The sequence below is a fragment of the Labilithrix sp. genome (assembly GCA_019637155.1).
GTDB lineage: Bacteria > Myxococcota_A > Polyangia > Polyangiales > Polyangiaceae > Labilithrix.
The window spans coordinates 288,357-340,122 of sequence record JAHBWE010000013.1 but is presented as its reverse complement, the minus strand read 5'-3'; the positions used below and the strand labels follow the sequence as shown (position 1 = coordinate 340,122).

Here is a 51,766-nt window from a genome sequence, read left to right as displayed (position 1 = left end):
CGCTCGGGCTTGGACGGGGCGCCTGCGTCTTTGTCTGCGGGCGGGGGCTCCTCCGGCTTGGGGGCGCCCGCGTCTCGCTCGCCGGGAGGCGGCTCCTTCGGCTCGGGCTCGGGCTTCGGCTCGGGCTCGGGCTTCGGCTCGGGAGGCGGCGGATCCTCCGCGACCGCGGAGACGAGGAACTTCGCCGGCTTCAGGCCGGCCTCGCGGACGATGAGGTAGAGCGTGCCCGCGTCGGCCTTCGTCAGCTCGTAGGTGAGGAACGCGGAGCCCGAGCCCGTGCTGCTCGACGCGAGCGTCACGAACGCGCCGTTGGTCAGCCAGATCTCGGGTTTCGCCCCGCGCGTGCGCGCGTCGACGAGGAAGCGGAGCTTCGTGCCCGGCGTCTCCGCCGTCAGCGAGAGCGCGGTGAACGGCGCGGCCGGTGAGTAGTCGATCGTGCGGCCGCTCCCGTCGAGCACGAGCGGCGTCGCGTCGATCGCGGCGAGCGGCGCCGGGGTCGCGGCCCCCGCGTCCCTCTCCCCCTCGATCTGCGCCGACGCCCCCTCGGCGCTGTCGTCCGTCGACCCGCAAGCCAACATGAGCGCGGCAGCAAGCCCCAAGGCCACGTACAGAGAGCGCATCGAGGCCATTTACGTCAGCGCGCGCGCGGAGCTACCTCTTTTTGTCGACCGCTCCCATTTTTTTACGGATCCGGCGCCGAGCCGAGGTCCTTCCGGATCGTCGTCGTGCACATCTCCTCGTCCTTCGCGCCCTCGACCATCCGGCAGCGGAGCCCCTGGAGCCACAGCTCATGAGCGGCGGGGAGCGACGTCGCCATCGACGAGACGAGGGACGGGAGCCCCGCGACCCAGCCGGTCTGGCACTCCTCCGTGATCACGCGCGTGCCGCCGGCCTCGGCGCGGAAGATCCAGCGATGGAGCGCCTTCGTCCCCGTGCTCTCGGCGAGCCACGCGAGGCGCGACTCGCGCGCGTCGCGCTGGAGCTCGACGACGGTGTTGCTCTGCGTGACTCCGAACGTCGACCAGCGGTACGTCTGGCCGACGCTCGTGAGGCGATCGACGCTCGGCGCGCCGGAGTTCGGATAGAACGAGCGATACTCGCGCGGCCGCGTCATGAGGTCGTGGACCTCCAGCGGCGACACGCCCTCGAGGAAGACCTCGTTGTGCGCGAAGATCTCCGCGCGCTCCGGCGCGAAGCCGCGCGGCCACGGCGACGGATCGGCGTCACGCGCGCTCGAGCGCACCGCCCAGTCGGGGTGCGTCCGCTCGAGCCAGCGGAACCACTTGCTCGCGTTGAACAGCTCGAGGTTCTGCTCCGAGCTCTCGGCCACGTCCTCGTCCTCGCCGGCAGCGCACCCTTGCACCGCGAGGGCCAGCGCGATCCACGTGATCCGCGTCGTCAGAGGCTTCATGGCCTTGCCCGGAAGCACCCATCGGACCACCAACGATTCCACGGAGATCGCCGCGCCCTCGACTTCGGATCATGGCTCGGCGATCCCACGTCCTCCGAGCGAAATCAGGGAAGAAATCGCGCTCTGAAACCTCGCCCCGCGGCGCGCGACGCGCATCGTTTTCGGAGCGCGCGATGGTAGAGCCGCGCGCATGCGACCTTACCTCTTCGCCTCCATCCTCTTCGCCGCCGCCGCGTCCTGCGCCGCTCCCGCCGACGAGCCCACGATCGCGAGCGACTCCGCCGCGATCGGTCCGCTCGGCAGCGCCGAGATCGCCGGCACGATCGCCGTCGGTGAGCGCAGGCTCGTCGACTACACGGGCACGCCGTCCTTCCGCGCGCTCCAGGTCGACGCGCTCGCCGGCGATCGCCTCGAGGTCTTCGGGCGGACGATCACCGCCTTCACGGGCCAGCCTCCCCTCCTCTGGATCACGGCGCGCGACGGCATGCGGCTCGCCGGGCCCGGCCGTGGCACGCTCTCCTACGACGCTCCGACGACAGGGCCGGTGTTCATCGTGCTCCGCGATCCCACCTTCTCGGAGGGCAAGATCGAGATCGAGCTTCGCCGCCGCGGGTCCACGCCCGCGCCGCTCTTCGCGCTGCCGTCGTGGGCGGACGGAGCGCATCGCTTCGACCTGCGCTGCAGCCTCTCCGGGACCGCGTTCGACGTACCGATGACGATGATCGTGCATCCGCCGACCGCGTCCGGTCGCAAGCCGATCACGTTCGCGGCCCATAGCTTCGACGACGACGGCCTCCCGGAAGCGCGTGAGGGTTACACGCTCCTCACCTCCACCGGCTCCGTCACGCCGACGAGCCTCTTCGCCGCTCCGGCGCGGTGGGGCGTCGAGATGGGCACCGATCCGCGCAGCCGCGTCGTGGTCGAGGGGGAGAGCCCCAGCCGGATCGTGGTTCACTACGAAGAGGCCACCCCCGCCGGGTGGATCCGCTTCGCCTCCGGCTCGCTCATGGTCGAAGGCGACGGGAGCATCGAGCTCTGGCTCCGGCGCGTCGGCCCGTCGATGGTCAGCTGCTACGCCACCATCGCCGCGCCCTGACCGCGGCCCTCACGGCGCGCCGAGCGACTGGACGCGGCCCATCGCGTTCACCTCCGCGCGGTAGCTCTTGCCGACCGCGTATCGCTTCACCGCGGCGGCGCCCTCCTTGCTCGCGTCGACCTCGAAGGTGTACGCCTTGCCGTCGTTCCCCTTCAGCGCGAAGACGGCGTTGTTCGTCGTCGCCCCGACGCGCCGCGCGCCGCCGGTGGCGAGCCCCGCCGCCGGATCGGGCGGCTCGCTCCCGTCGCTCGTCTTCTTCTCGAGCGTCTCCTTCTTCGCCCAGGTGTCGACCTCGTAGCGGACCCACGTGTCGTCGACGTCCTTCGTGACCATGTTCGGTCGCTCCTCGTAGACGTCCTCGAACATCCCGTTGCCGAGGTTCTTCTGGCCGACCTTCACCTTCTTCGTGCCGTCCTGGACCTCCTTCGGGCGCCGCTTCGTCTCCTTGGCGACGACGCGCGCGCCGTCGGGGACCTTGTCCTGCCACGCCTCCTCCTTCTTCGTCTGCCGCTCCTCGATCTGCGCGGTCTTGATCCACGCCGCCGACTCCACCGTGACCTGTAGCGCCGTCGTCCGGACGAAGAAGAACCACACCGCCGCGCCGACGAGCACGACGAGCCCCGCGAGGATGCCGAGGACGAGCGCGGCGGACGACTTCTTCGCCGCGACGGGCGCGACCGGCGTGAACTGCTCCGCCCTCCGCACCGCGCCGTCGGGGCCCGCGCCGCACTGCTGGCAGTCCATCTTGCCCGCGCGGTTGTCCGCGCCGCAGTACTTGCACGTCCAGTCGGCGCCGGCGCGCGCGCGCGCGACGAGCTCGGGGTCCTCGACGACGGGCGCGGAGTCGTCGGTGTAAAACGGCACGTTCGCGCCGCGCGGACGGCCGCAGCCGTTGCACGTCGGGTTCGGCCCGAGGTTCTTCTTCGCGTTGCACGAGGGGCAGTCCCAGTACCCGATCCGGATCGTCACGCGCGCGATCCTACGAGACACGGCGCGCCGCGTCTCGCCTCGTCGTCGCGCTGTCAGGAACGGGTCGCCTCGATCGTCCGTCCGGGGAGCCTGCTGGAAGGCTCCACTTCAGAGAGAGACGAACGAACGATGCGATCGAGTCGATGGGTTTGGGTGCTGCTGCTGGGCGTGTTCGCGACGGGATGTGACTCCGAGGACCCCGAGCCGGAGGCGCCCCCCGCGCAGCCCGCGCAGGTGAACGAGCAGATCGCCGCCTCCATGGCGCAGAGCACGATCGGCGCGCTGAGCGCGAGCGCCGGAGCGGGCGGCTCGTCGGCGGCCTCGCTCGCCGCGGTGGCGCAGTCGTCGCAAGGCCTCTTGCAGTCGTCGAGCCCGGGCGCGCCGGGCACGCGCAGCGTCGCGAGCGCGCTCGACGTCGCCGGCGGCGCGGTCGGTCTGCGCGACCTCGACGGTCCGGGCTGCACGTGCACCGCGACCGAGTGCAACTTCGTGCGCTGCTCGCCGCTCTCCGCGAGCACGTCGAGCGGCGGCTATGAATTCACGATCGACGGCTACTACTCGTGGGCCGACGGTCACGTCGTCTGCCGAGACCTGAAGTACACGTTCAGCGCGAGCGGCGCGAGCACGGGCGGGCTCTCGGCGTCGAACGTCGACGTGACGTTGAGCTGCGACCTGACCGTCACGTCCTCCTCGATCGACGGCTTCATCCGCTCGGCCGGGGCGACGAGCACGAGCATCGCCGGCCAGAGCACGCAGTTCGCCTACTCGTCGAGCTGGGACGTGACGACGACGTTCGACGACGTCACCTTCGGCGCGAGCCGCGCCCCCACCGGCGGCAGCATGCACGTCGAAGGAACGACGAGCGTGACCTACGGCGACCAGACGACCCGCTCCGCGGGCAAGGCCGACGTGACCTTCCCCATCCGGTGACGTCGCCGCCCCACGCCTTCGCGAACGAGGCTTCGTCGAGGCGGTCGAGCATGCCGGTCACGGACCGCGGAGCACGCGGACGTCGCCCTTCGCGATCTCGAGGACCTCGACGTCGCCGCCGTACGCCTCGGACATGCCGACGTCGATGCGCCACGCCTCGCCGTCGCACGCGCTCGAGATGCCCCCTTCCTGGATCGTGTGGCCCATGACGAGCCGCGACGCGTGGAGCTTCGAGAGGGTCTGCGTGAGCGTGGCGCAGGCGCTCGGCGTGACGGTGCCGTCCGAGTAGGCGCGCGTCCAGATCGGACCGTCGTCGGCGACCGCGATCGCGGGCGGCTCGGCCGCGCGGCCGGCGAGCCACTCGCGCACGCCGTCGTTGATCCGATCGATCCCGTACGTCGCGTGCTTGAGGTGCACGCCGCCGTGGGCGAACACGCTGTCGCCGACGCGCACGACGAGCGGTCGCTCCGCGAGGATCGACGCGTACACCCCGCCCGGCGCGAAGGCGGACGCGCGCCCGCGCTTCTCGTCGCCGAAGCGCGCGGCGCGGCTCGCGGCGGGGCCGGTCGGCGTGAAGCCGTCGAACGGCGCGTACGCCTCCGGCGCGACGTACCGGAAGTCGAACATCGCGTTCATGATCTCGTGGTTGCCGGCGAGGGCGATCACCTCGCCGCCGCTCGACTTCGCGTCCTTCGCCAGATCGGTGAACAGGTCGAGCACCGCGCGATCGTCCGCGCCGCGATCGATCTGGTCGCCCGTCTGCACGACCACGAGGTCGCCGCCGATCCACGAGTCTCCGTCGCCGATCGCGCCCGCCATCCGCAGCGCGCGCCGCGCCGCCCCGACGTCGCCGTGCAGATCGCCGATCGCGACGACGCGGCTCGCCGCCGGACGCGCGCTCCGCGGCGAGAGCTCCGGCACGCCCCGCTGCTCCGCTTCTTGTTCCTCCGCGCCCGGACCGACGCCGCCCTCACATCCGGCATGGAGCGCCGCGAGCGTGACCAGGACCGAGAGCGCGCGCCACCTCCTCCGCACCCGTGCGAGCTTACCGGCAGAACGACGCGCCGTCATCGCGCCTGCGCTTCATCGCCAATCCAGGCGGCCCCCGAGCTCGGCGATCGCCCTCGGTCCGCGTTAGGTCGAGAAGAGGTCCTGAACGAGCGCCGGGACCTCGACGTCGACGTGGACGCTGGTCTCGTCGTGCGACACGCGGATGCCGAGCAGCTCGAAGGAGCTCTTGTCGGCGATGAAGCCCGTTGATCACACAGAGCTCCTCCTCGTCCTCCTCTTCGGGCGCGAAGACGACGGCCCCGGTCTGGAGATCGAGCATCGCGACGTGAAGATCGTAGGGCGATCGGTCCATCGCGTCGCCGATCTCGTCGAGCATGACGGTCGTGGGCTTGGTCCTCGCCATCGCGCCCGCCTCCGCGCGGAGTCGTCAGGCGTTGCCGCTCGGGACGGGGGCGCTGCCGGGGTCGGGGGTCTTCGGGAGCACCGCGGGGGGCGGGGCGCCGTCGATCGTGGGCTTCGCGCCGCCGTGCTTCACGACGAGCTCGCCGTTCTCGTACTCCCACGACTCGCGCGGCGGGCCGAAGAGCGCGTTCGGATCCGACAGGCAGAGCGCCTCGCGCAGCACCTCGTCCGCGTGCTCGACGAGGATGATGCGCGTCGCCTTCAGCACGCGGCGCGGCACCTCGCGGAGGTCCTTCCGGTTCTCGCGCGGGACGATGACGGTGCTGATGCCGGCGCGGTGCGCGGCGAGGAGCTTCTCCTTCAGCCCGCCGATCGGCATCACGCGACCGCGGAGCGTGAGCTCGCCCGTCATCGCGAGGTCGCGCTTCACCGGCACCTTGATGAGCGCGCTCGCGAGCGAGGTCGCCATCGTGATGCCGGCGGAGGGCCCGTCCTTCCGGATGAACTCGGGGAAGTGAACGTGCACGTCGAGCTTCGAATAGAACTCGGGATCGAGGCCGAGCGCGCCCGCGCGCGAGCGCACGTAGCTCATCGCCGCCTGCGCGCTCTCCTCCATCCCCTTCTCGAGGAGGCCCGTGATCACGAGCTTGCCCTTGCCCGCGACGACCGCGACCTCGCACGCGAGGAGCTCGCCGCCGCCCGACGACGTGACGGAGAGGCCGTTCGTGAGGCCGATCTCGTCGCGCTCTTCTTTCTTGTTGAGCGAGAACTTCGGGACGCCGAGGAACGTGGGCACCGTCTTCGCGACGACCTCGATCGGCTTCTCCTTGCCCTCGTTCACGACCTTGCGCGCGACCTTGCGGCAGATCGAGCTGATCTCGCGCTCGAGCGAGCGCACGCCCGCCTCCCGCGTGTAGTGGTGAATCACGGTCCGGATCGCGTTCTCGCTCAGCGTGAACGGGACGTCCTCGAGCCCGCACTCCTTCGTCTGGCGCGGCACGAGGTACTTCACCGCGATGTTCATCTTCTCGAACTCGGTGTAGCCGGAGAGCTGGATGATCTCCATGCGGTCCTGGAGCGGCACCGGAATGCTCCCGAGCGTGTTCGCGGTGGTGATGAACATCACGTCCGACAGGTCGTAATCCATGTCGAGGTAGTGATCGTTGAAGTTGTGATTCTGCTCCGGGTCGAGCACCTCGAGGAGCGCCGCCGCGGGATCGCCGCGGAAGTCGGTCGACATCTTGTCGATCTCGTCGAGGAGGAAGACGGGGTTGTTGGTCCCGACCTTCTTGAGGTTCTGAATCAGCTTTCCGGGGAGCGCGCCGATATAGGTCCGGCGGTGGCCGCGGATCTCCGCTTCGTCGCGCACGCCGCCCAGCGAGAGGCGCTGGAATTTGCGGCCCGTCGCGCGCGCGATGCTCTTCGCGAGCGAGGTCTTTCCGACGCCGGGCGGCCCGACGAGGCAGAGGACCGGGCCTTTGAGCTTCTTCGTGAGCGCTTGAACGGCGAGATATTCGAGAATGCGCTCTTTGATTTTCTTTAGACCGTAATGGTCCTCTTCGAGGATCTCTTCCGCCTTGGCGAGGTCGTAGTTCTCTTCCGACTTTTCGTACCAGGGCAGGCCGATGATCCAATCGATGTAGTTGCGCACGACCGTCGCCTCGGCGCTGGTCGGGTGCATCATCTTCAGCTTCTTGAGCTCCTTCTTGACCTTCGCGAGAGCCTCTTTGCTCATTCGCTTGGTCTTGAGCTGCTCCTCGATTTCCTGAATCTCGTTCTTGAACTCGTCGCGATCGCCGCCACCCAGCTCCTTCTGGATCGCCTGCATCTGCTCGTTCAGGTAGTACTCCTTCTGCGTCTTCTCCATCTGCTTCTTGACGCGGGAGCGGATCTTCTTCTCCACCTGGAGGATCTCGATCTCGGCCTGCATCAGCTCGTGGAGGCGCTCGAGGCGCTTCACCGCGTCCTCCATCTCGAGGAGGGCCTGGCGATCGGTGAGCTTGATCGTCGGGAGGTTCGCGACGATCGTGTCGGCGAGGCGCGCGGCGTCGTCGATCGTCTGCGCGCTCATGAGGACTTCGGGCTGAACCTTCTTGTTCAGCTTCACGTACATCTCGAAGGCGGCCTGCACCGAGCGCATGAGGGCCTCGACCTCGACGCCCTTCGCGCTGTTCTCGGCGACCTCCTCCACCTCGACGAGGAAGTACTCCTCGGTCTGGGGGAACTTCTTCACCTTCGCGCGGCGCTTGCCCTCGACGAGGACCTTCACCGTGCCGTCGGGCAGGCGAAGGAGCTGCATGATGGTGCCGAGCGTGCCGACCTGGAAGATGTCCTCCGGCGTCGGCTCGTTGGTCTTCGCGTTCTTCTGCGCGGCGAGGAAGATGTCTTTGTCGCGCGCCATCGCGGCGTCGAGCGCGTTGATCGAGCGCTCGCGACCGACGAAGAGCTGACTGACCATGTGCGGGAACACGATGATGTCCCGCAGCGGCAGGAGGGGGACGGTTCGCTTCTTGGGACCAGGCTTGCCGTCGTCGCTCTTGAAGAACATGTGGCTCGGACCGTTTTACCCCGGATCCTGGGCGGGCACAAAGGCGCGTCGCCCTTTCTTTCCGCGCATTTCCGTGAGCGCAACCGCGCGGACCGAGCTCGTGCATCCGTCACGCGCGCGCGGAGCGGGCCGGCCCGCCGACCGGTGTCCGCGCCGGGAGACACCGCCCCCGCCGCACGCCACGACGAGCACGTTATCTTTCAGATTTTTCGGTGGAACGCGGCCTGCTGTAGCGCGGGCATGCGCGTCGTCCCTGCCCTCGCCGTCGTCCTCACGCTCGTGGGCTGCGCCGCGACCTACGAAGAAGAAGAGCCGCTCGAGGTCCGAAGCGAGGCGATCACCGAGCCCGCCGCCGCCACCGAGCCCGCCGCCGCTGCTGAGCCCGCCGCCGCTGCTGCGGGCTCGGCGTGCACCGCGGCGACGACGTGCGCGACCATCCGCGAGCGCGCTCCGTCGGCGAGCGCGTGCTCGCTCCTCGTCGTGTTCGACGGCTCCGGCGTCTACTCGCCCGACACGAACTCGAACGTCGGCGTCCTCTACAAGACCGCGCTCGGGCCGGCGGCGACGTCGGGCGCGGAGGGCCTCAACGGAGAGGTCGTCGATGCGAGCACGACGCGCGTGTACATCGAAGGTGTCCCCGCGCTGCCGTTCGGTGCGTCGGCGGAGCGCGTGGAGCGTGGCCGCGGCGCGATCTGCCAGCACCTCGCCGCGCGCCCCGGCGCCGCGTGCGACATCGTGCTCGTCGGCTACAGCCGCGGCGCGTTCATCGCGAACCAGGTCGCGCACGCGCTGAACGACCACGGCTGCGCCGACGGCTCGCACGTGGGCCAGCGCATCGCGTTCCTCGGCGCGTTCGATCCGGTGTCGAAGCAGATGGGCAACGAGTGGGAGGACGCGCGCACGAAGACGGAGCACCGCTGGCACGGCGACGTCCCGCCGAACGTCGACGCGGTGCTCCAGGTCTACAAGGACCCGCTCGCCGATCCCCGCGGCGGCATCGAAGGAATGACGCTGACGACGACGCTGATGAGCACGGGCGCCGTCGCCTCGAGCTGCCGCGCGCCGATGACGGCGAAGGACCACCCCGACGGCAAGAGCTGGCACCACGGCGAGATCGGCCACGGCCAGCTCCCCCTCGACACGATGAAGTGCGCCCTCGAACGCTCGGGGCTCCGGCTGTTTTAGACCGCGACGACGAGCACGGTCGGAGAGTGCGCGTTGAGCGCCCGGAGATCGTCGGGATCGCTCGTGTACACGATCCCGCCCCCGCGCAGCGCCGCGGACGCCATCACGACGGCATCCGCGAGCGTCGCGCCCTCGACCGCAGCGAGCGCCTCGCCGGCGGCACGACAGAGCGGCACGCTCATCAGCTCGAGCTCGCACCGGCGGAGGATCGCCTCTCGCACGTCCACTCCGCGTCGATTTCGGCCGCCCGTTCACGCGCGAGCGGAGGAATCCCGAGCTCCTCGGCGAGGCTCGCGATGGCCCTCCGCTTCTCCTCACGCTCGACGAGCTCCGCGAGCAGCGCCGAGACGTCGCCGCCATGATGAAGCTTCGCGAGCGCCTTGAGCTTCGAAAGCGTCTCGGACGCCAGCGACAGGCCTGAACGTAGCACGCGCGCGGCCAGCGTCAGGCCGACTCGGTTTCCTTCTGGTAGACGATGAGGGGCGGGTCGCCCTTGTTGATCGTCTCCTCGTTGATGACGACCTCCTTGATGCCGGAGCGGGAGGGGACGTCGTACATGATGTCGAGGAGGGAGCCTTCGAGGATGGCGCGGAGGCCGCGGGCGCCGGCGTTGCGCGCGAGGGCCTCGCGGGCGACGGCGCTCAGGGCGGACTTCGTGAACTTCAGCTTCACGCCGTCCATCTCGAAGATCTTCTGGAACTGCTTCACGAGCGCGTTCTTCGGCTTCGTGAGGATGTCGATCAGCGCCTCCTCGTTCAGCTCGTGGAGCGTCGCGATGATGGGCAGACGGCCGATGAACTCGGGGATGAGGCCGAACTTGAGGAGGTCCTCCGGCTCGACCCGCGCGAGGAGCTCGCCGAGCTTGAAGTCCTTCTTGCTCTTCAGCTCCGCCCCGAAGCCGAGCGTCTGCTGGCCCGTGCGGCGCTGGACGATCTGATCGAGGCCGACGAACGCGCCGCCGCAGATGAAGAGGATGTTCGTCGTGTCGACCTGCAGGAAGTCCTGCTGCGGGTGCTTGCGACCGCCCTTCGGCGGCACGTTCGCGATCGTGCCCTCGATGATCTTCAGGAGCGCCTGCTGCACGCCCTCGCCCGAGACGTCGCGCGTGATGCTGGGGTTGTCGCTCTTGCGGCTGATCTTGTCGATTTCGTCGATATAGACGATACCGCGCTGGGCGCGCTCGACGTCGTGGTCGGCGTTCTGCAGCAGCTGGACGATGATGTTCTCGACGTCCTCGCCGACGTAGCCCGCCTCCGTGAGCGTCGTCGCGTCCGCGATCGCGAACGGGACGTGGAGGATCTTCGCGAGCGTCTGCGCGAGGAGCGTCTTGCCCGAGCCGGTCGGGCCGAGGAGGAGGATGTTCGACTTCGAGAGCTCGACGTCGTCCGACGTCACGCGCGAGTCGATGCGCTTGTAGTGGTTGTGGACGGCGACCGCGAGGATCTTCTTCGCGCGGTCCTGGCCGATCACGTAGTCGTCGAGGATCGATTTGATCTCCGACGGCTTCGGGATCGGCGTGGAGCCCGCGTAGGGCTCGTCCTTCTCCACTTCCTCCGCGATGATGTCGTTGCAGAGGCCAATGCACTCGTCGCAGATGTAGACCGTCGGTCCCGCGATGAGCTTCTTCACCTCCTTCTGCGACTTTCCGCAGAAAGAGCAGCTCAGGTTACCGCCCGTGTGATCGTCTCGACGCCGCTCCAATGCCTGCCTCGCTTCAAGAGCCCGAAAAAGCCTATCGCCCCGTCCGAACAACGGCAAGCTTGCGCCTGCTCACTTCTCCTTCGTGCCGTCGCTCTTCTTCTTCGGCGCGACCATGACGTTGTCGATCAGGCCGTACTCCTTTGCCGCAGCCGCGCTGAGGTAGAAGTCGCGATCGATGTCCTTGTGGATCTGGTCCTTGTTCTTGCCGGTCGCGTTGGTGAGGATCTCGGTCAGCACTTCCTTCAAGTGCCGGATCTCGCGCGCCTGGATCTCGATGTCCGACGCCTGACCACGTGCGCCGCCCATCGGCTGATGGATCATGATCCGCGCGTTGGGGAGCGCGTTGCGGCGGCCCTTCGTGCCGGCCGCGAGGAGCACCGCCGCCATCGAGGCCGCCATGCCGAGGCACGTCGTCGACACGTCGCAGCGGACGTACTGCATCGTGTCGTGGATCGCGAGGCCGCTGGTCACCACGCCGCCGGGGCTGTTGATGTAGACCATGATCTCCTTGTCCGGGTCCTCGCTCTCGAGGAACAGGAACTGGGCGATGATCACGTTCGCCAGCATGTCGTGGATCTCGTCGTAGAGAAACACGATGCGGTCCTTGAGGAGCCGGTCGAAGATGCTCCAGCCGCGCTCCCCGCGATGCGTCGTCTCGACGACGTTCGGGATGAGCACGCTCCGGGTCTGCTCGAGCAGCTCCTTGTTGCTCTCGAGAACGTTCAGCGCCTGCGCACGCGTCTCCGGCCTCTTCATCGCGATCAACCTTCCTTCTTCTCTTCGTCCTTGGAGTCCTTGGACTCGGATGCCGGCGCCGCCGCGGGCGGGTCGCCTTCCGTGATCTTCGACTTCGCCTCGATGAAGTCGAGGATCTTGTCCTCGAGGATCATGCCGATGAGGATGTCACGCTTCGACTTCTCGCGATACTCGGCGCGGAGCTTGGCGACGTTCTTCCCCGTCTCGGCCGCAAGCTCTTGCATGCCCTTCTCGAGGTCCTCGTCCGTGACCTTGAACTCGTTCTTCTTCGCGATCGCGGCCATGAGGAGGCCGGCGCGCACCTTCCGCTCCGCGTCCTTGTGGATCGCGTCGTGGAGGGTCTGCGCCTGCTCCTTCGTGAAGCGCTGCCCCGCGCGGCGCGCCTGCATCACGACCTCCTGCTCCATGATCCGGCACTGCTGCTCGACGAGCGAGGGCGGGACGTCGCAGGGGTTCTGCTCGTTGAGCTTCTGCACGATCTGCTCGGCGACCGCCGTCTCGGCGCGGTCCTTGAACGCCTTCTCGAGCTTGGTGTGCACGTCGGCGCGGAGCGCGATGAGCGTGTCGAAGCCGAGGTCCTTCGCGAACTCGTCGTCGAGGTTCGGCGGGACGCGCTCCTTGATGTCCGACACCGTGATGTCGAAGGAGCCCTTCTTGCCGCGGAAGTCGTCGCGCGGGTGGTCGGCGGCGAAGGTGTGCTCGACCGTGACCTTGTCGCCGGCGCTCTTGCCGTCGAGCGCGCCGTCGATCTCGGGGAGCGCCTGGCCCGCGCCGAGCTCGAGCTGCACGCCCTGGCCGCCGCCGTCCTTCACTTCCTTGCCGTCGACGCCGAGCGTGAAGTCGATCGTGACGACGTCGCCCTTCTTCGCCGGACGCGCGGGCTCCGGCGCCTTGAGCGCGGCGTTGCGCGTGCGGAGCGCCTCGAGCTCCTTGTCGAGCGCCTCGTCCGGCACCTCGACCTTGGGCTTGAAGAGCTCGAAGCCCTCGTACTTCACGTCCTCGATGTCGGGCTGGACCTCGAACGTCGCCTTGTAGCTGAACGCCTTCTTCGGATCGAAGGCCTCCGTCGGCTCGACCGACGGCTGGTTCACCGGCGTCAGGTTCTTGTCCGAGAGCACGCGCGGCAGCGTGTCGTTGACGATCTGGTTCGCGACGTCGTTCGCGACCTGAGCGCCGAAGAGGCGCGAGAGCACGTCACGCGGCGCCTTGCCCGGACGGAACCCTTTCACGTGGGCCTTCTTCCCGAGCGTCAGATAGGCCTTGTCGACTTGCGACTTCACGGCGTCGGCCGGGATCTGGACCGAGAGCTCCATGACGACGGGAGAGATGCGGTTGACAGTGACTTCCATTGTGAGGGCGCCACCATATCTACAGGCGGTGGGGGGTTCAAGGCTTCCCGCCCCGTCATGTTCGTGACGCTCGCCGCTCGGCACGCCGCTCGCATCGACCTCGGCCATCATGTCCGATGTCACCGCCACGACCGCCCCTCCGCCGGCCCACCCTTCGCGCGAGCTCCTCCGCGAGCGCATCGACCACATGACCCTGCGCTCCTTCGGCGAGCGCCGCGTGCTCCGCGCGAGCCGCAAGAACGGCGCGACGTCGGTGTGGGATCCGCTCGAGCGGGCGGTCGTCGACGCCGCGACCGCCCTCTGGGAGAGCGCGGGCTCCGACCTGGTCGAGGACCTCGGCGCCTACTGCGCGTTCCTCGCGCGCGAGCTCGAACGGAACGAGCAGCGGGACCTCCCGCCGGCGGAGGAGACGATGCGGCTTTGCTCCCTCGCGCCGCGCGCGCTCGACGCGCTCGACGTCATCGCGGGCCCGCTCCTGACGGAGAGGGCGGAGGCGAACCCGGTGACGCGCGAGATGGCGCGCGCGTTCGGCCAGATCCGCGCCGAGCTCATGATGGCGACCCCGCACTTCACCAAGGCCGCTTGAAACACGAAAGCCCCGGGCAAGAGGCCCCAGGGCAGTCGTTCAAGCGAAGAAGTCTAAGCGGCCGTGAGGGGCAGAGCCGTCCTCAGTAATCGTCGTCGTCTTCTTGATCCGGGTCGTACTCGTCGACCGTGTCGTCGAAGAGCAGGTCGGAGCCCTCGAAGGTCGTGTCTTGCATCAAATCGTCGAGCGAGAAGCCGTACTTCAAGTCGGGGCGGATGGCCTCGCGCTCGAATTCCTGCATGCTGCGGTAGCTCTTCGGAACAGTCATCGGTCGCCTCCAAGAAAGCTGGTCGTCGTCGTCGTCACCCGCGGCCGCTTCCGGTCCGCGAGAAGGATCACGTTCGGAGTCGTCCCCGCCTGGAGCGGACGCTTGCGAAAGAAGGCCGCGGCGAGGATGCGATCGGTGCTCTCGTCGCTGGACGCGGCGAGGATGTCTTTCATCATGGTCAGGGGCTTCGCCCCCGACACCCCCACTCCACTCATGGTCAGGGGCTTCGCCCCCGACACCCCCACCCCGCGAACACGGCCCCCGAAGACGGGGGTTGCTTCGCAACCGCTGGGGCGGCCGCTTTCGCGGGGGCCCGGCTCGCTTCCCTGCACGGGCCCAGGCCCAACCCCGTGGACATGGGGCCCGAAGGTGGAGGGTGCTTCGCGACCGCTGGGGCGGCCGCTTTCGCGGGGGCCCGGCTCGCTTCCCTGCACGGGCCCAACCCCGTGGACATGGGGCCCGGGGGCGGGGGGTGCTTCGCAACCGCTGGGGCGGCCGCTTTCGCGGGGGCCCGGCTCGCTTCCCTGCATGGCTGACTCCTTGGGCGCAACGCGCTCCGCCCCTTGGCGGCGCCTACGTTTGCCTACATCTGGGTACACCCTACATCGCGGGAGGGGCGCGTCCAAAAAAGCGTTCGCGATTTTCGTGGACGGTCTAAACCTCTCGGCCCTCCGGCATGCGTCAGCGAAGCGACTGCCACGTCATCTGCGTCGTCAACCAGAAGGGCGGCGTCGGGAAGACGACGACCGCGGTGAACCTCGCCGCGAGCGTCGCCGCGGCGGAGCGGCGGACGCTCCTCGTCGACATGGACCCGCAAGGCAACGCGAGCTCCGCGGTCGGCGTGCGACCGGGCACGCAGGAGCGCACGGTCTACGACGTCCTCATCGGACAGTCCGAGCTCGCCGACGTCGTCGTGCAGACCGACGTCCCTACCCTCTTCGTCGCCCCCGCGACGCAGGACCTCGTCGCCGCGGAGATCGAGCTCGTCGACGATCCGAAGCGCGCCACGAAGCTGAAGGACGCGCTCGACCCGGTGCTCGGCGACTACGACTACGTCTTCATCGACTGCCCGCCGTCGCTCGGCCTCCTCACGCTCAACGCGCTCGCGGCGACGAGCTCCGTCCTCGTCCCGCTCCAGTGCGAGTACTTCGCGCTCGAAGGCCTCACCCACCTGATGGCCACGATCGATCGCGTGAAGAACGGCATGAACAAGGACCTCGACGTCCTTGGCGTCGTCCTCACGATGTTCGACCCGCGCAACAACCTCGCGCACCAGGTCGCGGACGAGGTGAAGAAGCACTTCTTCGTGTTCGACGCCGTCATCCCGCGCAACGTCCGCCTCTCCGAGGCCCCCTCCCACGGCAAGCCCGTCCTCCTCTACGACGCCTCGTCGAAGGGCGCGCAGGGCTACCTCGCGCTCGCGAAGGAGCTCCTCTCCCGCCACAAGCGCGGCGCGACCTCCACGCCGAAGAAGAAGGCGGCGCGTTGATGGCGGCGGCGAAGCCCGCACCCACGAAGCCGCGCGCGCTCGGACGCGGCCTCGACGCGCTCCTCCCCTCCGCGCCGCCGCGCAACGCCGAGAAGACGAGCCGCACCGACAACGGCGACCGCACGGTCTTCACCGTCCCGATCGAGAAGCTCGTCCCGCAGAAGGGACAGCCGCGCCAGCACTTCGCGAAGGAGAAGCTCGAGGAGCTCGCCGCGTCGATCAAGGAGCACGGCGTCCTCGAGCCCCTCGTCGTCCGCCGCATCCCGAACCAGGAGAAGTTCGAGATCATCGCCGGCGAGCGGCGGTGGCGCGCGTCGCAGAAAGCGGGCCTCAAGGACGTCCTCGTCGTCGTGAAGGACGTCACGCCGAAGTACGCCTTCGAGCTCGCGATCATCGAGAACGTCCAGCGCGAGGATCTGAACCCCGTCGAGCTCGCCGAGTCGTTCGACCGCCTCGTCAAGGAGCACGGCTACACCCAAGAAGCCCTCGCGACCCGGCTCGGCAAGGACCGCACCACGATCGCGAACTCGCTCCGCCTCCTGAAGCTCCCCCCGAGCGTGCGATCGCGCGTCATCGCCGGCGACCTCACCGAGGGCCACGCGCGCGCGCTCCTCGGCGCGGATCCCGGGAAGATCGAAGATCTCGCGGAAAAGGTCGTCCGCGGACGCCTCAACGTCCGCGCCGCCGAGGCCCTCGTCCGCGGCGCGAAGAAAGGCGGCAAGGCCGGCGGCGGCAAGGCGCCGGGGAAGACCGCCGCGGTCCGCGACCTCGAGCAGCGCATGACGCGCGCGGCCGGCACCAAGGTGGTCCTCGCTCCCAAGAGCGCCGACGGGAGCAAGGGTGAGGTCACCATTCCCTACGAAGACCTCGACCACCTCGATCGCATCCTCGCCCGCGTCTTCAAGCTAAGCTGAACGGGTGCGCCTCGTCGCGGGCTCCCTCGTCACGGTCGTCGCGGCGCTCGCGCTCGCGTGCTCGGTGACGACGGACCTCGACGGCTACAGCGGCGGCGACACGACCGACGCCACCACCTCGACGTCCGCGTCGAGCTCCTCCGGGAGCGCGCCGCCGGGATCGTCGGCGTCGTCCGGCTCCTCGTCCGGAGGAAGCTCCACGTCTTCATCGACCTCATCGACATCGTCGTCATCGTCGTCTTCATCGTCCTCGTCCTCCGGCACCCCCGACCCCGCCGACGCTCCCCTCCTCGACGAGACGTTCGCGAGCGGCTGCAACGACTGGACGCTCACCGGCGCCGGGATCGTCAACGCGCTGCCGGAGACACACTCCGCGGGCGGCGGCTCGTGCATGATCTGCGCGACGACGGGCGGCGACGTCTTCCTCGAGCGCACCGTCGCCGCGCCGCGCGCGGGCAAGGCCGCCGTCGCGATGTTCGCGCGGCGCTGGAGCGAGAGCGGACCGTCCTCCGCGACGGTGGGCGTTCGGTCCGGCGGGAACAACAGCGCCATCTCGCGCAGCGTCGGCGCCGAGTTCACGTCGGTCGCGTTCGCGCAGAACGGCGGCGCGAGCGTCACCGCCGGCGCCGGCGTGACCGCGCGCGTCGGCATGCAGCAAGCCGGCCCGGGCCACTGCCTCGTCGTCGACGACATCGTGCTGACGCTGAAGTGACGAGCGACTAGAGTGCGCGGCGATGGCCGCCACGATCCTCGATGGGAAGAAGCTCGCAGAGTCCGTTCGCGCCGACGTCGCGAAGGGCGTTCAGTCGTTCGTCGCGAAGCACGGGCGCGCGCCCGGCCTCGAGGTCGTGCTCGTCGGCGACGATCCGGCGAGCCAGGTCTACACCCGCAACAAAGAGAAGGCCGCGCTCGAGGTCGGGATCCGCGGCAAGCTCCACACCCTGCCCGGCTCCACCACCGAGAGCGATCTCCTCGCCCTCCTCGATCGCCTGAACGGCGACGACACGGTGGACGGCATCCTGGTCCAGCTCCCGCTGCCGAAGCAGATCAAAGAGCAACGTGTCCTCGACGCCGTGCGCGCGGACAAGGACGTCGACGGCTTCCACCCCACCAACGCGGGCCTCCTCGCGTCGGGGCGCCCTGCGCTCGTGCCGTGCACGCCGCGCGGATCGATGAAGCTCATCGCGCTCGCGGGGACGAAGCTCGAAGGCGCGCGCGCGGTCGTCGTCGGCCGATCGAACATCGTCGGCAAGCCGATGGGACAGCTCCTCCTCCAGGCGAACGCGACGGTGACGATCGCGCACTCGAAGACGAAGGACCTCGCCGCGGTGTGCCGCGAGGCCGACGTGCTCGTCGTCGCGGTCGGCCGCGCCGAGATGGTGAAGGGCGACTGGGTGAAGCCGGGCGCGACCGTGATCGACGTCGGCATGAACCGCGTCGCGCGCCCCGACGATCCGGCGAAGACCAAGCTCGTCGGCGACGTCGCCTACGCCGAGGCGGCCGAGCGCGCCGGCGCGATCACGCCCGTCCCCGGCGGCGTCGGCCCGATGACGATCGCGTGCCTCCTCGAGAACACGCTCCTCGCGGCGAAGCAGCGCCTCGGCGACGAGAGCTGACGAGAGCCGATCAGAGCCGGCCGACGAGGAAGTAGACGCGGACGCCCTCGATGAAGAGCGGGTTCGCGACCGGCTTCGGCGCGTCGTTGTCGAGCGCGACCGTGATCGCGTAGACGGGCGCGTTCGGGTCGACCGCCTTCTCGAGCGGCGGCTTGCCCTCGAGGACCGCGCGCGCCGCGTCGGCCGGCGTCATGCTGATGCCGTTCACGCCCGCGCACGCGAGCATCGCGCTCTGGATCTTGTTCTTCACGTAGAGCACGCGCTCCTGCGTGTTGCTCTTCCCCGTCTCGTCCCCCGCCGGATCGGCCGTGAGCGGCACGTCGCGGCACCACGCGCCGCGGCTCGGCGCAGGGGGCGCCGCGGTCTCCGGGACCGGCTGCTCCGGTCGCGGCGGCGTGAGCTCGTCGCCGATGAAGTAGACGCGCACGCCGTCGACGTAGAGCGGGTTCGCGACCGGGAGCGGCGCGTCGCCGCTCAGGAACACGATGAGCGTGTGCGCGCGATCGTTCGGATCGACGAGGCCCGGCCCGGCGGGGAGCTCGCGGCCCGCGACGACGGCGGACATGATCGGGTCGTACCCGACCCCGACCCAGCCGGCGCCGCAGCCGAGCGCCTCGATCTGGATGTCCTTCTTCACCTTGAGCACGCGCTCGGCCGTGTTCTCCCGGCCGGTGAGATCGCCGCTCGCGTCCGCCGTCGCGCGGACGCGCTCGCACCACGCCGGCTTCGCCTCGGGCGGGCGCGCGGACTTGCACGCTGCGAGCACGGCCGCGGCGAAGAAGAAGGAAGCGAGCCGTCGTCTCACGTCATCTCGTTCATCGGGCGGAGGATCACGTTCACGACGCGGGTGCGATCGCGCGGGAGGACGGCGAGGACGACCGCCTCCGCGACGTCCTCCGCGGTCGAGAAGCCCTTCATGTTCGCGCCGTCGTAGGTGCGGCCGTCGCCGATCGCGAAGTGGGTCTCGACCCCTCCGGGGCAGACGAGGCTCACCTTGATGTTCTTCTGGTAAAACTCGCGATCGAGCGACTGCGCGAGCGCGACCTGCGCGAACTTCGACATGCAGTAGATCCCCTCGCTCGGATACCCCTGGAGGCCGGCGACGCTCGAGAGGTTCACGATGTTGCCGCCGCCCTGCTTCAGCATGTGCGGGATGACCTCCTTCGAGAAGAGCCACGTCGACTTCGCGTTCGTCGCCATGATCCGGTCGTAGTCCTCCTCCGTCCAGTCGAGGAACGGGCGGTATCCACCGATTCCGACGTTATTGACGAGAATATCGATGCGCCCGAATGCGTCGATCGTCCCCTTCACCGCCGCCGCGACGTCGGCGCTCTTCGTCGCGTCGCCGGCGAACATCTTCGCCTTCCCGCCCGCGGACGTGACCTGCTTCTCGAGCGCCTCGAGGTCCTTCGCCGTGCGCGCGGTGCCCACGATCGTCGCGCCCTCCTTCGCGAGCGCGACCGAGCTCGCGAAGCCGATTCCGCGGCTCGCGCCGGTGACGAGAGCGACCTTGTCCTTCAAACGCATCGTGGCCTCCACTTTTCCGAGGCGGCGACCTTATCAGCTTTGACGGACCGGATCAGTGCGGCTCTTCGGCGCCGGGCTTGACCGTCTCGTCGAAGATCCCGGCGAGCTTGTCGCGCTGCTTCTCCTTCAAGATCGGGAGGAGCGCGGCGACGAGCTTCGTCTGGTCCTCGAGCGTGGTCCGCGCCTCCTTCTCGTCGAAGAGGAGCTGGTTCGCGTCGAAGGGGTCCTTCTCGAAGGCGTCGGCGACCTCGCGGAAGTGCGCGCGCTTCAGGTCCGGGCCCGCGTCGGCGCCCTCCGGCGGCAGGAGCGCGTCGACCTTCTTGAGCTGCTCGCCGTCGAGCTCGAGGCCGCGCGTCATCCCGAGCAGGATCTTCCGCTGCGCGCTCGGCGGCCGGCGGCCGCGGAGCATCCGCGTCTCGCGCGCGGCCTGGTCCGCCTTCACCTTCGTCGCGACCTTCACCCGCTGGTCCGGCGTCAGCGCGGCGTGGAGCTGGTTGAAGACGACCGCCGATTTCTCCTCCCGCGCGCGCGCGTTCTTCGCCACGTCGGCGTAGAACGGCTCGAGCTTGGCGTCGTCGATCTCGTTCGCGCGGATCATCGCCGCGAGCTCGAGCCGGTAGGCCTTGAAGATCGCGGCCGCGGTCGTGTCGTCGGTCTCGAGCCCGTCGTCGAGGCGCTCGATCTTCACGCGCGTCGCGGTGTCGATGTCGAGCGACGTCGCGGCGTCGATGAACGCCGACGCCGGGTTCGAGCTCTTCGACCTCCGCGGCGGCCGCCGCTCCGCCGTCGGCGCGCTCGGCGCGGCGTCGGCGGGCGCGGCGTCCTTCGCGCCGCAGGAGTCGCAGCCTTCGAGGAGGAGCAAGAGGACGGCGAGCGAGAGGATGCGCATGGTCGGGTTATCCAGCTCAGCGGCTCAGCGGCGGACGCGGGCGTGGCGCGCGCGATCGATCGCGACCGCGACGACGATGATCACACCGGTCGCGATCTCCTGCACGAAGTTCGGCATCTCGTTGTCGACCGCGCCGGTCTTGATGATCGTCATCAGCATCGCGCCGAGGACCGTGCCGACGATGCTCCCGTCCCCGCCGCCGAGCGACGCGCCGCCGATGACGACGGCGGCGATGACCTCGAGCTCGAGGCCGACCGAGTCGGTCGGATCGCCCAGCGTCAGGGTCGAGAGCTGCATCACCCCGCCGATCCCGGCGAGCACGCTCGAGAGCGCGTAGACGAGGACCTTCACCCGCACCGGATCGATCCCGCACAGGCGCGCGGCGGCCTCGTTCGACCCGACCGCGAAGACGTGGCGCCCGAACCGGGTGTAGCCGAGGAGGAGCGCGATCGCGATCGTGAGGCCGAGCGCGATCCAGAGCCCGGGCGCGGTGACGTCGGCCGAGAGCAGCGCCTCGATCCCCTGCGTCTTGCACTCGATCTTCTGCTCGTTCGCGAGCCCCTTCGCGGTGCCGCGCAAGATCGACATCGCGCCGAGCGTCACGATGAACGGCAGCATCCGGAAGCGGCCGACGAGGACGCCGATCGTGGCGCCGATGAGCGCGCAGACCGCGAGCGCGAGCGGGACCGCGACGAACGGGCTGTACCCGGCGTTGAGGAAGCGCGCGAGCATCACCGTCGTCAGCGCGACGAGCGAGCCGGTCGAGAGGTCGATCCCGCCGGTGACGATGACCATCGTCATCCCGAGCGCGCAGATCGCGACGACCACGGTCTGCCGCGCCATCACGAGCATCGCCGACGACCGCAGGAACAGGTCGGGCGTGAGGGCGGAGAAGATCGCGAACACGACGACGACCGCGACGAGCGGCCCGAGCCACGGCGGCCGCCGCTCCCCCAGCACCGCGCGCCAGCCGCTCACGTCGACGCCTCGAGGAGCAGCTTCGCCTCCGTCCACTCGGCGGCGGGGCGCGCCGGATCGAGCTCGCCGCGACGGAGCACCGCGATCCGGTCGCAGGTCGACACGAGCTCGTCGAGCTGGCTCGAGACGAGGACGATCGCCTTCCCCTTCGCCGCGAGCTCGCGGACGAGCGCGAGCACCTGCGCCTTGCTCGCGACGTCGATCCCGCGCGTCGGCTCGTCGAAGAGGAGGACGTCGTGGTCCTCCCGCAACAAACGTGCAATTTGCACCTTTTGCTGGTTCCCGCCCGAGAGGTCGCCGGTGCGCTGGGCGGGGCCGCTCGCGCGGATCGACAGGGTGTCGATCCACCTCCGGCCCTCCGCGAGCTCCGCCGGCGGCCAGGCGACGAACGGCGAGCGCGGCGAGAGGTTCACGTTGTCGGCGATCGTGCGATCGAGCATCAGGCCCTCGCCGCCGCGGTCCTCGGAGAGGAGCCCGATCCGCGCGCCGGTGTCGACGTCGCCGTCCGCGAGCGGATCGAGCCCGGCGAGGAGGCGGAGGAGCTCCGTGCGGCCGGAGCCGACGAGGCCCGCGATGCCGAAGACCTCGCCGCGGCGCAGGGTGAACGTCGCGCGCTTGGGCTTCTGCTTCCCGGCGAGGTCCTTCGCCTCGAGCAGGACGTCGCCCGGCGCGCTCGCCTCGTGCGCGCGCTCGGCCTCGAGCTCGCGGCCGAGCATCTGCCGCACGATCGTCTCCGGCGGCGTCGTCTTCGGATCGCCCTCTCCTTGCACCTTGCCGTCGCGGAGCACGGTGTAACGATCGGACCGCGTGCGGACGTCGTCGAGGAAGTGCGTGACGAGGAGGATCGCGAGGCCCTGCGCCTTCAGCGCGTCGACGCGGGTGAAGAGGCGCGCCGCGTCGTCGTGGCCGAGGCTCGACGTCGGCTCGTCGAGGACGAGCACCTTCGCCCCGCCGGTCTCCGCGCTCTGCGCGAGCGCGCGCGCGATCTCGACGAGCTGCTGATCGGCGACCGGGAGCACGCCCGCGCGCGCGTCGAGCGGGATGCGCCGGCCGACGCCGGTGACGAGCCCGAGCGCCTTCTCCGCCGCGGCGCGCGCGTCGGCGCGGCGCACGAAGCCCGCCGTCGTCGGCTCGAGCCCCAGCATCACGTTCTCGAGCACGGTGAGGTGCGGGCAGAGCGTGCGCTCCTGCGGGACCATGACGACGCCGGCCGCGCGCGCGGCGAGCGGGCTCCGCGGCGCGTACGGCTGGCCGGCGAGCGTCATCGTCCCTTTGTCGGCGTGCTCGGCGCCGAGGAGGATGCGCATGAGCGTGCTCTTCCCCGCTCCGTTCTCGCCGAGGAGCGCGTGCGTCTCCCCCGCCGCGACGGGCAGCGTCACGCCTTTGAGGACCGAGACCGCGCCGAACGACTTCTCGATCCCGGCGATCTCGAGGACGGTCACTCGTTCAGCCACTTCTTGAGATCCGGCTGCATGATCTCCTTCACCGCGGGATCGTCGAGGTTCGCCTTCTCGACGAGCCGCGCGCCGGTGTCGATGCGTTTGTCGACCGGCTTGCCCTTGAGGTGGTCGACCATCGTCTTCACCGAGAGGTAGCCCATGTTGAAGGGGTTTTGGACGACAAGGCCGTCGATGTCCCCTTCCTTCAGCGCGTTCACGAGCGAGTCGGAGGAGTCGAACCCGATCAGCTTCACCTTCTTGTTCGTGCCCGACTTCTTCAGCGCCTGCAGCATGCCGAAGGTCGTCGACTCGTTCGGCGTGAAGATCCCCTGCACCGCGCCGGCCTGCGCCTTGTGCGCGACGAGCAGGCTCTCGCCCTTCTGGAACGCGCTCTCGCTCGTGGCGCCGCCGTACTGGTTGTCGCTGATGACCTTGATCTCGGGCTTGGCCTTGATCCCGTCGAGGAACCCCTTCTCGCGGTTCTGCGTGCTCGCGGAGCCCTCCTGGTAGCGGAGGACGATGACGTTGCCTTTGTCGCCGAGGTCCTTCGCCATCGCCTCGGCCGCGATCTTCCCCGCCGCCTGGTTGTCGGTCGCGACGAAGCTGATGTGCTCGTCGCCCTGGAGGTCGGAGTCGAAGATCACGGTCGGGATGTTCTTGTCCTTCGCGCGCTTCACCGGCGTCTTGAGCGCGCTGTCGTGCAGCGGCGCGAGGACGAGGCCGGCGACGCCCTGCGCGACGAACGTGTCGACGACGTCGATCTGCGCCTTGGTGTCGTCCTCCTTGAGCGGGCCTTTCCAGACGATGTCGACGTCGGCCTCCTTCGCCGCCTTCACCGCGCCGGCGTGGACGCTCTTCCAGAACTCGTGCGTCGTCCCCTTCGGCACGACCGCGATCTTGAGGCGCTTGCCGCTCGGCGCGCCGCCCTCGCTGCCGGTGTCCGCCTTGGGAGAGTCCTTGCAGGCGATGCCGACCGCGGCGACGAGGACGAGAGCGAAGACCCGCATGATGCCGGAGCGTACCATCACGGCTCGCGGCCCGGCGGGACGACGATCACCTTGAGCGGGAGGTCCGCCTTCGCGTCGCCGCGGACGACGGTGACCTTCACCATGTCGTCGGCCTTGTGCGAGTCGAGGATCGTGTAGAAGTCGTCGTAGGTCGCGATCGGCTTGTCGTCGAGCGCGACGATCACGTCGTTGATGACGAGGCCGCGGCGCGTCTGGGTGACGCCCTTCAGGCCCGCCTTCGCCGCCTCGCTGTTCGGCTGCACCGCGAGGACGATGAGGCCACGGAGACCGAGCCGGCGCTCGAAGCGCTGGGTCGGATCGATCGTGATCGGGAAGCCGAGCTCCTCCGCGCGGCCGTTCTTGATGATCTGCGGGACGATGCGCGAGATGGTCGCGACCGGCACCGCGAAGCCGATCCCCGCCGACGAGCCCGACTGCGAGTAGATCATCGTGTTCATCCCGATGAGCTGGCCGCTCGAGTCGAGGAGCGGGCCGCCGGAGTTGCCGGGGTTGATCGCGGCGTCGGTCTGGATCATGTCGCGGATCGTCACCCCGCCGGCGCCCTTCACCTGGCGCCCGATCGCGCTGACGACGCCGGTCGTGAGGGTGTGATCGAGGCCGAACGGGTTGCCGATCGCGATCGTCTTCTGGCCGACCTCGAGCTGCGTCGCCTTCCCGACCTTCAGCGGGACGAGGAGCCCCGGCGGCGGCTTCACCTCGAGGACGGCGATGTCCTTGCGCGGCTCGACCCCGACGATCTTCGCGTCGAAGGTCTGCTGATCGTGGAACGTCACCGTGAGCGAGCGCGCGCCTTGGACGACGTGGAAGTTCGTCACGATGTGCCCTTGCTCGTCCCAGACGAAGCCGGAGCCCGAGCCGGCGGGGACCTCCTGCGCGACGCCCTCCCACTCGTCGACGACGAGGCGCGTCTGCGTGACGTAGACCGTCGACGGCGCGCACGCCTTGAAGACGCCGATCGTGTTCCGCTCGTCCTCGATCCGCGCGTTCGGCGAGAGCGGCGGCACCGGCGGCGGCGTCGCGCTCGCCTGCCCCGGCGTCGCGGAGCCGTCGGGCTTGGGCTGAGGTTGCGGCTTGCAAGCCAGGAGGAGGATCGCGAAGAGCGCGAGTCGCTTCATGACGGCGCGATAAGCTACTTGGAAAACCACGATGATCGAGTGCATTCGTTGCGGCGCGTGCTGCTTTGGCGAGACCCCGCGCTACGTGCGCGTGACGGGCGACGATCACGCGCGCCTCGACGACGACACGCTCGTCGAGTGGATCGGCAACGAGGCGTACATGCGCATGACGCAGACGCACGGCGTCGGGCACTGCGCCGCGTTGGTCCCCTCCGCCGAGGGCACGTTCCTCTGCTCGGTCTACGATCGACGACCGCAGATCTGCCGCGACCTCGAGCGCGGCTCGCCCCAATGCCAGGGCGAGCGCGTGACGAAGGAGGGCCGCGCGCGGCGCCTCCTCACTCTGCTTGCATGAACGGGTAGCCCACGCTCGTCGGCGGCACGAACGTCTCCTTCACCACGCGCGGCGAGGCCCAGCGCAGCAGGTTGTACGCGCTGCCGGCCTTGTCGTTCGTGCCGGACGCGCGCGCGCCGCCGAACGGCTGCTGCCCCACCACCGCGCCGGTCGGCTTGTCGTTGATGTAGAAGTTCCCCGCCGCCTGGCGGAGCTTCGCGAGCGCCTTCGTGATCGCGTCGCGGTCGCGCGCGAACACCGCGCCGGTGAGGCCGTACGGGCTCGTGCGATCGACGAGGTCGAGCGCGCCGTCGACGTCCTTGTCGTCGTAGAGCGTGACGGCGAGGACGGGGCCGAAGAGCTCCTCCGCGAGGACGGGGTGATCGTTCGGGACCTCCGCGACGGTGGGGCCGCAGAACCAACCCTCGTCTCGCGACCAGCCGTCGCCGACGACGATGTGCTCGCCGAGCTTCTGGCGCCAGAGATCGAGCCGCTTCCACGCGCGCTCGTTGATGACGGCGCCCATGAAGTTCCGGAAGTCCGTGACGTCGCCCATTTTGATCTGTTTCACGTGGTCGACGAGGAGGTCCTTCAGCTTCGGCCACATCGCGCGCGGGACGTACGCGCGCGACGCGGCGGAGCACTTCTGCCCCTGGTACTCGAACGCGCCGCGCACGAGCGCGACCGCGAGCGCCTCGATCTCCGCGCTCGGATGCGCGAACACGAAGTCCTTCCCGCCGGTCTCGCCGACGACGCGCGGGTAGCTCCTGTAGTTTGCGATGTTCTTGCCGACGCCCTGCCACAGCGACTGGAACACGGTCGTCGAGCCGGTGAAGTGGATGCCGGCGAGGTCCTTCGACGCGAGGCAGACGTCGGCGATCTTCTTGCCGTCGCCGTGGACGAGGTTGATGACGCCGGGCGGGAGCCCCGCCGCCTCGAAGAGCCGCATCGTGTGGTACGCGGCGAGGACCTGGTTCTCGGCCGGCTTCCACACGACGACGTTGCCCATCAGCGCGCAGACGGACGGCAGGTTGCCCGCGATCGCGGTGAAGTTGAACGGCGTGACCGCGAGGATGAAGCCCTCGAGCGGGCGGAGCTCGAGCATGTTGAGCATGCCCGGCCCCGAGATCGGCTGCTCGGCGAGGCGCGACGCGAAGGCGACGTTGAAGCGGAGGAAGTCGATGAGCTCGCACGCAGAGTCGATCTCCGCCTGGTACGCGGTCTTGCTCTGCCCGAGCATCGTCGCCGCGTTGATGACCTGACGCCACGGGCCCGCGAGCAGGTCCGCCGCGCGGAGGAACACGCGCGCGCGCTCCTCGAACGACGTCGCCGCCCACGCCGGCGCGGCCGCGAGCGCGGCGTCGATCGCGCGCTGTGCCATCACCGGACCGCCGTCGTGCGCCGTCGCGACGACGAGCGCGTGATCGTGCGGCGCCTTCACCTCGAAGGTCGGGCCTTCGGTGAACGGCTCGCCGCCGATGACGTGCGGCGCGTCGGGGCGCTCGCTCGCCATCGACTTCAGCGCGGCCTTGAGCGCGGCGCGCTCGGGCGTGCCGGGCGCGTAGGAGAGGACGGGCTCGTTCAGCGGCAGCGGCTTCGGCGTCGGCAGGTCCAGCATGGCGGCGGAGGTTAGTCCGACCTCGCCGATCGAGGAAGGGCGGCGCATTCACGTGTATTTTGCACGCGACGGATCGCGCCGATCGTCTGGATCGCGTTTTTCGTGCGAATGCTGAAAGATCCGCGCGAATTCGCGGACAGTCCTGGCCGAATTTTCCGCGCATGCTTGAGTGGTAGGACGCGCTCGCGTCGACGCCGCTGCTCCGCGGCGCGCGCCGAGCCGTCGAGGAGAGATGCATGCGAACGACGCGCGTCGTGCTGGTACTGCTTTGTCGGATCGGAGGCTGACATGCAATCTACATCTATCGGACCGTGTGACCGCGTCGATCCACCGTGTCTCGAACGCGACACGCGCGCTTCTGGCGCTGGCGGAATCTTCCAGCCGTGCTTGAGTGAGAGGAGGCGTCCTGGTTCGCCCGGGTGGCGACGCACGACGGCGACCGCGGTCGCCAAGGCCGCCTTTTGTACCTTTCTCCTTGCTCCGATCGTCGGGCTCGCCGCGTGTGGCAGCGAGGCCGGCGATCCGTCGACGGGCGCGGTAGGCGATCCGGGGGTAGCCCCAAGCACCTCGCCGCCTGCCGCGCCCGCGACGACCCCGAGCTCGGACGTGACGCCCGGCTCCGAGGAGTACGTGGAGCTCGGCCCGCCGCTCGACGTCTCCACCTTCGAGCTGAGCCTGCTCGGGGCCGAAGCGTTCGTGAGCTGCTCGGCCGACGGCGAGCGGATCGCGCACGCCGGCTACGGCGGCGTCGTGGGCATGGCCGCGTACATCGATGCAAACTACAGGAGACGCTTCCGCCGCCCCGGCATCGCGATCACGCAGGCGCAGATCGACGCGTGCACGGCGAAGCTCCGCGACGCGGACTGCTCGGCGGGGCTCGCCGCGTTCGTCGCCTGCGACTTCCGCGGGACGCTCGCCGACGGCGCGGGATGCCGCGACGACCTCCAGTGCGCGAGCGGCCACTGCACGAGCAGCATCTCGCCCATGGGTGGGACCGGCGACTGCGGGGTCTGCAAGCCGCGCGCGCCGCTCGGCGCGACGTGCGGGAACGGGACGTGGTGCGACAGCGGCCTCGTGTGCGACGACGACGAGACCTGCAAGGCGCCCGTCCCGATCGGCGCCTCGTGCGCGAACGCGCCTTGCGACCGCCGCTCCTATTGCGAGAGCGGCACGTGCCAGCCCTTGCGGAGAGAGGGAGAGACGTGCCGGACGAATCGGCCCGACGGGGTCGACTACGGCAACTGCTGGGGCCGGAACCGCTGTCGAGACGGCGTGTGCACGGCGCCGAAGCCGGTGACGCTCTTGAAGCACGGCGAGGCCTGCGGCGACTACGAGGACGACACGTCCTTCCTCGTGTGCAACAGCGGAGCTTGCGACAAGGAGACGAAGCGGTGCGTGCCGTACGAGCCGCGGCGCGAGGTGACGACGCGCGAGCTCGCCTGCAAGTAGCTCCGCCCGCATTGTCGAGGCCGGCCGGGTGCGTTATGGGAGCGCACCGAAATGGCCCGCATCTTCAGGAAGCTCCCGAGCGCCGGCGAGTCCGTCGCGCTCGCGTTCTCAGGTGGTCTCGATACCCGCTGCGCGGTGGCATGGCTCAACGCGCGCGGCCTCAAGATCTACGCGTACACCGCGGATCTCGCGCAGCCCGACGAGAAGGACTGCCGCGAGATCCCGAAGGTGGCGCTCGAGCACGGCGCGGTGAAGGCGCGCCTCCTCGACTGCAAGGAGGAGATGGCGAAGCAGGGCGTCATCGCGCTCCAGTGTGGCGCGTTCCACCTCACGACCGCGGGCCGCAAGTACTACAACACGACGCCGCTCGGCCGCGCCGTCACCGCGACCGCGATCGTGCGCGCGATGCGGGAGGACAAGGTCGAGATCTTCGGCGACGGCTCCACGCACAAGGGCAACGACATCCAGCGGTTCTACCGCTACGGCATCCTCGTCCACCCGCAGCTCAAGGTCTACAAGCCGTGGCTCGACGCGGAGTTCGTGAGCGAGCTCGGCGGGCGCGCGGAGATGAGCGCGTACCTCGAGAAGGCGAAGCTGCCGTACTCGATGAAGGCGGAGAAGGCCTACTCGACCGACAGCAACATGCTCGGCGCGACGCACGAGGCGAAGGACCTCGAGCGCCTCGACGCGAGCGTCCACATCGTCGAGCCGATCATGGGCGTCGCGTCGTGGAAGCCGGACGTGAAGATCGAGTCCGAGAAGGTCCGCATCCACTTCGAGCGCGGCGTGCCGGTCCAGATCGGGAGCAAGAAGCTCTCGAGCCTCGCGGAGATGATGCTCGAGGCGAACGCGGTCGGCGGCCGGCACGGCCTCGGGGTCAGCGATCAGATCGAGAACCGCGTCATCGAGGCGAAGAGCCGCGGCATCTACGAGGCGCCGGGCATGGCGCTCCTCCACGTCGCGTACGAGCGCATCCTCTCCGCGATCCACAACGAGAACACGATCGAGCAGTACGCGACGCTGGGCCGCCGCCTCGGCCGCATCCTCTACGAGGGCCGCTGGTTCGACCCGGAGGCGTACGTGATCAAGACCGCGCTCACGCGGGGTGTCGCGGCGCACGTCACCGGCTCGGTCGAGCTCGAGCTCCGCCGCGGCGACGACTACTCGATCCTCGACACCACCGCGGAGTCCGCGACCTACGACATGCACAAGCTCTCGATGGAGCGCAGCGAGTCGCTGTTCACCCCCGAGGACCGCATCGGCGCTCTCGAGATGCAGACCCTGAGCGTCCTCGACGGCCGCTCACTGATGCTCCACCTCGAGAAGACCCGCCAAGCGGACGCGCTCTCGATCGATGTCGATCTCACGTGACGTGAAGCGCGCGGGCGCGGGTGGGCGCACGAGCGTGCGCGCAGTCGCGGTCGCGCTCATGCTCGCGGGATGCGCTGGCGGGTCTTCGAGCCCGAAGCCCGTCGACGGCTCGACCCCCGACGCCGCGACGCCCCCGCCGGCGGCTTCGTCGTCGTCGTCGCCGGCGGCTTCGTCGTTGCCGGAGCTGCCCGCTCCCGTCGATGCCGGTCCGCCTCCGCCCGAGCCCGCCGCCGCTCCTCCTACGCCGCCCGCGCCGCCGAAGGTGAAGGTCGAGAACATCGGCATGCACGTCGGCGGCGGGCCGTTCGACGAGCCGACGAAGGAGCCGTTCAAGAAGGCGGTGTACCCGCATCATCCTGCGATGGCGGAGTGCTGGGCGAAGCACGTCAAGCGGACGAAGCCCTTCGACGTCGGCGTCGACCTCCTCATCGAGGGCGCGGGCGGCCACCCGAAGGTCTCGAACCCGCGCGTCCGCCTCGAGAAGGGCGAGGACGACGGCTTCGTCCCCTGCCTCATCGGCGTGTTCGAAGCGATCGAGTTCCCGAAGCTCGAACGCGGCAAGAGCGGCGTCAGCTACTCCCTCCGCTTCACGCCGACGCCGTAACGCAGGGACACTCGCGAGCCCCTCGTTCGCGAGTGCCTCGTGACGGGGCGCGAGACCGCGGTGGGTCGCGAGGGGTGATCGCGGAGAGCATAGGGAGGCGAAACCCATTTTTCAGGGTTTTTGGAGGGTCGAGCCCCGTGATCGGGTGGATCATTCCACATAAACACGACGGCATTCCACGTGCTTACGTCGCGCGGCAATGATGGAAACGACCCGCCGCCAATCGATGGCCGACGCGCAGGACGATGCTCGCTTTGCGAGCTTCACGCGAGACCTCGCGCGCCGTCACCGGCGGCCGCGGTCGTATCCGCCGCCCCCCTCCGTGCTGGCCGACGCGCTCGAGCAGCTCTGCGGCGGGAGCGTCGTCGTCGTCGCCGCGGCCGCGAGCATGCCGCTCCTCCCCGACGAGCAGTCGGTGCTCGATCTCGACGACGTCGGCGCGAGCTGACAACGTCGAACGAGACGCAGATCTGCCTAGCCTGCCGAGCGCTCCGAGGGTACGGAGCCGGCCATGCGCAGGTCGTTCGTCTCCATCGTCGCGCTCGGCGTCCTCAGCCTCGTCGGCCTCGTGCACTGCACCGCCGCGACGGCGCGCTCGGGCTTCGCGGACGACAAGAAGTCGTCGACGCAAGAGACGTCGCCCGACGACGCGGACGACGACGACAGCGGGCCGGCGTTCGACCCGAGCACGGGCGGCGGGACGCCGGACGACAGCGTCTGCACGCAGGACATCGACGTCGTCCTCGTCCTCGACGTGTCGAGCTCGATGGGCTTCGTCCTCGACAAGCTGAACAAGGAGATCCCGGGCATCGTCGACGCCGCGAACGCGCTGAAGGCGGGCGCCCACTTCGGTTTTATCGGTTACGCCGATAACGGCGCTTTTGGCCTCGGCGGCAGCGACGCGGGAGGCCGCGTCCACACGAAGGCCTCCACGCTGCAGAAGGCCTTCAGCACGATGAAGAGCACGTACACGGCGAAGAACCGCAACCCCGGCGACGGCCCGACCGGCCCGGAGACGCAGAACCCGATCTGCGAAGAGAACGCGCTCGACTCGCTCCACCTCGCGGCGACGGAGTTCCCCTGGCGTCCGAGCGCGGCGCGCGTGATCGTGATCGTCACCGACGACACGTTCCTCGAGGGCGGCGACAACTACGGCGACAAGGACGGCGACGGCGACACCACCGACACGAGCTACCCGCGCGAAGGCGACTACCCCGCCGTCCACACGCTCGCGGACACGATCAAGGCGGTGAAGGACGCGAAGGCGCGCGTCTTCTCCGTCACGCGCCTCAAGGCAGGCAGCGGCGGCCTCCTCGGCGGCAGCAAGTGCGGCACCGGCCGCCGCCACGCCGGCAACGAGGACTCGATCACGTACGGCTGGTCGAAGCCCTACGCCGGCGCCGACCCCATCCCGACCCAAACCGACGGCAAGAACTTCGACCTCGACGGCATCCGCAGCGGCGCCGTCTCCCTGAGCGACACGATCAACGGCGTCGTCCTCGAGACCCACTGCGCCGGCGACCCCCCGAAGTAGGGCTTGTCAACGTCAGGGGCTTCGCCTCCGGATGCGGCCCACGCACGTGGCCGGCGCGGCCCCCGAAGTAGGGCTTGTCAACGTCAGGGCTTCGCCCCCGACACCCCCACCCCAGAACACGACCCGCCGAAGCGGCGGGCGCTTCGCGCCGCTTGCGCGGTCGCTATCTGGGGCCCCCGACTTCCCGCGCGGGCACTTCTGGGCCGACTTCCCCAACCCAGAACGCAACCGCTCGGGTTCTTCCTATTTGCTGCGGGCGCGGACGAGCTGGAAGTAACGGTGGGCGAGGCCGCTTGCGCGGGCGGCGTGGGTGACGTTGCCGTTGTGGCGGGTGAGGAGCTCTTCGATGTAGCGGCGCTCGAAGTCGGCGACGATGCGCGCGCGCGCGTCGCTGAACGAGAGGCCTTCGTCGATCGACAGCGTGATGAGGTCTTCCGGCGACGGCGACGGCGGCGCGGGGACCGGGGCGGCTTGCGGGACGCGGATCTCGCTCACCGCGCGGACGGGAGGCGGCGGGAGCGTGCTCGGCTCGTTCGCGGCGCGCGGCAGGTCGGTCTCGACACCGATCACCGTGCGGCCGATCGCGATCGTCTCGCCGCCGTAGAGGCGGGCCTCGCGGACGAGCACGCCGTTGACGCGCGTGCCGTTGCGGGAGCCGAGGTCCATCAGGAGCACGTGCGTCGCGGTGGCCGTGAGCGCGATGTGACGCCGTGAGACGTGCGGGTCGGTCAGCTTGATCGCGCAGGAGCTCGACTGGCCGAGGACCGCGTGCGGCGGGCTCGCCGGATCGAGCGTAAGGACCTGCCCCGCATCCTGGCCCTCGATGACGCGGAGGACGAAGGAGGTGCGCGGAAGCGACGCGGGATCGACGATGCCGATCTCGAGGGTCTCGTCGGCGTCGGGCCGGGTGACGATGGCCGTGCGGTGCATTGCGCAAGGTCTGACGCAAGGTCGATGCCGGCGACGTGATCGGATCGATCATGTCGGACGACCTGAAATTCCGCGTTGCCTCGCAACCAACCCGCGGAAACTAGAGCGAAAGGGATCAGATGCGCCCGCTCCCCGGATCCAGATCGTACCGGGTACGAGGACGATCCAGTCTCGCGCGCGCGACGCCACCGCGCACGGCTCAATGCATGAAGCCGGCGCCGATGCCCCAGCCGAAGTAGTCGCGGGCAATGTCGCCGGAGAGGCTGATGCGGAAGAGCGTGTCGTCGTCGAGGAGACCGAAGACGGACCAGCGGAGGACGCGGAAGTCGAGGCCCGCCGTGCCGTGGATGCGGGTCTCGCCCGTGCGGTAGCGCGTCGGCTCGACGTACGTGCCGGCGCGGAGGACGAACCAGCGCGGGATGATCTCGGACTCGGCGCCGGCGCGCACGCCGACGACGGGCTTCTCGCCCGAGCGCTCGACCGTCTGCGAGAGCATCGACTCGATGCCGACCGCGTTCGCGACCGGACCGGTGAGGATCGCGGACGCCGAGAGGAGCACCTTCTGCCGCGCGATCCGGTTGTACTTCTGCTTCAGCAGCCGCCGCGCGCCGCGCCACGGTGGCTCGGGCTCGCCGTTCGGCTGCTTCTGGCGCCAGCGCTCCGTCTCCGGGACCGGCACCTTGTCTTCGTCCTCCCAGTGGACGTTGAGCGGCCGCTTCCACAGCTGCACCGCGACGCCGACCTCGACCTCCCACGGCAGCTGCACCTTGTCGGGCAGGTACACGTTGCCGGCGATGCGGTCGCCGTTCTCGTTCCGCTGAATGCGTCCACCCTCCTCTTGCTCCAGGTAGGCGGAGGGAGAGCGGAGCGTCGCGCCGACGCGAAGCGGGAGCTGCGCCGGCGCCCAGAGCGATCCGACCTGCGCGCCGACGCTGTACGACTCGAGGAGCGAGCGCTCGGTCGAGCTGTTGCCCGCGACCTGTCCGACGCCGTAGAGCCCGACGACGCGGAGGCCGGCGCCGACGTGGAGCTGATCGTCGAAGAACCCGTACGACATGACCGGGTCGAGGCGGAGGACGCGGACGATCAGGTTGTCGATCGCCTCCGGCGACGTGCCCTCGCCCGCGGGCAGCGCGATCGGTGTGCCGGGCACGCCGAGCGAGTAGTTCTGGAACGATCCGATGAGCCCGAAGCCGAGGTGGCCGTACTGGAGCATGCCGCCGAAGGTCGCCCAGAAGAAGTTGTCGTACGTGAAGCCGACCTTCCCGTTGTTGTCGAAGTCGGTGCCGGAGACGGACGACGGGAGCGTGAGCCCCGCGGTGAGATCGTAGTCGACCTTCGTCGTCGAGTAGGGCGCACGTAAGGAGGCGGCGGCGGGGTTGAACGGGATCGCGTCGGTGTCCTCCGCCACCGCGGTGAACGCGCCGCCCATGCCGGTGATGCGCGTCGTCGCGAGGACGGGCCCCTGGAAGAGGTCGACCGAGTAGTTGCTCGTCCCGATGCGGGAGCCTTGTTCGCCGAGGGGACCGCCCGCGTGAGCGCCCCCGGACCACGCGAACGAGCCGGCGCCCACCAGGACCGCCCCAACCGCTCTCCACCGCGTCACGCGGCGCAGCTTACTCGATCGCGACGAGCGGAGGGCGACCGGACTTGTCCCCCAAATGCACCACGACGATCGCGGCGACGCTCGAGAGGAACGGCGCAACGATCGTCGGAAGGAGCCATGCGCCGAGCGACGGGCGCACGTATCGTTCGCTCACGTCAGCGGCTCACTCGAGCGGCGGCTCACTTGAGCGGCTTCTTGCCGGCGAAGACGCGGAGGACGAGCGCGCCGACGAGCATCGGGACGAAGACGGCGGCCGCGACGCCCCAGGCGCCGGTGTGCCAGAACTTGTGCGGCGGGAACGCGGTGTACACGCCGAAGATGGCGGGGACCGAGAGCATCGTCGAGAGCCACGCGCGGCCGCCGGTCGAGAACGTGCGGAGGCGGACGGCGAGGAGCAGGAGGTCGATGAGGATCAGCGTGAGCGAGTACGTGAACGCGAACACGCCCGCGAACACGAGCCCCACGACCCAGGCGGCGTACTGCCACTTCCCGAAGTCGACCCCGAGCGCGAGCGCTCCCGCCACGGACGCGTACGACGCGATCCACGGCGCGATGAGGGTCGGGAAAATCCAGCCTGCGATGGTCGGCCTGACGTAGCGCTCGTTAGCCATGTGCTTCCTCTAGACGGGTGACCGCCGGAAAAGACGTAGTCACCCTCTACTTTGTTTCCCCAAACCGCCGCGCACAAGCCCTACCGCAGCCGATTCTCCCCTACCGAGGTGTGGGGTTGTGGGCTCAACGACGGCACCTCCGGCAAGACCGCAGCCGCGAAGCGTAGCCAAAGGCACACCCTCCCAGCGCCGCATACCAACAACGCAGCAGCCAACTGGAGACCCGTGCACGCCTAAAAAAAACGCCCAACGCCTCCGCCAAACAAGCCCAACCGCCAACGCCCCAAAAAGCGGCCGCGAAAGCGGTCGCGAAGCGTCGCGCACCGCGCGAGGCGTTGGGATATCAAAACGCCCCAGAAGCGGCCGCGAAAGCGGTCGCGAAGCGACCCTCGCGCACCGCGAGGGCCGTGTCTGGGGCGGGGGGTGTCGGGGGCGAAGCCCCTGACCGTCACAAGCCGAAGGTGCTGCGCTTGATGAAGCGGCCGTCGCCCTTCTTGCCCACGTATTTGCCGTTTTCGACGACGACCTTGCCGCGGACGAGGACGTGGGTGGGGGCGCCGACGACCTCCCTCCCCTCGTACGGGGTGTAGTCACAGCGCATGTGGAGGGTCTGCTCGCTCAGCGTGTGGCGGTGCTCGCCGTCCCAGACCAGGATGTCGGCGTCGCAGCCGACGGCGATGGTGCCCTTCTTCGGGTAGAGGCCGAAGATCTTCGCGGGCGCGGTGGCGGTGATCTCGACGAAGCGGTTCATCGAGATGCGCCCCGCGCGCACGCCGCCGTCCCACATCAAGTACATGCGCGTCTCGACGCCCGGCATGCCGTTCGGGATCTTCGCGAAGTTGTCCTTGCCGAGCTCCTTCTGGCCCTTCTGGCAGAACGGGCAGTGATCGGTCGCGACGACCTGGAGGTCCTGCGTCTTCAGCCCGCGCCAGAGGTCCTCCTGCATGCTCGCGGGGCGGAGGGGCGGAGTGCAGACGTACTTCGCGCCTTCGAAGTCGGGGCGCGCGAGATCGTCTTGCGAGAGGAAGAGGTACTGCGGGCACGTCTCGGCGTAGGCGGGGAGGCCGCGGTCGCGCGCCTCCACCACCTGCTTGAGCGCGCGCTCGGCGGAGAGGTGCACGATGTACACCGGCGCGCCCGCCATCTCGGCGAGGCAGATCGCGCGGTGCGTGCCCTCGGCCTCCGCGATCTGCGGGCGCGTGAGCGCGTGGTAGATCGGCGCGGTGTGGCCCTTCGCGATCGCCTGGCTGACGAGGTAGTCGATCGGGATGCCGTTCTCGGCGTGCATGCAAATGAGCGCGCCGAGCTCGCTCGCGCGCTGCATGCCGCGGAAGATCTGACCGTCGTCGACGTAGAGGACGCCCGGATAGGCCATGAACATCTTGAACGACGTGACACCCTCGCTCACGACCTGACCCATCTCCGGGATCGTCTGGTCGTTCACGTCGGTCATGATGAGGTGGAACGCGTAGTCGCCCGCGGCCTTGCCCTCCGCCTTGGCGTGCCACGTGTCGAGGCCCTTCCGCAGCGGCTCGCCCTTCGCCTGGATCGCAAAATCGACGATCGTCGTCGTGCCGCCGTGCGCCGCCGCGCGCGTGCCGGTCTCGAAGTCGTCCGACGCCGTGGTGCCGCCGAACGGCATGTCCATGTGCGTATGCGCGTCGATGCCGCCGGGCAGGATGTACTTGCCCGTCGCGTCGATCGTCTTGTCCCAAGGCCCCGCCGGCGCGGCGTCGGGCCCGAAGATGGCCGCGATCTTCTCGTCGACGATCGCGACATCGGCCTGGAACGTGTCGACCGCGGTGACCACGGTCCCTCCCTTGATCAGCGTGCGCATGGCCCGAGGATACGGCGCATGCGTTTCACTTGCACCCATCGTTCACTCGACGCTTGTCGCGGGACCAATCCGCCAAGTAGGTATCCACGAATGATCCGAGTCGGGACTTTCGCCATTTGCACCGGCTGCGCCATCGCGATCGGAGGCTGTCTCACCATCGAGAACAACAACCTCCCAGCTCCCGCGACGGTACCGGACGCCGGGACGCCGGAGACGCCCGAGACGAACAACCCGGCCGACGCCGGCCCTGAAGCGAGCACGCAGGGGCCGTTGCGCCGCACCGGCACCTACTACGCCACGTGCCTGACCGAGCTCGATCGCTCCGACGTGGACAAGGCGTTCAGCTTCCTCGCGACGACGTCCTTCACCCGGAACACCGCCGGCGGAGACATCGAGATCACGCTCGAGGCGCTGGCGCTCGTCGACGGGAAGCCGCCGACGAGCTCGGCACGCAGCGGCATCGTCGGCGCTCCGACCCCCAAGTTCACGGGGACCACCAACGCGGAGGGCAGCTTCGTCGCGACGCTCGCGGACGGACAGAAGGCGACCTTCCCCGGCGCGGCGAACCCGATCTCGGGCAGCGACGTCGAGCTGATCACGGGAAACGGCGTCCAGGTCGGCCTCTCCGGACGCTACGTCGAGGAGAAGTTCTGCGCGCGCCTCACCGGCCGCATCAACCAGCCCGCCGCCGCGCGGCGCAACCTGGACCCGGAGCAGAACTTCTGCATCTTCTCCAGGATCGCCGAGGGCGACCCTGCGCCCACGGTCACGAGGGAAGAGCTCACGCCCGCAAACTGCCCGCTGTAGGTCACGACGGCTCATGGAGGGATGGTTCAAGCCCTCGACCGCGACGGTCGACTTCCTCGTCGCGTGCGGCGTCGCGATGGCGATCGGGTTCTGGGCCGCGGAGCCGCTCGGGAAGAGCGGGTTGGCGGCGCTCGTCGCCGGGGCGTTCGCCGCGACGCAGGTCGCGCGCTTCGTCGGGGCGCAGCTCGCGACGCTGGAGTGGGCGCGCATGGAGGAGAGCGCGTTCGTCGAGCGCGTCGCCAAGGTCGGCGCGCGCGGCGACGGGTACCGCGCGGCCGCGGCGCGCGAGGACGCGGCGGACGACGGCGCCAGAGAGGCGGAGGAGCACGAGCAGTACGTCCAGCGGCGACGGTCGAGCGCGCAGCGGCGGCTCGGGATCGTCGGCGCAATCGGCGCGGGGGCGGCGCTCGTGCCCGGCTTCGTCTACGGGCTCTGGATCGTGCCCGGGGTCGTCGCGTTCCTCGGCGTGCTGCTGTCCTTGTTCTTCGTCGCGATGCGGGCGATGCGAAGGCGCCACGCGCGCGAGGCCGACGCGGTGCTGCGGCGACGCGTGGAGCCGCCGCGCGTTCGCCTCGGCGTCGACTTCGGCGTACCGGCGGACGAGCGCGAAGAGGAGCGCGAAGCGGACGGAGCGGAACCCGAGTATGCTCGTCGCACTCATGAAGGTACTCGTCGCTGACAAGTTCGAAGATTCGGGGCGTCGTGGGCTGGCGGAGATCGGGTGCGACGTCGTGTACGAGCCCGACGCGACCGACGACAAGCTGCTCGAGGCGATCAAGCGGAGCGAGGCCGAGGTCCTCATCGTCCGGTCGACGAAGGTGAGCCGCGCCATGCTCGAGGGCGGCAAGCTCGCGCTCGTCGTCCGCGCCGGCGCCGGCACCAACACGATCGACGTCGAGGCCGCGAGCGAGCGCGGGATCTGGGTCGCGAACTGCCCCGGCAAGAACGCGGTCGCGGTCGCCGAGCTCACGTTCGCGCTCCTCCTCGCGCTCGATCGCCACGTCGTCGACGGCGCGAGCGATCTCCGCGCCGGCAAGTGGAACAAGAAGGAGTACAGCAAGGCGAAGGGCCTCTACGGCCGCACCCTCGGCGTCGTCGGCACCGGCATGATCGGGCGCGAGGTCATCAAGCGCGCGCAGGCCTTCGGGATGAAGGTCGTCGCGTGGGATCGCCACCTCGCCGCGTCGCGCACGAAGCTCGAGGCGCTCAAGCCGAGCTGGCTCGACGAGAACGGGATCCCGGCGAAGGCGACGATCACGGAGGTCGCGGCGAAGGCGGACATCCTCACGATCCATCTTCCCCTCAACGCCGAGACGCGCGGCGTCATCGGCGACGGCGTCTTCGCGTCGATGAAGCCCGGCTCGATCTTCCTCAACACCGCGCGCGCGGAGGTCGTCGATCAAGCCGCGCTCATCCGCGCGATCGAGGAGCGGCAGATCAAGGCCGGCGTCGACGTCTTCGCGGAGGAGCCGAGCGGCGGCGCCGGCGCGGTCGACTCGCCGCTCTTCAAGCTGCCCGGCGTCATCGGCTCGCACCACATCGGCGCGTCCACCGATCAGGCGCAGGAGGCGATCGCGGCCGAGACCGTGCGCGTCGTCCAGCTCTTCAAGCAGAACGGGCGCCCCGCGAACGTCGTGAACCTCGCGCGGAAGACGGGGGCCACACACATCGTCGCCGTCCGGCACTACGACCGCGTCGGCGTCCTCGCGTCGATCTTCGACTGCCTGCGCAAGGCGGGCATCAACGTCGAGGAGGAGGAGAACATCGTGTTCGCCGGCGGAAAGGCCGCCGTCGCGCGGATCGCGGTCGATCGCGCGCCCGAGGGCGCCGCGCTCGCGGACCTCCGCTCCTGCTCGGCCGACGTCCTCGACGTCTCCGTCGTCCCGCTCGCGCCTTGAGCACGGCCGTAACGCAAACTGGCGCGGAGGCCGCGGCGACCTATTCTTGAGTGGGCATGGCGAACGATCGCGACGAGGACGAGCACAAGGTACGGAAGGCGATCGCCGAGAACATCAAGCGCGTGGAGGAGATGATGCAGTTCCTCCCGCTCCATGGAGACACCATCCGAGAGCTACGCGGCAAGGTCGCCCTCCTTCGCACGATCCTCCTCGAGCAGCGCGCGCCCGCGTTCGCGCTCGTCGGTCGTCGCGGCGCGGGCAAGAGCTCCCTCGTCAACGCGCTCTTCGGGGCGAAGGTCGCCGAGGTCGGGCACGTCAAGGCGCAGACCGGACGCGGCAAGTGGTTCGATCACACGTCGGAGCGCGGCACGATCTCGGTCCTCGACACGCGCGGCATCCAGGAGGGCTCGAAGCCCGACGAGAGCGACACGTCGCTCGACGCGGTGAAGTCGATCCTCGTGGAGCTGAAGCGCAAGGTGCCCGACGTCATCGTCTTCCTCGTGAAGGCGACGGAGACCGACAGCGCGATCGACGCCGACCTCGACGCGCTCGAGCGCATCTACGCCGAGGTGGAGCGGCACCACAAGTTCCGGCCGCCGCTCGTCGCCGTCGCCACCCACTGCGACGTGCTCGAGCCGAAGGCGACGCGCCTCCACCTCGACGACGACCCGCGCGAGGACATCGACGAGAAGCTGAACCGCGTCGGCGAGGTCGAGCATCACCTCGAGGAGAAGATCAAGGCGCGCGGCAAGCTCGCCCCGCACCTGCAGTGGACGCGCGGCATCAGCTCGTACATGTCCTTCAAGGCCGACGGCGCGCTGCGGAGCGACGAGCGCTGGCGCATCGACGAGCTCGTCGGCGCGCTCTTCAAGCACGTCCCCGACGCGACGCGCGGCACGCTCGTGCGCATCGCGCGCGTGCGCGGCCTGCAGGAGCAGCTCGCCACGGACCTCACGCGCGCGACCGCCGTCATCTGCACCGGCATCGCCGCGATCCCGATCCCGGTCGCGGACCTCTTCCCGATCACCGCGATGCAGGCCGCGCTCGTCGGCGCGATCGCGTGGCTCTCCGGGCGCCCGCTCGACCGCCGCGGCGCGACGGAGTTCCTCGCCGCGATGGGCGCGAACGTCGGCGCCGGCATGGTGCTACGCGAGGGCTTCCGCGCGCTGATGAAAGTGGTGACGCCGGGCTACGGCTCGATCATCTCGGGCGCGATCGCCTTCGCCGGCACGATGGCGATCGGCGCCGCGGCGCGCCAGTTCTTCCTCCGCGGCGGCACCGTCGAGGACGCGCGCAAGGCCTTCGCCGACGCCAAGTCCGCGGCGGAAGAAGAAGGCAAAGAGCTCGAGAAGAAGCAGGACCGCGAGCGCGACAAGACCCTGAACTGAGCGTCGTCAGAAGATCTCGGACGCCCGGACGTTCGATGGCGCGGCCGACCTCGCCGGCTGGCGCCCGTCGTCGATCACGATCTCCGTCCCTTTGATGACGACGGTGCCGTCCTTCTTCAAGGTGATGCTCGCGGCGCCGGACGTGATCGAGATGGCCTCGCCGCCGTCGATCGCGACGACCTTCAGAGCACGCAAGGTCTCGAGCTCCTGGGCGGAGGCTCTGCGCGGGCCGACGTCCTGGGCGCGGCTCGTGGCGATCGGCGCCGTCACGACGAGGGCCATCACGACGAGAGCGATCCCCCATCGCCAGAAGCACGACGACGGAGTCGACCTAGCGGCTCGCCAACGGATCTCGATCATCGGTCGAGGCTAGCATACGGCCACGAGCGCCGACGCGGGGTCACGGACAGTAGTAGACCGTCAGCCGAATGCCGTCGATCCGCGCGGACTCGCCGGAGTTGGCGTCGTTCCTCGCCGCGACGGCGACGCCGAAGCCGGGCGAGACCACGTCCTCGCGCGTCCAGTCGACGCCCCAGAGATCGGTCGGGGAGCCGTAGTCGATCGGGGCCGGGGACGGCGGCCAGGGGAGGATGTTCTTGCGGTCGTCGCCGGCGGGATCGTTCGCTCGAACGAGGCGCACCGACTCGTCGACGACACCTCCACCGGCCGAGCCCCGCACCACGGTGACGGCGATTCCCTGCACCGACGCCCCTTCGGGGATCGAGAGGCCGAGAGCGACGAGACCGAGGTAGCGGCTGCGGACGTCTTTGCCGAGCGTGTTCGTGGAGGCGAAGACTCCATCGGCCTCGATCGCTCCATCCGGGTTGGACCATTCACCGCCCTCGGCGAGCTGGAAGCTCGCGCCGGTGCTGCTCTTCACGCTCGCGCTCACGCACGACGCGCCGGCGTCGGCCGGGGTCGGTTCGGCGGCGTCGAACGACGAGCATGCGGCGACGTTCAGGACGAGGAGGGGCCCGAGGATCCAGCGTCGCACGGTCGCCGGAGGATAGCGCCGCCGTCGGCGCGGTGGGCGCCGAACCGTATTGAACTGAGGCAGCCGCACGGCGAGACTGTCCGCCGATGTCTCGCCGGTTCGTCGCGATCGCCGCTCTTGCGCTGGGCGGGTGCGGGCAGAACGACGATCCCGCCGGCGCGGACGACCTCTACGCGCGGGTGACGAGCGGCGCCGGGTTCCGGTCGTGGCGGCGGGCGCCGGCGTTCCCCGAGCGGCGGCCGAGCTTCACCTCGCACTCGGACGCGGTCGACGTCTTCGTCGACCCGAACATGAGCGCCGCGCTCGACGGACCCGACATCGTGCGCTCGTGGCCCGCCGGCTCCATCGTCGTGAAGGAGAGCTTCTCGAGCGACACGACCACGCTCATCGCCGCGATGGAGAAGAAGCCCGACGGCTCGTGGTTCTGGGCGGAGTGGGACGCGTCCGGCAAGGTGCTCTTCTCCGGCAAGCCCAAGGTCTGCGTCGAGTGCCACGACAACCGCGCGCGGTACTCGGACTGGGTCTACTCGATCGAGTTTCCCAAATGACCGACCACGCGACCGCGGCCGCGCTCGAGAACGCCCTCCTCCGCGAGATACGTGAGCAATACAAGCTCCTCGCCCTCACCTACTTCAAGGGCGGCCTCGCGATCCCGCAGCTGGAGCTCGTCCCGACCAGACATCGCCTCGGACGCTGGGTGCCCGGCACGCGGACGATCGAGCTCTCGCGCCACCTCGTGATGACCGAGCCGTGGGGCGTCGTCGTCGAGGTGCTCAAGCACGAGATGGCGCACCAGTACGTGTACGAGGTGCTCGGCGAGCGCGAGGAGACCCCGCACGGCCCCCGCTTCCGCGCGGTGTGCGAGCGCCTCGGCATCGACGGCGCCGCGGCGGGGATGCCGAGCGACGCGGCGAGCTCGGCGTCGAAGGCGGAGCACGCGAAGGTCGCCGAGCGCATCGCGCGGCTCCTCGCGCTCGCGGAGAGCCCGAACGTCAACGAGGCGGAGGCCGCGATGGCGGCGGCGCAGAGGCTCCTCCTCAAGCACAACCTCGAGCTGAGGAGCCTCCGCGCGGCGCAGGGCTACGTGTGGAAGCACCTCGGCGCCCCCACCGGCCGCACGACCGAGGCCGAGCGCGTGCTCTCCCTCCTCCTCGGCAAACACTTCTTCGTCGAGGCGATCTGGGTGTCGGTCTACCGCCAAGACGTCGGGAAACGCGGGAGCATCCTCGAAATATGCGGTTCCGAAGACAACGTAGAAATCGCCGAATACGTCCACGGCTACCTGATCGCGACCGCGGAGCGGCTGTGGCGCGAGCACAAGGTCGCCCACGGCGTCCGCGGCGATCGCGACCGGCGCACCTTCCTCGCCGGCGTGATGAGCGGCATGAGCGACAAGCTCGCGCGCGAGGCGAAGAAGAGCGCCGACGCGGGGCTCGTGTGGATCGCGGACGGCGACCTCCAGCGCTGGTTCCGCCAGCGCCACCCGCACGTGCGCCACGTCCGCTACGCGGGGCAGCGCCGGAGCGACGCGTACACGCACGGCAAGGACGCCGGCTCCAAGATCGTGATCCACCGCGGCGTGAAGGAGGGCCCGACCGAGCGCGGCCTCGCGCTGCCGCCACGGAGGTGAAGCATGCCCTGGACGACGTTCGACACCGCGATCGGCACGTGCGCGCTCGCGTGGAGCGACGCCGGCGTCACGTGGCTGCAGCTGCCCGAGGCGACGGCGGAGCTCACGGTGGAGCGGCTGCGGAAGAAAGCGCAAGAATCAGGAGAAAAGACGAAGCCGCCCAAATCGGTAGCGAAGGCGATCGCGGCCGTGCAGCGGCACCTCGCCGGCGAGCCGCAGACGTTCGAGGACGTCCCGCTCGACCTCGGCGCGCTCCCGCCCTTCAACGCGACGGTGTACCGCGCGCTCCAGACGGTGCCGCCGGGCAAGACCGTGACCTACGGCGAGCTCGCCGGCCTCGTCGGCGCCCCGAGCGCGGCGCGCGCGGTCGGCCGCGCGATGGCGACGAACCCGTTCCCGATCCTCGTCGCCTGCCATCGCGTCTTCGCGTCCGGCGGCAAGCCGGGCGGCTTCTCGGCGTACGGCGGCCTCGTGACGAAGGAGAAGATCCTCGCGCTCGAGGGCTGGTCCGACCCGAAGAGCGCGCGGCTCCTGTTCGACGCGCCGGCGCTGCCGTTCGACGCGAAGGCCGCGCTCGCTCACCTCACCTCCGCCGATCCCGTCCTCGGCGCGCACATCGCGTCGATCGACTTCGCGCTCACGCTCGAGCCGAGCGAGGGCACCTTCGACGCCCTCGCGAAGGCGATCGTGTACCAGCAGCTCAACGGTCGCGCCGCCGCGACGATCTTCGGACGCGTCCGCGCGCTCTTCCCGAAGAACAAGCTCGACCCGCGGCGCGTGCTCGCGCTCGACGAGGCCGAGCTCCGAAGGGCCGGGCTCTCCGCGAGCAAGCTCGCCGCGCTCCGGGACCTCGCCACGCGCGCCGAGCGCGGCGAGATCCCCACCCTCGCCGAGCTCGCGAAGATGGAGGACGACGCGATCGTCGAGGTGCTGACCCTAGTCCGCGGTATCGGGCGCTGGACGGTCGAGATGCTGCTGTTGTTCCGCCTCGGCCGGCCCGACGTGTTCCCGATCGGCGACTACGGGATCAAGAAGGGCTACGCGCGCTTGTTCCACCCGAAAAAGCGGCGCGACGAGCTCCCCGACGTCGCCGCGATGGTGCGCCGCGCCGAGCGCTGGAAGCCCTACCGCTCCGTCGCCAGCTGGTACCTCTGGCGCGCCTGAGGTTTCTCAACGTCGGGGGCTTCGCCCCCGACACCCCCACCCCGCGACCACGGCCCTCGCGCTTCGCGCGAGGGTTGCTTCGCAACCGCTGGGGCGGCCGCCCCATGGGGCCGACCGCACGCCATGAGGGGTCCCCTCAGGATCAGAAGCGGCTGCGCAAGCGGGCGCGCAAGCGGGCGGCGGTGGCGGCCGGCAAGCAGGCCCGCAACGCGTGAAAGCGCGAGCGGCCGCGAGCCCTGGGTAGCACGCCGGGGCCCCAGAAGCGGCCGCGCAAGCGGTTGCGAAGCAACCCGAGCGCGCAGCGCGAGGGCCGTGTCTGGGACGGGGTGTCGGGGCGAAGCCCCGACGTTGAAAGCAGGAAATCTTACGCATTGTTGGGCCGGATTTCGGGGTTTCGCGATAGGCTTGCGCGCATGGGGCGGCATCAACGCCGGCAAGGGGAGCCCGAGCTCTTCGAGGGCATGCGCCTGCTCGATCGCTATTCGATCCTCGACCGCGTCGGGTCGGGAGGCATGGCGACGATCTACCGCGCGACCGACGAGCGGCTCGATCGCGTCGTCTGCGTGAAGCTCCTTCGCACCACCCTCGTCGAGGGCTCCGGCTCCACGAGCGGCAGCCGCGCCGTCTACAAAGCGACGTACACGCACTTCCTCCAGGAGGCGCTCGCGCTCTCGAAGCTGCAACACTCGAACACGCTCCGCATCTACGACTTCGGTTACCTGAAGGAAGCGGACGGCGATCAGGGCGCGCCGTTCCACGTCAGCGAGTACCTCGACGGCGGCAACCTCGAGTCGCACGTGCGGCTCCGCGGCGCGCTCCCTTCGCAGGAGTCGATGAGCATCCTCGACGGCATCTGCGGCGCCTGCGCCGAGGCGCACGAGCACGGCATCATCCATCGCGACATCAAGCCGTCGAACATCCTCTTCGCGCGCGTCCGCGGCGACCTCGTCCCGAAGCTCGCCGACTTCGGCATCGCCCACAGCGACGTGAAGACGAACCAGAAAGCGCGCGACGACGGCTTCGGCGAGTCGGTGAGCACCGTCGCGCTCTTCTCGCCGCGCTGGGCCGCGCCCGAGCAGCTCTGCGGCTCGCCGGAGGGCCCGCGCACGGACGTGTACGCGCTCGGCCTCCTCGCCATCTTCATGCTGAGCGGCACCGTGCTCTTCGGCGACGAGGACGTTCGTCTGACCTTCAACGATCGCGTCCGCGGCGACACCCTCGTCAACGCGCGCCTCGCGCAGCTCGGCCTCTCCGGCGAGGTCGCGCGCGTGCTCGGCAAGGCGCTCCTCGCGCGGCCCGAGGACCGCATCGCCGCCGCGCCCGAGTTCGCGCAGCGCATGAAGGACGCGCTGAAGGTGAAGTCCTCGAACAGCGTCGCGCCGATCGCGATCGACATCGTGAAGCGCACCGCCGAGTTCCCGGCGATCGCCTCGACGCCGCTCGCGCCGAAGTCTGCCCCTGCGCCGCAGCCGTCACCGCCGCCGCAGCCGCAGAAGGCCGCGCCGCCACCGCCGCCGTCGAAGCCGGAGACCGATCCGGCGAGCACCGGGAGCACGACGAACGGCCGCCCCGCGGTGCCGGTCCCGCACACCGAACGACGGCTTCGCTACGTGCAGGTGCACGAGAAGCTCGACGTCTCGTTCGCCGATGCGGCAGGCGAGCAGGTGCGGTTCCGCGTCACGATGCTCCCGGGAGCGAACGTCTCGCTCAACGTGAAGGGCCTCTCGTGTTTCGTCGCGAAGCACGGGAAGCACCCGACGCCCGCCCTCACGGCGGCGCAAGACATGACCGTCGACATGGTGTCGACCGGTCGCCAAGTGCTCGGCGAAGTAAGCCTCTACTTCGGTCAGAGCACGCCCCAGGGCCGCCTCTTTGTCGTGGACGGGAAGCAGCTTCTGGTAACCTACGCCGAGGCGCAACAGGTGGTCGTCGTCGCTCCAAACCGTGGCGACGACATCCTCGTGATGTGCCGGAGCTGAGCGGAAAACACGTGACCCAACGGGATGCGCCGCCCCTTCCTCCGGGGCTCGAAGACGAGGACGAGGAGAAGACGACGGTCGGCGCCGCTCCTTCGGAGCAGCACGCGTCGGCTCCCATGCCCGTCCCGTCGAAGCTGACCCCGCCGCAGCGCGTCCACTTCGGCAAGAACAACACGCCGACCGCGTTCAATCCTCAAGGCGCGCAGCCGCCGACGGTGCAGGTCGCGCAGCAGCCCGATCGCTCCTCGCAGCGTCACGTCGTCGAGCCGCCGAAGTCGCAGCAGGTCCCGCGTCCGCCGAACCTCGGTCACACGCCGAACGCGCCGTCGGTCGAGCGCGGCTCGTCGGGCCCGCAGCCGCTCACGGCGCCCGCCGCCCCGAGCGGCCATCACCCCTACGCGCAGCAGCAGCCGCATCATCAGCCGGCGCCGATGTACCAGCAGCATCCGCCGCAGCAGCAGCACCCGTCGCAGCGTGACATGCCGGCGGCGCAGCAGCAGCACCCGTCGCAGCAGATGCAGGCGGTGCACCCGTCGCAGCGCGATCTCCAGGCCGCGCCGCAGATGCAGCAGCAGCAGGTCCCGCAGAGCGGACAGTTCCCCGGCGCGCCGCAGAGCAACCCCGCGCTCGGCGCCGCGCAGCCCGCCCCCGGAGGCCAGATCGGCTTCCGCCCCGATCAGGCGCCGGGCGAGATGCGCGCGTCGCCGTTCACGGTGCAGCGCTCGCGCGCGTACTCGTTCGTCGTCGACGCGCGCGGCATGCCGGTGGAGCTCGGCTCGGGACGCTTCGCGAAGGTCTACCTCGGCGAAGAGCGCTGGCTCGAGTCGAAGACGGACTTCCGCCGCGCGGTCGTCATCAAGATGCTCCAGAAGGGCGTCAGCGAAGAAGACCACATGCGCTTCCAGATGGAGATGGAGCTCCTCGAGCGCGTGCAGGGCAACCCGAACATCGTCGAGCTCTTCGCGTCGGGCGAGGGCGAGGACATCAACATCCTCCCGCCGTCGATCCGCGACAAGTGCGAGACCGAGTTCATGATCCTCGAGAAGCTCGACATGAGCCTCGAGGAGCGCCTGAAGGGCTCCCGCAACCGCGGCGCGAAGGAGGACCTCCTCGCGTCCGACATGCGCGAGCGCCTCTTCCGCGTGCTCGACTACATGATCCCGATCGCGAGCGCGGTCGAGTACGCCCACCTCGTCCGCAACATCTGCCACCGCGACATCAAGCCCGCGAACGTCCTCGTCGGGATCCCCGATCCGAACCTCCGCGGCTCGACGCTGCAAGTGCGCCTCGCCGACTTCAACGTCGCGAAGCTCTCGGACGAGGAGATCTCGTTCGGCATGACGCAGATGAAGGCGTCGGTCCCCGGCACGCTCTTCTTCCAGTCGCCGGAGCAGGAGACGAACGTCCTCGAGCTCCTCGTCAACGTCACGCAGGGCGTGCCCGAGGTCGAGTACTTCGAGGACTTCTATATCCAGATCTCGAAGAACGACACCTTCTCGCTCTTCAACCGCGGCGAGAGCTACCCGATCCTCTACGCCGATCGCGCGCGCAAGCGCCTCGTCCTCGCGCGTCCCTACCGCGAGACGGGCGAGACCAACGTGCGCGCGCGCATCCAGAAGTCGGTCGGCCGGCCCGCCGACATCTACTCGCTCGGCGCCACCTTCTACTATTTGATCAGCGGCGCGTACGCGAACCCGAAGACGCTCTACGACGCGTTCCACAAGTTCATCGAGTACGAGCGCGCCGACGAGAACAACACGATCGAGTCGTACCTCCGTCACGAGTACGGCGTCATCAACTCGCTCCGCGCGCCGAAGACGCAGGACGGACAGCCCGAGGTCGCGCCGGCGGATCGCTTCTTCTCGTACAAGCACTACCTCGACGGCAACGGCGAGCTCATCGATCCGAACGTCATGCTGATCATCGCCAAATGCATGATCCGCAACAAGCCGGACTCGTATTGCCAGGCCCACGACCTCGACACGCGCGGCGTCTCGGACCTCGTGACGGACCTGATCAACCTGTACTCGCTCTACGGCTTCTCCCCCGGTGCGCGCCCCACCCACCTCGTCCACCGCACCACCGCGCGGAAGGCGAACCTGAAGATGGGCGGCGCCTTCGGGAAGCTCTGGGCGTCGATCATGCGGATCTTCACGGGCAAGAAGAAGACCCCGTAGCGAGGTTGGAACAAAACCTCGGGGTCACTCGTCCGTTGAAGACGGTCGTGACTCCGACTGCTCCAATGATCTCGATGTCCGACTCCGAGGCCCGCCGCGACGCGAACGCGCTCGAGGCGTTCACGAAGCGCAGGAGCACGCCGCGAACGACGTTCGCCCTCGTCCTCGTGTCGATCGCGGAGGCCTCCCTCTCGATGGCGCTCGACGACGTCGAGCGTTACAGCACCGCCGCGTTCATGGTCGGCATCGCGCTCGCGGCCGCCCTCGCCTTCGGGGTGGGGCGCGCGGTCGACGTGGTGAAGGACGCGACCTGGCGCGCGGCGACGGCGCTGCTCCTCCCCGGCGCGTGCGGCGCGCTCATCGGCATGCTGGTGCAGGCGATCGTCCTCGCCGAGGTCGGCAGCGACTGGAACCGGGCGGTGAAGGACCTCGGCGGCCTCGTCGACACGACCGAGCCGGTCGGGTGGATCGCGGCCGGCGTCGTGCTCGGCGGCCTCCCCGCCGTCGTCGTCTCGGTGTTCCTCTTCCTCGCCGCGCGCGCGCTGACGCGCGTCGCCGGCCACGACGCGTCGGAGAGCTTCGGCGTCGGCTTCGTCGGCGTCTCCGGGCTCATCTCCGCGTTCGGTCTCCTCCTCGTGCGGGGGCTCGCGCAAGGCCCGCTCTTCCTCGTCACGGTCGCCTCGGCCGTCACCGTGCTCGTCGCCGTCGTCATCGACGGGTCGCGCATCGCGTTCCTCCGCCGCGTCTACGCGAAGAACGGAGAGGGCTTCGACATCGTGCCCGCCGACCGCTTCGCCGCCGATCCGAACCTCGCGCCGATGGTCGCGGCGGCCGGCTCGAGCTCCGTGCTCGTCCGCGTCCACCGCGGCGACTACCGCGCGAGCGCGCTCGAGCCCGTCGCGCTCGTCGCGGACACCGAGCAGGAGACGCTCCGTCCCCTCCTCCGCCGCCGCGCGGCCGGCGCCGCGCTCCTCGCCGCCACCGCCGCGCTCGCCGGCCTCGCCGTCCTCGTCCACGCCTAGATACGTACGCTCTACCGCTGACGGCGCGGAGTGGTGTATCCGTCGACACGATGGATGCCGAGCAAGTCGAGCTCCCGGACGGTCGCATCGAGCTCTCGCCCGACGTCGTCCTCGACGACCGCGCGCTCTACAACGAGGACCTCGCGCCGACGCCGATGTCGAAGCGCACGTGGTCGACGTACACGTACGCGGCGCTCTGGATCTCGATGGCGCACTGCATCCCGACGTACATGCTCGCCGCGAGCCTCATCCAGAACGGCATGTCCTGGAAGCAGGCGATCGTGACGATCCTCATCGGCAACACGATCGTCCTCGCGCCGATCCTCGCGAACTCGCACCCCGGCACGAAGTACGGCATCCCCTTCCCCGTCTTCGCGCGCTCGGCCTACGGCGTCTTCGGCGCGAACGTGCCCGCGGTCATGCGCGCGATCGTCGGCTGCGGGTGGTTCGGCATCAACGCGTGGATCGGCGGGCAGGCGCTGCAGACGTTCTTCCGCTCGCTCTGGCCCGGCTGGCACACGATGCTCGGCGGCGCGGCCGACAACTGGCTGATGAAGGGTCACACCGGGACGGAGTGGATCAGCTTCCTCCTCTTCTGGGGCCTCAACATCCTCATCGTGTACCGCGGGATGGACCTCGTGCGGAAGGTCGAGAACCTCGCCGCGCCGTACGTGCTCGTCATGACCGCCGCGCTCGTCTGGTGGGCGGTCGACAAGGGCAACGGCCTCGGCGCGATCATGAAGGACGAGGGCAAGTTCAAGTCGTTCGGCGAGTTCTGGCCCGTCTTCGTCCCGAGCGTCACCGCGATGGTCGGCTTCTGGTCGACGCTCTCGCTCAACATGCCCGACTTCACGCGCTTCGGCCGCTCGCAGAAGGAGCAGGCGATCGGCCAGGTCGTCGCGCTCCCCACGACGATGACCGTCTTCGCGATGATGGGGATCGTGATCACGAGCGCGTCGGCCGTGATCTACGGGGAGGCGATCTGGGATCCGATCATCCTCGTCGGCAAGTTCGAGAACCGGCTCGTCGTCGCGATCTCGATGTTCACCGTCGTCATCGCGACGCTCGGCGTGAACATCGCCGCGAACGTGGTCTCACCCGCGAACGACTTCGCGAACCTCAAGCCGGGCGCGATCAGCTTCAAGACCGGCGGCCTCATCACCGGCATCATCGGCATCGTCATGTTGCCGTGGAAGCTCATCGACGATCCGCACGGCTACATCTTCAAGTGGCTCCTCGGCTACTCGGGCGGCCTCGGCGCGATCGCGGGCGTGCTCATCGCCGACTACTACGTCGTCCGCAAGAAGGAGCTGAAGCTCGCCGACCTGTACCGCGCGCGCGGCATCTACGCCGGGACGAACCGGGCCGGCATCGTCGCGACCGCGATCGGCTGCGCGCTCGCGTGGATCGGGCTCGTCGTGAAGCCGCTCGCGATCCTCTACGACTACGCGTGGTTCGTCGGCGCGGGCGCGGCGGCGCTCGCGTACTGGGCGATGATGCGGCGCGCCCCTCAGCGCGAGGCGGCGCGGAGCTGAGCCTCGGCGAGCTCGTCGGAGATCTTCTTCTTCTCCGCGGCGGAGAGCTTGTCGCCGCTCTTCTCGCCCTT

Annotated in this window: 52 protein-coding genes (1 of these 52 running past the window's edge); 25 read left to right on the top strand and 27 right to left on the bottom strand. The window is 69.5% G+C overall.

The features are described from left to right. Together KF837_27800 and KF837_27795 are read right to left on the bottom strand one after the other, a co-directional pair. Positions 1-620, bottom strand: a 620-nt coding sequence (locus tag KF837_27800) for a hypothetical protein (GenBank protein ID MBX3231158.1), incomplete at its 3' end; no start/stop codon positions are given. 62 nt (positions 621-682) lie between these two features. Next, on the bottom strand, positions 683-1,411 hold the full coding sequence (locus tag KF837_27795) for a hypothetical protein (protein MBX3231157.1): 729 nt from the start codon (positions 1,409-1,411) through the stop codon (positions 683-685). A 190-nt stretch (positions 1,412-1,601) separates the two neighbouring features. Between KF837_27795 and KF837_27790 the strand changes: the two genes are divergently transcribed. Further along, a complete protein-coding gene (locus KF837_27790) occupies positions 1,602-2,507 on the top strand; it encodes a hypothetical protein (GenBank protein ID MBX3231156.1) in 906 nt (301 codons plus the stop codon). A 9-nt stretch (positions 2,508-2,516) separates the two neighbouring features. On the opposite strand, the gene KF837_27785 is transcribed toward KF837_27790, so the two are convergent. Then, the gene (locus tag KF837_27785) at positions 2,517-3,476 is read right to left on the bottom strand and encodes a hypothetical protein (GenBank protein MBX3231155.1); all 960 of its coding nucleotides are present in this window, start codon (positions 3,474-3,476) and stop codon (positions 2,517-2,519) included. A 153-nt stretch (positions 3,477-3,629) separates the two neighbouring features. Here KF837_27785 and KF837_27780 point away from each other — a divergent pair, with 153 nt between their 5' ends. After that, on the top strand, positions 3,630-4,406 hold the full coding sequence (locus tag KF837_27780; protein MBX3231154.1) for a hypothetical protein: 777 nt from the start codon (positions 3,630-3,632) through the stop codon (positions 4,404-4,406). Positions 4,407-4,463: 57 nt separating this feature from the next. Here KF837_27780 and KF837_27775 read toward each other — a convergent pair whose 3' ends face one another. Further along, positions 4,464-5,477, bottom strand: coding sequence for a metallophosphoesterase (locus tag KF837_27775; protein ID MBX3231153.1), 1,014 nt, complete (start codon positions 5,475-5,477; stop codon positions 4,464-4,466). 367 nt (positions 5,478-5,844) lie between these two features. Then, the gene (lon, locus tag KF837_27770; protein ID MBX3231152.1) at positions 5,845-8,367 is read right to left on the bottom strand and encodes an endopeptidase La; all 2,523 of its coding nucleotides are present in this window, start codon (positions 8,365-8,367) and stop codon (positions 5,845-5,847) included. A gap of 240 nt (positions 8,368-8,607) precedes the next feature. Here lon and KF837_27765 point away from each other — a divergent pair, with 240 nt between their 5' ends. After that, entirely contained in the window at positions 8,608-9,552 is a 945-nt protein-coding gene (locus tag KF837_27765; protein MBX3231151.1) for a hypothetical protein, read from the top strand. Here KF837_27765 and KF837_27760 read toward each other — a convergent pair. The 4 genes from KF837_27760 to tig form a co-directional block, all read right to left on the bottom strand. Next, entirely contained in the window at positions 9,549-9,773 is a 225-nt protein-coding gene (locus KF837_27760; GenBank protein MBX3231150.1) for a hypothetical protein, read from the bottom strand. The genes KF837_27765 and KF837_27760 overlap by 4 nt on opposite strands. A gap of 223 nt (positions 9,774-9,996) precedes the next feature. Next, the gene (gene clpX, locus KF837_27755; GenBank protein ID MBX3231149.1) at positions 9,997-11,253 is read right to left on the bottom strand and encodes an ATP-dependent Clp protease ATP-binding subunit ClpX; all 1,257 of its coding nucleotides are present in this window, start codon (positions 11,251-11,253) and stop codon (positions 9,997-9,999) included. Between the two features lie 69 nt (positions 11,254-11,322). Next, complete coding sequence (locus KF837_27750; GenBank protein ID MBX3231148.1) at positions 11,323-12,009, bottom strand: ATP-dependent Clp protease proteolytic subunit; 687 nt, start codon at positions 12,007-12,009, stop codon at positions 11,323-11,325. Between the two features lie 5 nt (positions 12,010-12,014). Then, on the bottom strand, positions 12,015-13,358 hold the full coding sequence (tig, locus tag KF837_27745; protein ID MBX3231147.1) for a trigger factor: 1,344 nt from the start codon (positions 13,356-13,358) through the stop codon (positions 12,015-12,017). Between the two features lie 109 nt (positions 13,359-13,467). On the opposite strand from tig, the gene KF837_27740 reads away from it, so the two are divergent. Further along, positions 13,468-13,944, top strand: a complete 477-nt coding sequence (locus KF837_27740) for a hypothetical protein (protein ID MBX3231146.1) — start codon at positions 13,468-13,470, stop codon at positions 13,942-13,944. Positions 13,945-14,026: 82 nt separating this feature from the next. Here KF837_27740 and KF837_27735 read toward each other — a convergent pair whose 3' ends face one another. Then, positions 14,027-14,212, bottom strand: coding sequence for a transcriptional regulator (locus tag KF837_27735; protein MBX3231145.1), 186 nt, complete (start codon positions 14,210-14,212; stop codon positions 14,027-14,029). Next, a complete protein-coding gene (locus tag KF837_27730) occupies positions 14,209-14,388 on the bottom strand; it encodes a hypothetical protein (protein ID MBX3231144.1) in 180 nt (59 codons plus the stop codon). Before KF837_27730 ends, KF837_27735 begins: the two co-directional genes overlap by 4 nt. A gap of 500 nt (positions 14,389-14,888) precedes the next feature. Between KF837_27730 and KF837_27725 the strand changes: the two genes are divergently transcribed. From KF837_27725 to folD, 4 genes are read left to right on the top strand one after another with little or no spacing between them, the layout of a single operon-like run. After that, entirely contained in the window at positions 14,889-15,701 is an 813-nt protein-coding gene (locus KF837_27725) for a ParA family protein (GenBank protein ID MBX3231143.1), read from the top strand. Next, entirely contained in the window at positions 15,701-16,615 is a 915-nt protein-coding gene (locus KF837_27720; protein MBX3231142.1) for a ParB/RepB/Spo0J family partition protein, read from the top strand. The genes KF837_27725 and KF837_27720 overlap by 1 nt, the downstream gene beginning before the upstream one ends. A gap of 4 nt (positions 16,616-16,619) precedes the next feature. Continuing rightward, the gene (locus KF837_27715) at positions 16,620-17,327 is read left to right on the top strand and encodes a hypothetical protein (protein MBX3231141.1); all 708 of its coding nucleotides are present in this window, start codon (positions 16,620-16,622) and stop codon (positions 17,325-17,327) included. 22 nt (positions 17,328-17,349) lie between these two features. Further along, positions 17,350-18,231, top strand: coding sequence for a bifunctional methylenetetrahydrofolate dehydrogenase/methenyltetrahydrofolate cyclohydrolase FolD (gene folD / locus KF837_27710; GenBank protein MBX3231140.1), 882 nt, complete (start codon positions 17,350-17,352; stop codon positions 18,229-18,231). Positions 18,232-18,241: 10 nt separating this feature from the next. On the opposite strand, the gene KF837_27705 is transcribed toward folD, so the two are convergent. From KF837_27705 to KF837_27675, 7 genes are read right to left on the bottom strand one after another with little or no spacing between them, the layout of a single operon-like run. Next, a complete protein-coding gene (locus tag KF837_27705) occupies positions 18,242-19,036 on the bottom strand; it encodes a hypothetical protein (GenBank protein ID MBX3231139.1) in 795 nt (264 codons plus the stop codon). Continuing rightward, positions 19,033-19,758 (bottom strand): SDR family oxidoreductase, encoded by a 726-nt coding sequence (locus KF837_27700; GenBank protein MBX3231138.1) that lies wholly within the window; start codon positions 19,756-19,758, stop codon positions 19,033-19,035. Before KF837_27700 ends, KF837_27705 begins: the two co-directional genes overlap by 4 nt. A 52-nt stretch (positions 19,759-19,810) precedes the next feature. Further along, positions 19,811-20,647 (bottom strand): hypothetical protein, encoded by an 837-nt coding sequence (locus tag KF837_27695; protein ID MBX3231137.1) that lies wholly within the window; start codon positions 20,645-20,647, stop codon positions 19,811-19,813. Positions 20,648-20,671: 24 nt separating this feature from the next. Beyond that, positions 20,672-21,604, bottom strand: coding sequence for an ABC transporter permease (locus KF837_27690; GenBank protein ID MBX3231136.1), 933 nt, complete (start codon positions 21,602-21,604; stop codon positions 20,672-20,674). A gap of 17 nt (positions 21,605-21,621) precedes the next feature. Next, complete coding sequence (locus KF837_27685) at positions 21,622-23,079, bottom strand: sugar ABC transporter ATP-binding protein (GenBank protein MBX3231135.1); 1,458 nt, start codon at positions 23,077-23,079, stop codon at positions 21,622-21,624. Next, positions 23,064-24,071, bottom strand: a complete 1,008-nt coding sequence (locus KF837_27680) for a substrate-binding domain-containing protein (GenBank protein MBX3231134.1) — start codon at positions 24,069-24,071, stop codon at positions 23,064-23,066. The genes KF837_27685 and KF837_27680 overlap by 16 nt, the downstream gene beginning before the upstream one ends. Positions 24,072-24,088: 17 nt before the next feature. Then, positions 24,089-25,252: a trypsin-like peptidase domain-containing protein gene (locus KF837_27675; protein MBX3231133.1), complete on the bottom strand. Its 1,164-nt coding sequence runs from the start codon at positions 25,250-25,252 to the stop codon at positions 24,089-24,091. Between KF837_27675 and KF837_27670 the strand changes: the two genes are divergently transcribed. Beyond that, positions 25,239-25,562: a YkgJ family cysteine cluster protein gene (locus KF837_27670; GenBank protein ID MBX3231132.1), complete on the top strand. Its 324-nt coding sequence runs from the start codon at positions 25,239-25,241 to the stop codon at positions 25,560-25,562. The genes KF837_27675 and KF837_27670 overlap by 14 nt on opposite strands. On the opposite strand, the gene pruA is transcribed toward KF837_27670, so the two are convergent. Further along, positions 25,546-27,159 (bottom strand): L-glutamate gamma-semialdehyde dehydrogenase, encoded by a 1,614-nt coding sequence (gene pruA / locus KF837_27665; protein ID MBX3231131.1) that lies wholly within the window; start codon positions 27,157-27,159, stop codon positions 25,546-25,548. The genes KF837_27670 and pruA overlap by 17 nt on opposite strands. Before the next feature lie 606 nt (positions 27,160-27,765). Between pruA and KF837_27660 the strand changes: the two genes are divergently transcribed. From KF837_27660 to KF837_27640, 5 genes are all read left to right on the top strand, one after another. Further along, entirely contained in the window at positions 27,766-28,608 is an 843-nt protein-coding gene (locus KF837_27660; GenBank protein ID MBX3231130.1) for a hypothetical protein, read from the top strand. Positions 28,609-28,659: 51 nt separating this feature from the next. After that, positions 28,660-29,979 carry an argininosuccinate synthase gene (gene argG, locus KF837_27655; GenBank protein MBX3231129.1) on the top strand — a complete coding sequence of 440 codons (1,320 nt, stop codon included), beginning with the start codon at positions 28,660-28,662 and terminating at the stop codon, positions 29,977-29,979. After that, positions 29,963-30,583: a hypothetical protein gene (locus tag KF837_27650; GenBank protein ID MBX3231128.1), complete on the top strand. Its 621-nt coding sequence runs from the start codon at positions 29,963-29,965 to the stop codon at positions 30,581-30,583. The genes argG and KF837_27650 overlap by 17 nt, the downstream gene beginning before the upstream one ends. 199 nt (positions 30,584-30,782) lie before the next feature. Continuing rightward, a complete protein-coding gene (locus KF837_27645; GenBank protein ID MBX3231127.1) occupies positions 30,783-31,031 on the top strand; it encodes a hypothetical protein in 249 nt (82 codons plus the stop codon). Positions 31,032-31,094: 63 nt separating this feature from the next. Beyond that, positions 31,095-32,117 (top strand): VWA domain-containing protein, encoded by a 1,023-nt coding sequence (locus KF837_27640; protein ID MBX3231126.1) that lies wholly within the window; start codon positions 31,095-31,097, stop codon positions 32,115-32,117. 243 nt (positions 32,118-32,360) lie between these two features. Here KF837_27640 and KF837_27635 read toward each other — a convergent pair whose 3' ends face one another. The 5 genes from KF837_27635 to hydA all read right to left on the bottom strand — a co-directional run bounded on the left by KF837_27635 (position 32,361) and on the right by hydA (position 37,101). After that, positions 32,361-33,047 carry an FHA domain-containing protein gene (locus tag KF837_27635; protein ID MBX3231125.1) on the bottom strand — a complete coding sequence of 229 codons (687 nt, stop codon included), beginning with the start codon at positions 33,045-33,047 and terminating at the stop codon, positions 32,361-32,363. Between the two features lie 199 nt (positions 33,048-33,246). Continuing rightward, the gene (locus KF837_27630; GenBank protein ID MBX3231124.1) at positions 33,247-34,653 is read right to left on the bottom strand and encodes a hypothetical protein; all 1,407 of its coding nucleotides are present in this window, start codon (positions 34,651-34,653) and stop codon (positions 33,247-33,249) included. Between the two features lie 10 nt (positions 34,654-34,663). Next, positions 34,664-34,807, bottom strand: a complete 144-nt coding sequence (locus tag KF837_27625) for a hypothetical protein (GenBank protein MBX3231123.1) — start codon at positions 34,805-34,807, stop codon at positions 34,664-34,666. Between the two features lie 25 nt (positions 34,808-34,832). Beyond that, positions 34,833-35,264, bottom strand: a complete 432-nt coding sequence (locus tag KF837_27620) for a hypothetical protein (GenBank protein MBX3231122.1) — start codon at positions 35,262-35,264, stop codon at positions 34,833-34,835. A 448-nt stretch (positions 35,265-35,712) separates the two neighbouring features. Further along, entirely contained in the window at positions 35,713-37,101 is a 1,389-nt protein-coding gene (gene hydA / locus KF837_27615; protein MBX3231121.1) for a dihydropyrimidinase, read from the bottom strand. Between the two features lie 90 nt (positions 37,102-37,191). Between hydA and KF837_27610 the strand changes: the two genes are divergently transcribed. The 4 genes from KF837_27610 to KF837_27595 are packed head-to-tail and all read left to right on the top strand — an operon-like array spanning position 37,192 to position 41,194. Next, a complete protein-coding gene (locus KF837_27610) occupies positions 37,192-37,908 on the top strand; it encodes a hypothetical protein (protein ID MBX3231120.1) in 717 nt (238 codons plus the stop codon). Positions 37,909-37,921: 13 nt separating this feature from the next. Beyond that, positions 37,922-38,587, top strand: coding sequence for a hypothetical protein (locus KF837_27605; GenBank protein ID MBX3231119.1), 666 nt, complete (start codon positions 37,922-37,924; stop codon positions 38,585-38,587). Next, on the top strand, positions 38,568-39,806 hold the full coding sequence (locus KF837_27600) for a hydroxyacid dehydrogenase (GenBank protein MBX3231118.1): 1,239 nt from the start codon (positions 38,568-38,570) through the stop codon (positions 39,804-39,806). The genes KF837_27605 and KF837_27600 overlap by 20 nt, the downstream gene beginning before the upstream one ends. 56 nt (positions 39,807-39,862) lie before the next feature. Then, positions 39,863-41,194: a 50S ribosome-binding GTPase gene (locus tag KF837_27595; protein MBX3231117.1), complete on the top strand. Its 1,332-nt coding sequence runs from the start codon at positions 39,863-39,865 to the stop codon at positions 41,192-41,194. Between the two features lie 6 nt (positions 41,195-41,200). On the opposite strand, the gene KF837_27590 is transcribed toward KF837_27595, so the two are convergent. Continuing rightward, the gene (locus KF837_27590; protein ID MBX3231116.1) at positions 41,201-41,554 is read right to left on the bottom strand and encodes a hypothetical protein; all 354 of its coding nucleotides are present in this window, start codon (positions 41,552-41,554) and stop codon (positions 41,201-41,203) included. A gap of 40 nt (positions 41,555-41,594) precedes the next feature. After that, the gene (locus KF837_27585) at positions 41,595-42,188 is read right to left on the bottom strand and encodes a hypothetical protein (GenBank protein MBX3231115.1); all 594 of its coding nucleotides are present in this window, start codon (positions 42,186-42,188) and stop codon (positions 41,595-41,597) included. An 86-nt stretch (positions 42,189-42,274) separates the two neighbouring features. Between KF837_27585 and KF837_27580 the strand changes: the two genes are divergently transcribed. The 7 genes from KF837_27580 to KF837_27550 all read left to right on the top strand — a co-directional run bounded on the left by KF837_27580 (position 42,275) and on the right by KF837_27550 (position 51,695). Next, positions 42,275-42,736: a cytochrome P460 family protein gene (locus KF837_27580; protein ID MBX3231114.1), complete on the top strand. Its 462-nt coding sequence runs from the start codon at positions 42,275-42,277 to the stop codon at positions 42,734-42,736. Then, positions 42,733-43,818 carry a SprT-like domain-containing protein gene (locus KF837_27575; protein ID MBX3231113.1) on the top strand — a complete coding sequence of 362 codons (1,086 nt, stop codon included), beginning with the start codon at positions 42,733-42,735 and terminating at the stop codon, positions 43,816-43,818. Before KF837_27580 ends, KF837_27575 begins: the two co-directional genes overlap by 4 nt. A gap of 3 nt (positions 43,819-43,821) precedes the next feature. Next, entirely contained in the window at positions 43,822-44,982 is a 1,161-nt protein-coding gene (locus tag KF837_27570) for a methylated-DNA--[protein]-cysteine S-methyltransferase (GenBank protein MBX3231112.1), read from the top strand. A gap of 413 nt (positions 44,983-45,395) precedes the next feature. Continuing rightward, complete coding sequence (locus KF837_27565) at positions 45,396-46,961, top strand: serine/threonine protein kinase (protein ID MBX3231111.1); 1,566 nt, start codon at positions 45,396-45,398, stop codon at positions 46,959-46,961. 11 nt (positions 46,962-46,972) lie between these two features. Continuing rightward, positions 46,973-49,138, top strand: a complete 2,166-nt coding sequence (locus tag KF837_27560) for a protein kinase (protein MBX3231110.1) — start codon at positions 46,973-46,975, stop codon at positions 49,136-49,138. 74 nt (positions 49,139-49,212) lie between these two features. Continuing rightward, positions 49,213-50,160: a hypothetical protein gene (locus KF837_27555; GenBank protein ID MBX3231109.1), complete on the top strand. Its 948-nt coding sequence runs from the start codon at positions 49,213-49,215 to the stop codon at positions 50,158-50,160. 50 nt (positions 50,161-50,210) lie between these two features. Further along, positions 50,211-51,695 (top strand): NCS1 family nucleobase:cation symporter-1, encoded by a 1,485-nt coding sequence (locus tag KF837_27550; protein MBX3231108.1) that lies wholly within the window; start codon positions 50,211-50,213, stop codon positions 51,693-51,695. Here KF837_27550 and KF837_27545 read toward each other — a convergent pair. Continuing rightward, positions 51,671-51,766 carry the end of a hypothetical protein gene (locus KF837_27545; GenBank protein ID MBX3231107.1) on the bottom strand. Its footprint extends 894 nt past the window's final position, so 96 of the gene's 990 nt are visible here — the last part of the coding sequence; its start codon lies off the right edge, out of view; it ends in the stop codon at positions 51,671-51,673. The two genes, KF837_27550 and KF837_27545, sit on opposite strands and share 25 nt — an antisense overlap.

Coding starts and splice junctions, on each gene's coding strand:
- lon (MBX3231152.1), bottom strand. CDS start 8,367: ATGTTCTTCAAGAGCGACGACGGCAAGCCTGGTCCCAAGAAGCGAACC.
- KF837_27675 (MBX3231133.1), bottom strand. CDS start 25,252: ATGCACTCGATCATCGTGGTTTTCCAAGTAGCTTATCGCGCCGTCATG.
- KF837_27735 (MBX3231145.1), bottom strand. CDS start 14,212: ATGACTGTTCCGAAGAGCTACCGCAGCATGCAGGAATTCGAGCGCGAG.
- KF837_27570 (MBX3231112.1), top strand. CDS start 43,822: ATGCCCTGGACGACGTTCGACACCGCGATCGGCACGTGCGCGCTCGCG.
- KF837_27720 (MBX3231142.1), top strand. CDS start 15,701: ATGGCGGCGGCGAAGCCCGCACCCACGAAGCCGCGCGCGCTCGGACGC.
- pruA (MBX3231131.1), bottom strand. CDS start 27,159: ATGCTGGACCTGCCGACGCCGAAGCCGCTGCCGCTGAACGAGCCCGTC.
- KF837_27565 (MBX3231111.1), top strand. CDS start 45,396: ATGGGGCGGCATCAACGCCGGCAAGGGGAGCCCGAGCTCTTCGAGGGC.
- KF837_27595 (MBX3231117.1), top strand. CDS start 39,863: ATGGCGAACGATCGCGACGAGGACGAGCACAAGGTACGGAAGGCGATC.
- KF837_27795 (MBX3231157.1), bottom strand. CDS start 1,411: ATGAAGCCTCTGACGACGCGGATCACGTGGATCGCGCTGGCCCTCGCG.
- KF837_27765 (MBX3231151.1), top strand. CDS start 8,608: ATGCGCGTCGTCCCTGCCCTCGCCGTCGTCCTCACGCTCGTGGGCTGC.
- KF837_27620 (MBX3231122.1), bottom strand. CDS start 35,264: ATGGCTAACGAGCGCTACGTCAGGCCGACCATCGCAGGCTGGATTTTC.
- argG (MBX3231129.1), top strand. CDS start 28,660: ATGGCCCGCATCTTCAGGAAGCTCCCGAGCGCCGGCGAGTCCGTCGCG.
- tig (MBX3231147.1), bottom strand. CDS start 13,358: ATGGAAGTCACTGTCAACCGCATCTCTCCCGTCGTCATGGAGCTCTCG.
- KF837_27730 (MBX3231144.1), bottom strand. CDS start 14,388: ATGATGAAAGACATCCTCGCCGCGTCCAGCGACGAGAGCACCGATCGC.
- KF837_27775 (MBX3231153.1), bottom strand. CDS start 5,477: ATGACGGCGCGTCGTTCTGCCGGTAAGCTCGCACGGGTGCGGAGGAGG.
- KF837_27610 (MBX3231120.1), top strand. CDS start 37,192: ATGATCCGAGTCGGGACTTTCGCCATTTGCACCGGCTGCGCCATCGCG.
- KF837_27680 (MBX3231134.1), bottom strand. CDS start 24,071: ATGCGGGTCTTCGCTCTCGTCCTCGTCGCCGCGGTCGGCATCGCCTGC.
- KF837_27550 (MBX3231108.1), top strand. CDS start 50,211: ATGGATGCCGAGCAAGTCGAGCTCCCGGACGGTCGCATCGAGCTCTCG.
- KF837_27605 (MBX3231119.1), top strand. CDS start 37,922: ATGGAGGGATGGTTCAAGCCCTCGACCGCGACGGTCGACTTCCTCGTC.
- KF837_27580 (MBX3231114.1), top strand. CDS start 42,275: ATGTCTCGCCGGTTCGTCGCGATCGCCGCTCTTGCGCTGGGCGGGTGC.
- KF837_27650 (MBX3231128.1), top strand. CDS start 29,963: ATGTCGATCTCACGTGACGTGAAGCGCGCGGGCGCGGGTGGGCGCACG.
- KF837_27600 (MBX3231118.1), top strand. CDS start 38,568: ATGAAGGTACTCGTCGCTGACAAGTTCGAAGATTCGGGGCGTCGTGGG.
- KF837_27555 (MBX3231109.1), top strand. CDS start 49,213: ATGTCCGACTCCGAGGCCCGCCGCGACGCGAACGCGCTCGAGGCGTTC.
- KF837_27670 (MBX3231132.1), top strand. CDS start 25,239: ATGATCGAGTGCATTCGTTGCGGCGCGTGCTGCTTTGGCGAGACCCCG.
- KF837_27790 (MBX3231156.1), top strand. CDS start 1,602: ATGCGACCTTACCTCTTCGCCTCCATCCTCTTCGCCGCCGCCGCGTCC.
- folD (MBX3231140.1), top strand. CDS start 17,350: ATGGCCGCCACGATCCTCGATGGGAAGAAGCTCGCAGAGTCCGTTCGC.
- KF837_27740 (MBX3231146.1), top strand. CDS start 13,468: ATGTCCGATGTCACCGCCACGACCGCCCCTCCGCCGGCCCACCCTTCG.
- KF837_27695 (MBX3231137.1), bottom strand. CDS start 20,647: ATGCGCATCCTCTCGCTCGCCGTCCTCTTGCTCCTCCTCGAAGGCTGC.
- KF837_27645 (MBX3231127.1), top strand. CDS start 30,783: ATGATGGAAACGACCCGCCGCCAATCGATGGCCGACGCGCAGGACGAT.
- KF837_27635 (MBX3231125.1), bottom strand. CDS start 33,047: ATGCACCGCACGGCCATCGTCACCCGGCCCGACGCCGACGAGACCCTC.
- KF837_27575 (MBX3231113.1), top strand. CDS start 42,733: ATGACCGACCACGCGACCGCGGCCGCGCTCGAGAACGCCCTCCTCCGC.
- KF837_27700 (MBX3231138.1), bottom strand. CDS start 19,758: ATGCGTTTGAAGGACAAGGTCGCTCTCGTCACCGGCGCGAGCCGCGGA.
- hydA (MBX3231121.1), bottom strand. CDS start 37,101: ATGCGCACGCTGATCAAGGGAGGGACCGTGGTCACCGCGGTCGACACG.
- KF837_27590 (MBX3231116.1), bottom strand. CDS start 41,554: ATGATCGAGATCCGTTGGCGAGCCGCTAGGTCGACTCCGTCGTCGTGC.
- KF837_27640 (MBX3231126.1), top strand. CDS start 31,095: ATGCGCAGGTCGTTCGTCTCCATCGTCGCGCTCGGCGTCCTCAGCCTC.
- KF837_27725 (MBX3231143.1), top strand. CDS start 14,889: ATGCGTCAGCGAAGCGACTGCCACGTCATCTGCGTCGTCAACCAGAAG.
- KF837_27750 (MBX3231148.1), bottom strand. CDS start 12,009: ATGAAGAGGCCGGAGACGCGTGCGCAGGCGCTGAACGTTCTCGAGAGC.